Raw genomic sequence first — 57671 nt, forward strand, 5'->3', positions numbered from 1 at the left:
CTCCCCGAGGCCTTGAGCCTCCTGAAGGGCCCAGCAAGACTAGCTGGTTGATAGGCCGGGTGTGGACGCACCAATAGGTGTTGAGCTAACCGGTACTAATTGCCCGTGAGGCTTGACCATATAACCCCAAGCCGTTTGATCACGAGACACACGGCCGGATACGCAACTACAGTGACAACAGTGGCCTGTTGAGACGATCTCACAGCATGATTTACCCCTTTTCGCCTGACGACCATAGCGTGCGTGAACCACCTGATCCCTTGCCGAACTCAGTAGTGAAACCGCTCCGCGCCGATGGTAGTGTGGGGTCTCCCCATGCGAGAGTAGGTCATCGTCAGGCACTTATACCAAAAGCCCCGAGCGCAACGCGCTCGGGGCTTTTTCACATAAATTTTATTATTACACTTCCCTCCGCTACTTGCTGATGTCAGCTTATTTCAGCCTGGCAGCTTCTCGCTGTTTTTCCTGTCGACTTACTTTCTGCACTACTTAAAACTCACCTTCCCAAAAGGAGCATGTAACCTTGGCGTATTGCCATGGGTTACGCAAAGTATGAGCCAAACTAAACCTAGTCATTCAAATCAATCGCAGAGCGCGTCTGGGCCTTTGGGTAACCCTTTGGTTTTGGGGCTGAGTATTGCGTTCATTGTTATTTTTATCGGACTGTCTGCTTATGACCTCGACATGGTTGCAGTCAGTATTGCTGATGGCTTTGCCTGGACTGCGGCAACATTTGGTAGCTACTTTCAGTTGTTATTGCTGTTGACCTTTATTGTTGCTATCGGAGTGGCTGTATCACCGGCGGCCCGCGCTAAAGTGGGTAATTTGGATAAACCGGAGTTAAGCACTTTCAAGTGGGTATCCATGATCCTGTGTACTCTGCTTGCTGGTGGTGGTGTGTTTTTTGCGGCAGGTGAGCCGGTTTATCATTTTGTTGTGACGCCTCCTGCCTTTGACACAGAAGCGGGTACTGCTGAAGCGGTTGCCAGCGCCTTGGCTCAGTCGTTTATGCACTGGGGGTTCTTGGCATGGGCGGTACTTGGCTCGTTGGCTGCTGTGGTACTGGCGCATGCACACTACGTTAAAGGTTATCCATTACAACCACGCACTTTGTTAATTCCGGTGCTGGGCGAGCGTGTGATGATGGGGTGGTTTGGTAGTGTGGTTGATGCGTTATGTATCATTGCTATTGTTGCCGGCACTGTGGGGCCGATCGGCTTTCTAGCAACCCAAGTCAGCTTTGGGTTACATGAGCTATTTGGCTTACCTGACTCCTATGCAACACGGTTGACAGTTTTGATTATGCTGGGGTTAGTGTATGTAACATCGGCCATGACGGGAATTCATCGTGGTATTCAGATCCTTAGCCGATTCAATGTTTTCCTGGCCTTAGCTATAGCTGCTGTCATCTTCTTATTTGGCCCCACGCTGTTTTTGGTTGACGCTTTTACCCAAGGGTTTGGTGAATATCTGTCTTCATTTTTTGCCATGGCGACTATGACCAATCAGACAGCGCCGGATTGGTGGATGCAGTGGTGGACAGTGTTTTTCTTTGCTTGGTTTATTGGTTATGGCCCGCTGATGGCAATTTTTGTTGCACGTATTTCGCGTGGCCGCACTATTCGCCAGATGATTCTTGCGGTTGCTGTAATTGCGCCGGTGGCTACTACCGTGTGGTTCACTTTGATGGGGGGGGCAGGCATCTATTATCAGCTGACGGGTGCGATTGATCTGACCGATGCGCTGAATAATTTCCGCTTTGATGTGGCAACATTAACTGTGGCGCAGGCTTTGCCGGGTGGCACGTTCATGGCGCTTGCTATTCTGCTGCTGACGACTATCTTCGTTGCAACGACTGGCGACTCCATGAGCTATGCGATTTCGGTGGTTGGTAGTGGCCATGATCACCCAAGCGTGCTGGTTCGTGCTTTTTGGGGTATTGCTATGGCGCTTTTGGCGGGTATCCTGCTGCGTATGGGGGCTGGACAGGTTGGTGCGCTGCAGCAATTTATCGTGATTACGGCAACTCCAGTGTCCTTAGTGCTGCTACCGACACTCTGGACCGGCCCTCAGGCGGCTATTGCTATGGCGCGTGAGCAGGGCCTGATGAGTCAGCCTAGCGCGAAAAATCGTGAGACAACGTCAGCCGAATGAGGTAGCAGAGACAGCTGTTATTATCAGAATGACGACGACAGGCCTGCCAGTGCGGCAGGTCTTTTCTGTTAACTATTGATGATCTCGATCTGCAGCCAGCATTTTGGTTGTTAACAAACGCTTCAAATAAGGAAGCCCCATGAGCGTGCCCAACGAGTTGCTGTGCTACTGCCGCCCTGGCTTTGAGCCTGATTTGGCGGCTGAGCTGTTACACAGAGGAAGTCGGCTGGGTGGTAAGGGGAAGGTCCATGCTGAGCAGCACAGTGGTTTTGTACGCTATGTGCTGCCGCAAGGGCAGGCGGCTAACGAGTTACATCGCAGTATGCCGCTAGGGTCACTGGTGTTTGCGCGTCAAAGCCTGGTGGCTTTGCCTCCTTTGGCACTAGATCGCAATGACCGTCTGTCGTCAATGGTGGCACAGGTGGTAGAAAGTGGGTGGAGTTTTGAAGAGCTGTGGCAGGAAACGCCAGACACCAATGACGCTAAAGCGCTATCAGGGCTAATGAAGGCACTTAAGCGTCCGCTAGAGTCAAGTTTGAAAAAGCGTGGCGCCTTGAGGCGAAAAGCAGGAGGGCGGCGACTGCACGTTTGGTGGAGCGCTGGTGATTGCGTTCAGCTAGGTATCAGCTTTCCTGGCAATAGAAGTGACGAACTCGGTGGTATTCGACGGTTGCGCTTTCCTCATGCGGCGCCTAGCCGCTCAACGCTTAAGCTAGAAGAGGCCTGGCATGAGTTTATTCCAGCAGAGCAGTGGCCGGTGCGACTGACTGAGGGTATGCAAGCTGCAGACTTGGGTGCAGCCCCTGGGGGTTGGACTTGGCAGCTGGTTAATCGAGGAATGCAGGTTTATGCCATTGACAATGGCCCGATGAACCCAGCATTGATGGCCAGTGGTATGGTTGAACATCTTCGTGAGGACGGCTTTGTATGGGCTCCGCCGACTCGGCTTGATTGGTTAGTGTGCGATATTGTTGATCAGCCATCACGAGTTATCAATATGATGGCTCGCTGGCTGCTCAAACGCTGGTGTCGTGAGGCCATTTTTAACCTGAAGCTGCCAATGAAGCAGCGCTGGCGTGCAGTACACGAGGGGTTGTCGAAACTTGAATTGATGTTATCTGATGCGGGGGTTGGCGCTGACATCCGTTGCCGACACCTATACCATGACCGAGAAGAAGTTACCGTGCATGTGCGCTTGCTCGATGAGCGTAATGGCGGTGGTCGGCGTAGGGATAGCAATCAGTAGCTATGTTTAAATATTCGTACATGTTCATCTTCTGTGAGCAGCGGGAGCATTTTTTGTAATGCTTGTTGTCGTGTACTGCTGTCACTCCAGTCTTTCCAGGCACGCAGGTCGCGCCACTGGGTGATGACTAGGCGTCGGTGGCTGTTTTCGCTTTCAACTAAGCTTTCTCCCCCAGCAAAACCAGCGACACCTTGCACTAAACGCATAACGTCGCGTGCAGCTTGTTCGTATTCGTCTTCCAGTCCGGGCATGATGCGGCGTTCAATAATAATTTTGATCATGGTATTGCTCTCAGATTTACTCTGTCAGTGTGAATAAGGAAATTGACTAATGTCATCTGATACACCGTTACCCGTGAGTCAAGCCAAGCTAGATACCAGCGGGCTCTATTGTCCTGAGCCTATCATGATGATGCACAACCAGGTTCGTAATATGCAGCCAGGGGAGGTGCTGGAAGTCATTGCTACTGACCCGGCTACTGTGCGTGATGTGCCAAAGTTTTGCGGTTTTCTTGGTCACGAACTTATTCACCATGAGGAAGAAGGCGGTGGCTGTTACCGTTACTTGATACGTCTTGGCTGAGCAACCTGCTCAGCCAAGATGACGACATACGTTTAATTTTTATCTTGGGTCACGGTAATTGCGAGTGCTTCCATGGTCGCGGCGTCTTCATTGCGGATACGGTGTGCGATTTCACGTTGGAAAAGATAGACGACGGCATGTCGGCTGTGTCCGGGGTAGAGGCAAGAATCGCCAAGTAAAACCGGAGTTATGTCAATTTTGTTTTCGTTGGCCAGTAAGGCTTCAATACGTCCATCATTGTATAGATTCCAACCAAAAACCTGTTTCAGTTGTAGTGGGGTTTGATCGTCATCCATGCAGAGTGCATGGGTACCATGGTTTTCAGGAATTTGCTGAATGATCGCAATTTCCTGCATTTCTTCATAGTCAAAGTAGGCGGCTGACTGTTCCAGCTCATGCACTTTATGAGGCGGCGGGTAGTCAAATAGCTCGTCGGTTTCCGGATCTCGGTAACCAACGAATTGCCCGTGTTCTGGATCGTTAAGCTGCTGACAGGGTGTGAGTGTTTCCATCCAGGCCACTAGCCCAACGACATCACCGTCTTCGCGAAGCCCCCAGGCTAGCACAGGTATGCAGTAGTGGGCGTCGGATTCGGCAGGCTGCTGATAAACCATTTCCAGGCCATCCAGCTCTGGCGAGAGGCGAATCAGGCGACGTCTAGCCAATTGACGTTGGCGCATCGTCTCCAGGTCAATGACCTGGGCAGGTCGGTGAGACAGCGAGATAGCCATAATTCCTCCTGCTGTTGCATTGTCACATCAGTCGGCGGCCAGCGCTTGCAGCGCCGGTTGTCAGTGCGCGGCGTCACTATAAAAAGCGTGATACCTGTAGTGATAACTCTCACTTCTGTGGCTTTGTTACCTGTGTTTTCTATATCAATATCACAGACTGACAGACAGAGTAAGCCCTGTGCTTTAACGCGTTAGTTAAAAGGGTGGAAATGCCCTGAGGGCTAAGGCGATTAGGTGGGGCTTGGTTCTGGCTGATCTGCTGCAACACGTTTGCTGAGACGACGCAGGCGCTCTCCTAGCAGTACGGCTGCAACAGTTAGTCCAGCAACGAGTCCAATCCAGTAGCCATGAACTCCCATCGCCGAGATCAGACCTGGTACTCCCTGTGTGCCTAACCAATGCCCGCCGCCTAAACCGACTAGCCAATAAGCCAGCATAGTAATGAGCATGACGACACGGGTGTCCTTGTAGCCGCGCAGGGCTCCGGCCAGGTTTACCTGTAGTCCGTCAGAGACTTGATACAACATAGCTAAACCGACCAATGACATGGTTAATGCTTTGACGGCACTATCGCGTGTGTACAGATCGATGATCGTATCGGCAGATATCCATATCAGTGCGCTATTGAATAATGCTGCCCCAAGAGAAATATAGACGCCATGCCAAGCCACCATCCGGGCCGCTTTCAAGCGGCCCTGACCAAGTGTGTTACCGACGCGCACGGTGACAGCCATGCTTAGTGATAGCGGGAGCATAAACAAGAGTGAGGTGTAATTTAGCGCCACCTGGTGAGCCGCCACGGTAATCTCACCAAGGCTGGCGACCAATAAGGCAATGAGCGTGAATAGCGTCACTTCAACAAAGATGGCGATGCCGATAGGCAGGCCTACATAAAGTAACTCGCTGATGATTTTCCACTGAGGAAGAGTAGGTGAGTGCCATAGCTTTACATTGCCATAAGCTGAGCTGCGACGAGTATAAATCATCATGGCTAAACTCATCGCCCACATGGAAAGCGCTGTGGCCACTCCACAACCAAAGGCACCTAAGGCCGGGATTGCCTGCACAGGTGCTGGCAGCCAGTCACCAAACAGGCTGACAAGCCCAGGGCCTCCGTAAATCAGTAGGTAATTGCTGGGCACATTTACCGCTAGACCAATCAGGCTGATTAGCAGAGCAGGGCGCGTATGGTTCATGCCGTCAGAAAAAGAGCGTAAGGCCAGAAATAGTGCTACGCCGGGCATGCCAGCGCCGATGGCGAGAAGGTAACTGGCAGAGCGCGTAGCTACGGCCTCTGGTACATCCATCCAGTGAAATACCGGCATGACAATCGTCCACAGTAATAGCAAGGCCAGTAACCCCATCGCAATGGCGATCCATAGGGCCTGGTGGACCTGAGGGCGTATTTCCGCTTGTTTACCTGCACCGAGTAAGTGTGCCACCACGGGGGTAAGCCCCATTAGAGTACCGGTAATCAGCAGCATTAGTGGCAACCACAAACTTGAGCCGACTGAGACGGCGGCTAAGTCTGTTGGGCTGAGGCGGCCGGTCATCATAACGTCCGTTACGCTCATGCCTGCCTGGGCAAGCTGAGCACCCCAGATCGGCAGAGACAAACGAATCAGTGCGCGGGTTTCCGTGCGCGAGGTAGTCATAAGGTCGGTGAAGAAGTGGGCCATGTGTTATCGCTCCAAACAAAACAATATGGCCCCGAAGCAAAAGAGGCAGCAGGGGCAGACGAGTCGCGTATTCTAGCAGGGAGGAGCCGTTTTAGTCGTGCCTTCATGCCGGTTATAATCAGCGGCCAATATCCGGCTTGGAGAGCTGCGTGTTTCATAATCTTGGCGATATAACGGCTCTTTTTGATGGCCTCTTTTATCCCACGTATCGCACACGTTTAGTGCGTGGTGGTGATGAGCCGCTATATTTGCCGGCGGGTGGTGACGTGGCGTGGCATCGGGTGATTTTTGCTCATGGTTATTACGCCAGTGCGTTGCATGAGATTAGCCATTGGTGCATTGCTGGTGAGCGGCGGCGCCAGTTGGAGGATTATGGCTACTGGTACTTACCGGATGGCCGAAATGTTGAGCAGCAACAGGCTTTTGAGGCAGCGGAAATCGCCCCTCAAGCGCTGGAGTCGTTGTTTGCCGCTGCCTGTGGGCGTCATTTTACTGTCAGTGTGGATAACCTGAGTGATATCGAAGTGGATCGTAATGCTTTTGCGGCGAAGGTGGCTAAGCGCGCTGAAGCATTCGAGCTTCAGGGTTTGCCGCAGCGTGCCGAGGCATTTCGCACGGCACTGGCGGCGTTTTATCGACAACGCCAAAGTTTACAGGCAGCTATTGCTCTCGGGCGCTCGTCTCTTGACGTTAAGGCAGCAACGACGTATTGAGCGTGTTTAAACGCTAAGGCTTTCGGTTTATTCAAGGCGCATGCGCTGATGTAGCGCTAGCATGACCTGAATTTCATCTTCTGGGCGCATTGGCTCAAGACCGAGCTCGGTGAACAGTTCTCGCCTTGCTCGGGACCACTCACCTGCGGGCAGCTCAGGGTATAGGCTGTCAGCGCAAGCCAGTTCTATGAATGGGTCCATGCCATAGGTATCAAACAGGCGTGAGAGCGCCGCTTCGTCATCTGCAATACCGGCGGTGTAAAGTGTGGCATTGAAGTGGTCCTGCTCCAGTTCTTGAAGCACATCCAAAGGGCTGACGCCCATGGTGGAGAGCTCCTCCATGCTGTAGCTGCCCAGTGATACCATTTCATCATCGAGCCAATCGCTATCAGGCTGAATCAGAGTGTGTTTGACGCTGCCATCATTCAGCGTCCAAGCAATTGATAGCGGCAAGCCGTCGTGGTCAGCGGTTTCTACGGTGATAAATCCGGGTAAGTCATCCATGGTTAATGTCCTCTACGTTATTCATGAGATGTGGCGCTTCTAGGCCGAAAAAAGTCAGTGCTGTGGCAGTGGTGGCGCGTGCCAGTTCGCTTTCGCTAATGCCTTGCCAGTGGGCGATTTCACGCACAATCCATGGCAGCAGTGCTGGCTCATGGCGCCTGCCTTTGAGTTTTTCCGGTAAATTGCGTGGCAACAAGTAAGGACAATCCGTTTCAACCATCAGGCGCGTTAGCGGGATATCTGCAACCAGCTCACGCAAGTGGTGCCCACGGCGCTCATCGCAGATCCAGCCGGTCAGGCCAATGTGTAGATCCAAATCAAGGTAGCGATATAGCGTGTCGCGTTGGCCGGTAAAGCAGTGCACCACTGCTTGGGAGATGTCGTCACGCCAGGCCTTGAGTATTTCTACCATGCGCTGCCCGGCATCACGCTCGTGAATAAACAGCGGCAAGCGGCTGCTGGCAGCTAGCTCTAATTGTGCTTCAAAGGCTCGCTCTTGCTCAGCTGGTGTAGAGAAGTTGCGGTTGAAGTCCAGCCCGCATTCACCGACCGCCACCACTTTGTTTTTCTGGTGTAGCTCAGCCATGGCGGAGGAAAGCTCTGCGGACCAGTGGCTTGCATCGTGTGGGTGTATGCCTGCCGTCGCGTAAAGGCCGGGGTGTTTCTCCGCCAATGCCAATGCCTGACGCGCATGCTGAAGATCCGTTCCGGTAACGATTAGCGTGTTAACACCTGCCATTCTGGCACGGGCTAGCGTCGCCTCAAGGTTTTTGTTAAAGCTTTCATGGGTGAGATTGGCGCCGATATCCACCAGCGGCGCAGGCGAGCAAAATTGCAGCGCTTCCGGCAAGGTATTATCGACGTCTGGGGAAGAGTCGGCCACAGCCATAGGCTCCTTGTGCTGGAATGAGTTTAAGCGGGCGCGAATTGTACCCATAGTCATTGCCATCAAGCCACGTTGAGAGACATGGTTTACACTATAGCGCTTGTTAATAAGAGAGGTGGATGTGTGGCTCTGTTACGTCTTGAACAGCTGCAGCTCGCGTATGGCCCTAAGGTGCTGCTGGATGGCGCCGATCTGGTGCTGGAACGCGGAGAGCGATTAGCCCTAGTGGGTCGCAATGGAACAGGAAAGTCGACGCTGCTCAAACTAGTGTCGGGCGAGATCTTGCCAGACGGAGGTAATGTTTGGCGTGCGCCAGGGCTGAAAATTGGCGTATTGGCCCAAGATTTACCTGACGCATCAGGCGAAACTATTTTTGATGTAGTCGCCCAGGGGTTACCTGAAGCCGGAGAGTTGCTTAGCGAGTACCATCATTTAGTGCAGTCTGACGATCCTGACATGAACCGTATGGCATCTTTGCAGGGGCGTTTGGAAGCCATTGATGGCTGGTCGTTTCATCGGCGGATCGATGTCGTGTTAACACGCCTGGGTCTGCCTGAAGATGCGGCCATGGCGGACCTTTCTGGCGGTTGGCGTCGTCGAGTGGCGTTGGCTCGTGCGTTGGTTGCCGAGCCGGACCTGCTGTTGCTTGATGAGCCAACTAACCACTTAGACCTAGACACCATTGCCTGGTTGGAAGAGCAGCTTATGGCGTTTGCGGGCTCAGTGCTCTTCATTACCCACGACCGTACCTTTTTGTCGAACCTGGCCACATCAATTCTTGAACTCGATCGCGGTCAGCTTGGTCGCTACCCTGGTAACTACGCGGAATATCAGGCGCGTAAGAGCCACGAGTTGGAGGTAGAGGCGAGAGAAAACGCTGAGTTTGACAAGAAGCTGGCTCAGGAAGAAGCCTGGATTCGCCAAGGCATCAAGGCGCGTCGTACCCGTAATGAAGGACGGGTACGGGCACTTGAGCAGCTGCGTCGTGAACGCGGCGAGCGCCGTGAGCGCATCGGACGTGCCAACCTGGCTATGGACAGTGGCGAGCGTAGCGGTAAGCGCGTTGTGGCGCTCAAGAATGTGACCCAGCGTTTTGGGGCTGATGCAGTCATTGATGGCCTGAGCATGGAGGTTCAACGCGGCGACAGGATTGGTTTGATTGGTCGCAATGGTGCCGGAAAAACCACACTACTCAAAATACTCTTGGGCGAGCTGGAACCTGATGAAGGTCAGGTACTGGTCGGTACCAAGCTGCAGGTGGCCTATTTCGATCAGTTGCGAGCAGGGCTGGAACCCGAGAAAAGTGTGTATGACAACGTCGCTCAAGGTAGCGACCGAGTCACTGTGGGGGGGCGAGACCGTCATGTCATTAGCCACCTGCAAGACTTTCTGTTTACGCCTGACCGAGTTCGTCAGCCGGTCAAAGCGCTTTCGGGTGGTGAGTCTAACCGTTTGTTGCTGGCCAAACTGTTTACCCAACCAGCCAATGTGCTAGTGCTTGATGAGCCGACCAATGATCTTGATGTTGAAACCCTAGAGCTGCTGGAAGAGTTGCTGCTCAGTTTTGATGGCACGTTGCTACTGGTCTCTCATGACCGCTCTTTCATGGATAACGTGGTGACCAGTGTGCTGGCCTTTGAAGGGCAGGGGACAGTGCGCGAGTATGTCGGCGGGTACAGTGACTGGGTGCGACAAGGCGGAACGTTACCACCAGCACCCTGGGAAGGCGCAGCACGCCAAGGGGTTGAGCCGGTTGCTGAAAAAGCGTCGCCTAAGGTCAGTGGCGGTGCCGTTGGAACATCGGTTGATGCATCAACGGTCGCTGCGCCAAAGAGAGTCAAGTTGTCGTATAAGCTACAGCGTGAGCTGGACGGGCTGCCTGCGGAAATTGAGCGGCTGGAAAATGCCGTGGCGGATATTGAAGCCAACATCAGTGAGCCGAGCTTTTATCAGCAGGAAAGCGATAACGTGACCGCGATGTTGCAGTCACTGAGCGATAGGCAGGCTGAGCTAGAGGTCGCTATGGAACGCTGGATGGAGCTGGAAGCTCAAGCTTCTGGTGAGTGACGTGAGTCCGTAAGGGCCGTTAGAGCTACTACGTGACACAAAAAAGCCGGAGCACAGCAGTGCTCCGGCGTGTTAATGCTTTTTTGTGTTACTCGTCGCTGTCCATGCCGACACGCACTGCCAATACATCGCACTTGGCGCCGTGCAGCACGCCAGTAGAAGTTGAACCTAGTAACAAGGCGAAGCCGTGACGTCCGTGGGAGCCGACGACAATCAAGTCAACGTCGTTTTCATCGGCGAAACGATGAATTTCGGTATCTGGCATGCCCACAACCACATGCTGATCTTCCGGAGAAACATGAGCGTTGGCGATATCGGCTAAGCGTTTTTTGGCGTGGTCATCCAGTTGGTCCTGAATGCTGGTTAGGTCCATGGGGATATCACCGCCATAGGCAAAGCCCAGCGGCTCTAAGGTATGCATGATGGACAGTTTGGCGTGATTTCGGTCAGCAATTTGTAAAGCGCGCTCTAAAATGGAGTGAGAGTCTTTGGTTAGGTCGACCGCGACCAGGACGTGGCGATATTCATTGCTCATGGCTGTCTCCAGGTGATTTTTGAAAAGGGTGTGTATCGATGGTTTTTCGTTCATTCAGCCTGTGTATTCAATCGTATATTGCCAAGCTCATTTGGTGAGTTCATATACCCACTTTAGGACGCATAATGATTCAAGACAATGATCTGTATCTATTATACCTCAGGATATTGCGATTCATGACAACCGGTATCAGGGTAGACTGCTCAAGGATAGCACCATGACTTGGCTGGTGATTGCTGGGATCATGGCAATGCTCGTGGCTCCATTGATGTGGCTTAAACCCAGCCCACGGCAAAAGCGGCTGGTGGCCTTGCGTGCTGAGGCTCGCAGGCTCGGCATCGAAGTAAAGCTGGAGACTTCGCCCGCTCATCAGGCCAAGGAATTGGTAGCCGCATATCGCTGGCTATATCCAGTGCAGCGCCCAGGGCCAGACTTCATGCTGGTTAGCCCTTATCTGGCCAGTCCTGCGCTGAAAACATTTTCTGATGGCTGGTGCTGGCGCACAGAGCCATTGCGGCCGCTGCCAGACACAGCCCAGCGGCTGTTAAACAGCTTGCCGGAGCATTTGGGTGATAGTGTGCTGGCGATTGGCTCTAGTCGTTCAGTGCTGACACTATGGTGGGAAGAAACCCTAAGCGCGCCGGAGCTGTCCGCGTTTGTCGAACCACTGACTGAGCTGCGCGATGCGCTGGAAAACTGCCCAGACGAGCGTTGAGGCCGGGGCAGGTTTGAGGTGTTGGCTCGGTGCACTGCTATGTTTAGTTCGGCGTTAGATTTGCGTTTTCTGTAGTGGGTTTTTCAATATCTTGCTCTGTGTCTCGGATAGCCAATCCTTTGTTCTCAATACGTGTCAGTAAGCCAGTGAACAGCTCAATTTCGTCAAGGCTAAGGTCAGACAGAATGTCAGCCATGACATTATTAATTTCAGTTTCTATACGCTGTAGTAGCGGCATGGCTGCTGGGGTGAGGAAGATATGCTTGGTGCGCCGATCTGTTTCGCCGGGACGCCGCTCAATCAGGCCTTGTGCAGCTAGCTGGTCGAGGGTGCGCACCAGCGAAGGTGCTTCAACGCCAAGGGCTCGGGCTAGGTCGCGCTGAGATTGGTTATCGCCCAGTTGCCATAGGTGGTAAAGCGCAAGCCAGCGTGTTTGGGTTAGCCCTTCCGGCGCTAAGCGGCGATCGATGATGGCACGCCAGATGCGAGGAACACGAGCCAGTTGTAAGGCGACATTGTTGTTTTGCATAAATCAGTTACTGCCTAAGGTTGATTAGGTTGACGTCAGCCATGAGTAAGTGTCTAAAGATATGACGTTTAATGCAAATTATCTTTTTATACGCTGTGCCCTTTGTACGGGACACGATGTTTTTATACCTGATGGGTGGGTATTCAGCTGAGGGGGGCTGCATCGTTGCTGCTTGGCGCATACAATTGGCCCTCTTTTCATGTTTCATGCGCCTTTATTCACATGTATTAAGGTGCCTATCTACGGAATGTAATTTTGATCTCCACTGCCAACATTACTATGCAGTTCGGGGCTAGGCCCCTTTTCGAGAACGTCTCGGTTAAATTTAACAATGGCAACCGCTACGGCCTGATTGGTGCCAATGGCAGCGGCAAGTCGACTTTCATGAAGATTCTGGCTGGTGATCTGGAGCCGTCTTCAGGGCAGGTAATGATTGATGCAGGTGCCCGGCTGGGTAAGTTGGGTCAGGATCAGTTTGCCTTTGAAAACTCACGGGTTATCGATACCGTGATTATGGGTAATCAAGAGCTTTGGCAGGTTGCGGTAGAGCGCGAACGTATTTACTCACTGCCGGAGATGAGCGAAGCAGATGGCATGGCCGTCGCAGACTTGGAAGTTCGCTTTGCCGAGCTGGATGGTTATACCGCAGACTCCCGAGCGGGAGAGTTGCTGCTGGGATTGGGTATTCCTGAGTTGCAACACACAGGGCTAATGAGTGACGTGTCACCGGGCTGGAAGTTGCGCGTATTGCTAGCCCAGGCATTATTTGCCGACCCCGATGTGCTACTGCTCGACGAGCCTACCAACCATCTGGATATTCATACTATCCGTTGGCTGGAAGACATTCTTAAAGCGCGTCAGAGTACCATGGTGATCATCTCTCACGATCGTCACTTTCTTAACAGTGTTTGTACTCATATGGCAGACTTGGATTACGGCGAAATAACGCTATTTCCTGGTAATTACGATGAATACATGACGGCTGCGACAGCAGCGCGAGAGCGTCAGCATGCCGATAATGCCAAGAAAAAAGCACAGATTGCTGAGCTTCAGGCGTTTGTCAGCCGCTTTTCGGCAAATGCTTCAAAGGCGAAGCAGGCTACGTCGCGGGCCCGCCAAATTGATAAGATCAAGCTCGAAGATATTAAGCCCTCCAGCCGGATCAGTCCGTTTATTCGCTTTGAGCAGAATAAAAAGATTCATCGCAATGCGGTTAATGTTGAGGCCATTTCGAAGGGGTTTGAAGAGGGCGCGCCTCTTTTTAAGAACTTCTCAATGACGGTGGAGGCCGGTGAGCGTATCGCTATCATCGGCCCCAACGGCATCGGCAAAACAACACTACTCAAAACCTTAGCACGTGAGTTGCATCCTGATGCCGGTGACGTGCGTTGGACTGACAGTGCCGAGATTGGAGTGTTTGCCCAAGATCACAGCAACGATTTTGCTAATGATGCCACCTTGTTTGAATGGATGGGGCAGTGGACCACGGGCGGTGAGCAAGAGGTCCGTGGTGCATTAGGGCGCATGTTGTTTTCCAGCGATGATATCGGCAAGTCGGTGAAAGTCATTTCGGGTGGCGAACAAGGCCGTATGCTGTTTGGCAAGCTGGCACTAACCAAACCCAATGTGTTGCTGATGGATGAGCCGACGAATCACTTGGACATGGAGTCTATCGAGGCGCTCAACTTGGCATTAGAGAACTACCCTGGAACGCTGATTTTTGTCAGCCACGATCGTGAGTTCGTTTCATCACTAGCGACTCGCATTCTTGATATGCATGAGAACGGCATTACCGATTTCAGTGGCACTTATGATGAGTACCTGCGTAGCCAAGGATTATTCGGCTGATTTTTGCTCAGTAGTTTCTCCGTTTTCAGGCTTGTGATGAGGCTGCTCTTCGCCGCTGGGTTCAGGAGCGGCTTCATCCTGAGGGTGGTCTGAGGTATTTTCTGGGTCGGGTGTATTACTGGGGCGGGCAACAAGATGCCTAACCACCAGACCTGGAATTCCCAGCGGCGTACTACTCTGGCCGTTAGCCAAGGTAGCTATGCTGTTGTCGTCGCTGACGTTAAAGCGAACTGTGCCAATGCGTTGGCCACCGTTGGTCATGATGTCAATACGCCAGGCGCCCTCTGACTTGGCGGGAAAGTTGAGCTTGTGGGTCCAGGCTCGATAGCCTTCCTCACGCCCTCCATGAATTTCCAGTGGAATACGTTCAATCAACTTTCCGTTGTGTCGCCACTCATGTACGACCTCTTCCCTGAGACCGCGCGGTGCATGAATGGCGGTGTAGGCAAAAAGGCCATTGGTATTGAGTACCTTAGGAGACAGGCGTATTTCACCACGCGGCGTTCGCGTCGAAGTATCAAAGGCCGGCGACAGTGCACTGGCGGATAGCCACAAACTGGCCGGTGGTACCCATCCTCGTCCCAACCAAGCCAGTACGGCCAATAGCGGTAGCGCAGCAAGCATCGATAGCCATTTTTGACGCGACACCAAGCTACGCAGCTGCATCAGACTCGGCAGGCTGACAATTATCATGGCAGCCAGTGCCAGCAGCATGCTTTGTTGGGTGTTCAGGTGCAGCAATGTTGGTAGTGTGACCAGTGCTACCAGAAACACACACTGGGCATGAAAGAAAAAATACAACCAACGATGCGAAGCCAGACGGTAGTAGAGTGGGTCAATGATGGAGAGTAGTGCCAGCACTATCATGGCTGAAGTGAACAATGCCTGGCCACTGCTCCAAACGGTGGTCGCAAGCAAAAAAGGTAAGCAGAAGAACAGCGTTTCCTGGTGGATTAACTGGGCGATAAAAGAGGTGGTTCCTGTTGGCAAAGAGGGGTAGCCACGGCGCTTTAGCCATTGAATGATGACTCCTTCACCTAACAGCAAACCCCAGGCCAGCAACATGCCCAATGCCAGGGCGACTCCTAACCACTGCTGACGCTCAACCAGAAAGAAGCTGGCCATACCGCTGGCAAAAGCTGCCGGTGGCCATAGCCAGCCCCAGCGACGCCAGTAAACAGACAGCCTGGCCAGGCGCTTTTGCCAGGTTTTCAGCCAGGGAGCCTGGGCTGTAGCTTGAGGGTCAGAAAACGGGGGTGTAGAAGCCATGAAGATCTCGTGGTTTATTGGTGTCTGAGACTGAAATGTGCCAAAAGCTTGACGCCATCGTGAGAGTAAACCAAGCTGTAGTAAATCAAACGGTCGTATGAATTCTTGCACGGAGATTCGTGGATGATCTATCAAGGCAATGCCATCTCGGTGTCACTTAGTGACAACGATATCGCTACTCTGACCTTTGACGCGAAGGACTCAGCCGTTAATGTGCTGTCCAGCGCTGTCGTTAAGGAGCTAGGGGAGGCGGTTGAGGCAATCGAAAAAAACGCGTCGATTAAGGGTCTGGTGCTGGCCAGTGCTAAAGAAGCCTTTATCGTTGGTGCGGATATTACTGAATTTCACCGCATGTTTGAGGAAGGCAGCGAGGCGCTGACTGCCATGCTTGAGCGTGTTCACAGCATTTTCAATGCGCTGGAAGACTTGCCGTTCCCTACGGTTAGCGCGGTCAATGGTCTTGCCTTAGGGGGAGGGTGCGAAGTCACGCTTACCACTGATTATCGTGTACTTAGCGAGCGCGCAAAAATTGGCCTGCCTGAAACCAAGCTGGGTATCTTGCCTGGCTGGGGCGGCTGTGTGCGCCTGCCTCGCCTGATCGGTGCAGATAACGCCATTGAGTGGATTGCGGGTGGTACAGAAAATCGCGCTGATGCCTGCCTGAAAGTGGGTGTGGCTGATGTCGTCGTACCCGAGGAGCAGTTGCTTGAGGCTGCGTTAGACCTGATTAAGCGGGCAGGTGCTGGCGAGTTGGACTATCAGGCACGCCGGGTAGAGAAGTGTTCACCGCTCAAGCTTAACGCTATCGAACAGATGATGGCCTTTGAAACCGCTAAAGGTTTTGTTGCTGGTAAAGCTGGGCCGCACTATCCAGCGCCGGTAGAGTCAATCAAGGTTATTCAGAAAGGTGCGGGTGAAGAGCGCGCTCGGGCTCAGGCTATCGAAGCCAAGGCTTTTGGCAAGCTGGCGATGACTGACGTCAGCTTTAATCTGGTTGGCCTGTTCATGAATGATCAGGTGGTCAAGAAGAAAGCCAGCAAGTATGAAAAGCAGGCACAGTCAGTGAACCAAGCGGCGGTCCTGGGTGCGGGCATTATGGGCGGTGGTATTGCCTATCAAAGTGCCTCTAAGGGCACGCCTATCCTGATGAAAGATATCAAGGAAGAAGCCATTGAGCTTGGCTTGAGTGAAGCACGTAAGCTTTTCACCAAGCAGGTTGAGCGTAAGAAGATTAACGCTGACCAAATGGGCAAGCAGCTTGGCAATATTCGTCCAGCACTGTCTTACGGCGACTTTGGGCATGTCGATCTGGTGGTTGAAGCCGTTGTCGAGAACCCGAAGGTTAAGGGTGCGGTGTTGGCTGAAGTTGAGGCGAGTGTGAGTGATGAGACGATCCTGACATCTAACACGTCGACCATTTCGATCTCTCGCCTTGCAGAAAATCTCAAGCGCCCCGAGAATTTCTGCGGTATGCACTTTTTCAACCCTGTGCACCGTATGCCATTGGTTGAGGTCATTCGTGGTGAAAAGACCGGTGATGCTGCTATTGCCGCTACCGTGGCCTACGCGCGCAAAATGGGCAAAACGCCTATTGTTGTTAATGACTGTCCAGGCTTTTTGGTTAACCGTGTGCTGTTCCCATATTTTGGTGGTTTCAGCCAGTTGCTTGAAGATGGCGCAGACGTTAAGCGCGTCGACAAAATCATGGAAAAATTCGGTTGGCCTATGGGGCCGGCGTACTTGCTTGATGTGGTAGGCATGGACACTGCCGTGCATGCCGGTGCCGTGATGGCCGAAGGATTCCCTGATCGTATGAGCGGCATGAGCGACGCCAGCAATAAAACGGCTATTCAGGTGATGTTTGAGAATGATCGCCTGGGCCAGAAGAATACCAAGGGGTTCTATGCCTACGAGCAAGACCGGAAGGGCAAGCCGAAGAAAGTTGACGACGCGGTAGCGAATGAGCTGGTTGCGTCGGTGGTACGTGGTCAGCAGGAACTGACCGATGAAGACATCATCGCGCGCATGATGGTGCCGCTGTGTCTGGAAACGGTACGCTGCCTGGAAGACAACATCGTTGGCACACCGGCAGAGGCGGATATGGCGTTAATTTACGGTATTGGTTTCCCTCCGTTCCGTGGTGGCGCACTGCGTTACATCGACGCGATGGGTGTGGCGAAGTTCGTTGAACTGGCCGATGGGCTGGCCAAGGATCTAGGTCCGCTGTATGAGCCGACGGATCGCCTGCGCGAGATGGCGAGTAACGGTAACAGCTTCTATCAGGGCGCTGACCAAGCCTGATCCACCACCTCAGTTGGCAGAATTAAGTGGGAGACTAGAATCAATGAGCTTGAATCCGAGAGATATCGTGGTGGTCGACGGTGTTCGTACTGCCATGGCAAAAGCCAGAAACGGTGCTTTCCGTAACGTGCGTGCTGAGCATTTATCTGCAGCGGTTATGCAATCATTGCTTGAGCGTAACCCAGGGCTGGACCCAGCTGAGATCAATGATGTGATCTGGGGCTGTGTGAATCAGACCCTAGAGCAGGCCATGAATATCGCCCGTAATGCAGCGATTATGACAGGCATTCCGCGTAGCGTTCCCGCCCAGACGGTTAATAGGCTGTGTGGCTCTTCGATGAGCGCACTACACATCGCTGGAGCTAATATTCGTGCCGGTATGGGGGATTTCTACCTGATCGGTGGTGTTGAGCACATGGAACACGTGCCGATGACCCACGGCATTGATATTAACCCTGAGGCCAGTAAATACGCGGCCAAAGCGGCGATGATGATGGGGCTGACTGCCGAACTGCTGGGCAAAATGCATGGCATCACTCGCGAAGAGCAAGATGCGTTCGGTGTGCGTTCGCATCAGCGCGCGCTGGCTGCTCAGCAAAATGGTGGCTTTGATCGTGAAATTATCGGCATTGAAGGGCATGATGCTCGAGGTTTCAAGATTCGCGTTGATCAGGACGAGGTGATTCGTGCTGACGCCAGCTTAGAGTCTATGGCGGGCCTTAAGCCAGCTTTTGATCCGCGTAGCGGTACAGTAACGGCTGGTACGTCTTCGGCGTTGTCAGTTGGTGCCAGCGGCATGGCGGTGATGAGTGCCGAGCGTGCTCAAGCGCTGGGACTTGAGCCTATCGCACGCGTGCTTTCGACCGGTGTGGCGGGCTGCGATGCCTCGATCATGGGTTATGGTCCGGTGCCCGCGAGTAAGCAAGCGCTTAAGGCGGCTGGCTTGAGTATCGACGATATTGAAACCGTTGAGCTTAATGAAGCCTTTGCTGCTCAGGCGCTGCCAGTGCTGAAAGACCTGGGGCTGCGTGATCGTATGGATACCGCGGTCAACCTGCACGGTGGTGCCATCGCGCTGGGTCACCCGCTGGGTTGCTCTGGTTCGCGTATCTGCACCACCTTGCTGAACGTGATGCGTGAGCAGGACACGACATTGGGCCTAGCCACCATGTGTATCGGCATGGGGCAGGGTGTGGCCACGGTGTTTGAACGCCTGAAGTAAGCATAGGTCAGACAGCTATTGAGTTGAAACACACAAACGGCACCTTACGGGGTGTCGTTTTTTTAATCATGTGGATTAGGCTTATCAAATAATTCCGGCTTCAAGGCTTGCGGCCATGGTCTGTGCCAGCTCTTCCACTTGATCACAAAACGCGTCTTGCCATTCACCGTGTAGCGTTAGCGGCTCTTGCGCCCAGCTCCAGGCAAGCCCGCTGACAATGCTCTCGACTGCGCGACGCGTGCCGGTACCGTCAAGCCCTGCGCGGATATACAGCGCACAGGGCAGGCCTTGCTTTTCTTCCAGTACAGCGTAGTAACTGCGGTCGAAAAAATCTTTCAGCGCACCGCTCATATAACCCAGGTTCTCGGTGGTACCCATCAGTACCGCATCACAGTTGAGTAGGTCTTTCGGCCCAGCATCCAACGGGGCCTTGATCAGTACATCGACACCGTCAATGTCAGGGTGGCGCGCGCCGCGCTCAGCGGCTTGGCGAAGCTTCAGAGTATTGGAGGATGGAGCATGAGCGATGATTAATAGGCGCTTCACTAGTGATTTCTCCTGCTTGCTGCTCGGCAAGTCATTATTTGCAGGCCAGTAGTTCGCTGGGTGTGCTGTTGATAAGCATTCATGTCCTGTCGTGTGTGCTTCAGCATAGCGGCTGGGGTAAGCCGCAGGCCAGCACCGGGGTCGACCCCAAACTGGTATAATGAGGTCTATGCAATTGATACAGGCAGCTTGTCATGTCTGGCCAAACACAGTGGGAGGTCGCTGATGACAGATAACAGCCAGCTCAAGCACAACGCTCGGCTCAAGGTGTACTACGACGCCGCCTGCCCGCTGTGCCGACGTGAGCGTCAACGCTACGAATCGTGGCAGAAGGCGTCTGAAGGCGTTGAGTGGCTTGATGTGAATACTCACGATGAGCACCTGATTGCGCGTGGTGTTGTGCCTCGTGAAGCACTGCTGTCATTGCACGTGGAAGATGCTGCCGGTCAATTCCATGACGGTATTGATGCTTATGTGTTGCTGATGCGCCGGGTGCCACGTCTGAAGCCGCTGGCTTGGATCATTGGCCTGCCGCTGATCAAGCCTGTTCTGGCATGGGTCTATGAGCGCATGGTGCGTCGTCGGCTAGCAAGAGAAGGGCGGTTGTAACACCTATGCCGTCAGTATAAGTCTAACAAAAAAGTCACTACTACAGATCAAGGGGCAGGTTGAGCATGGCGAGACGCATCTTATTGTCTTTTTTTAAGCGTATTGCAAAAAAGAGGGGGTTGCCTGGGCGTTTTACCGCTATTGTCTTTGCATTCTATATGTCTTCGATTATGGCATTTCTGATGACGCTGGTGATTACCGCTGCCACTCGTGGTATTGGCTCAGGTTTTTTTATGACGTCAATAAAAGCATATTCGCTGTCTATGCCAGTGGCCTTCGTCTGTGTACTGATCGTGCGGCCATTAGTCATGCGTCTGGTCAGATGGACAATTGCTGACGGCGAACTCTAATTTCCATCGATACAGGGACTTCCATTGCATAGGGATATAGTGAACCACCGTGGCGGCTTTTCGGGTTTTGATGATGACCTAGCGCTTGATGATGCGTCGTCATTTGATGGCTCTTCAGAACGTGATAGTTATGCAGAGTTTGATATCTATTCAGACTTGGATGCTTTTTCAGATCTTGACCTTCATGGTGATTCAGATCACGCCCCTGAAGAGCCCGAGCTGTTTTTGGACGTACCTTACGTACCCACTGATGAAAAAGTGGTGGCAGAGATTCTGGCGTTGGCGGGTGTCGGGCCAAAAGATGTGTTGTACGACCTAGGTTCAGGCGATGGTCGAATTGTGGTGGCGGCGGCCAATCAGCGTAATGCTCGAGCCGTTGGTATTGACCTTGATCCGGTGAGAGTTGCCGATGCCATGGAGTATGCTGGCCATACCGGTGTTGAGTATTTGGTCGATTTTATCGAAGGCAATATTTTCGCAGAAGATATCAGCGCCGCCAGTGTGGTGACGTTATACCTGCTGGATTCTGTCAATCTGGAGTTACGCGCTCAGTTACTGAATACGCTTCGCCCAGGCACACGTATTGTTTCTCATGCTTTTGACATGAGTGACTGGAAAGCTGATGAGCGACGCGCTTTCGCCGGCGCAACTCTATACAAATGGGTCGTGCCAGCAAATGTTGAGGGCTTCTGGGAATGGCAACGGCCTGATGGAAAGTCATACCGCATTGAGTTGAAGCAGGTGTATCAACATGTCACTGGGAAGGTGTGGCTGGATGGAAAAAAAGCTCACCTAGAGAGTGCCAGCCTCAGTGGCACTCGTCTTGGTCTTATGCTTAAAGAAAATGAAACGGCCCCGTTTGACTGCTTTACGCTGACTTTTTCAGACGCTTCGGCAGAAAGTCGAAGAGACGGCGGGGCGGCTCGCAGCGAATTGCTTTCTGTTGCCCTTGTGTGATTCGTAGGTTGGCAGGTTGTTAGCTGCCATGTTGTGATCGTTGTTTAATGTGGGCGCTGTGCCATGATTACCGCGCGTCGCGGGGCAGGGTAGCCTTCGCGTGTTTTGGTTGGGTCGTCAGGGTCGAGAAAGTCGGCCAGCGATTGAAACGTCATCCACTCGGTTGCGCGTTGCTCTTCCTGAGTTGTGACCGCTTCATCAACCACACGTACATTGCTGAAACCGCAACGTTCAAGCCATTGGCACAGGGCCGCGGACGACGGCAGAAAATAGACGTTAGGCATGGCGGCGTAGCGCTCGCCGGGCAGCAGCACGGTGCGTTCGTCACCATCTACAACAAGCGTTTCCAACACCAATTCTCCACCGGGGCGCAGGGTGGCCTTGAGTTGGTTTAGGTGCTCAAGTGGTGAAGGGCGATGATACAGCACGCCCATGGAAAACACCGTGTCGAAGTAGTTGAGATCATCTGGCACGTCTTCAATGCCTATCGGCAAGAACTGCACTGCGCCGCCATCGGCATCACCGATAAAGTGGCGCACCGCCTGATACTGCCAGTAGAAGCGCGGCGACGGGTCGATAACCAGCACAAAGCTCGCACCGGCACCAGCCATACGCCAACCGTGATAGCCATTGCCGCCGCCCACATCCAGCACGCGGCGGCCTTTCAGTGGTGAAAGATGAGGTGCTAGGCGTTGCCACTTCCAGTCAGAACGCCATTCTGTGTCGATGAATACATTGCCCAGTAAGTAAGGGCCTTTGCGCCATGGTGACAAGGCGCGCAACAGGTTGTGGCACTGGCGCTGACGGGAGTTATCCAGCACCAGCTCCACGCTTACGGTGCCTTGATCCAGTGTGACCACGCGCTGTTCAGGAAGCGGTGGCAGCTTGGCGACAGCTTTTTCCCAAGAGGGTAGGTCGCCATGGCGTTCGCGATTCAGTCCGTGAGCCAACTGCTCGGGTAGCCGAGCCAGCCAGCGTTCTAGGCCGAGATCGAGCATTGCCTGATACAGCGGGCGCTGGTGCGCTGGCAGACTCATGCAGGCTCCTTGAAGGCGATCATCGATGCGAAGTTGAGATACTGAAACCAAGTTAACGAGCGTGGAAATCCGACCCGAGCCAGACGTTGATGATGGGTGTCCAGGCTGTCGGGAACCATCACGTTTTCCAGTGCGGTGCGTTTCTGACAGATTTCCAGGTCGCTGTAACCGTTGGCGCGCTTGAAGTCGTGATAGCGCTCTACCAACCACGCATTGTCTTGTTCATCAGCGTCAACGATCTTTTCTGACAGGACTAATACGCCGCCTGTAGAGAGCGCGTTAAATGCTTGCTTAAGCACCTGGTCGCGTTCGTCTGGGTCGAGAAATTGTAGGGTGAAATTAATAACAATCATATCCGCCGCAGGAAAGACCAGTTGACGCAGATCGCCCTGTTCGACACGCATATTGTGATCGGGGTATTCCTCGCTTAGCGTGTGACGAGCACGTTCAACCATGGCGGGCGAGAGGTCGATTCCTACGTAGCAAAACGCATCGACAGGCAGCTGGCTGGCCAGTGCTAAGCCACTGGCACCTAATGAGCAGCCTAAGTCCAGGACTAGACCTCCGTGGCGCAAGTGGCGGCGGGCTAAAGGCCCCAGCATGGCTAGAATCTGTCCGTAACCGGGCACTGAACGGCGGATCATGTCTGGGAAGCAAGCGACGACGCGTTCGTCAAACGAAAAGCGCGCCACCTTATCCAAGGGTGTCGAAAAGATAGCGTCGCGGTAAGATGCATCACTCATGGGCTAGCTCGGCGGGTTGAGCAGAAAGGCCGGCATTATACGCCCCGTGGGATTTTGCTGCACGGCTCACTCGTTAGTAGATGATGAGGTAGAGTTCGTGAGTTATGCCATGACCGAATTGCCACTCGAATTTTCAGGAGACACCATGACGCAAGCCGCCGCTGATCAGGTAGGTAACCAGGCCGTTAACCATCGGCCTGCCTGGCGTGATCTGACGGCGCATGCCACGCGTATGGGAAAGTGCCATCTGCGCGAATTGTTTGCCGAAGATGAGCAACGTTTTACACGGTTTTCCCGCCAGGCCTGCGGATTGACGTTGGATCTTTCCAAGCAGCGTTGGAATGATGAAACTCTGGACTTACTGTTGGCATTGGCTGAGGAGGCTGGCGTTGAAAGCGCCATTCAGGGGCTACTGGGTGGTGAGGTTGTTAATTGCAGTGAGCAGCGCCCAGCGCTGCATACGGCGTTACGCTTGCCTCGTCAGGCAAGTCTGGTGGTCGAGGGTAAAGAGCTGGTGCCATCGGTGCATAAAACCCTTGAGCGCATGGATGATATGGTGGCTCGCTTTCATTCTGGGCAGTGGCGCGGGGCAACAGGCAAGCCGATCAAGGATGTGGTCAATCTTGGTGTCGGAGGCTCGGACTTAGGACCTCTGATGACTACCCGCGCGCTGTCGGATTTTCACCCGAAGGACGTGCGCCGAATCAAGGTTCACTTTGCATCAACAATGGATGGCTCGCAGCTGGCGGATTATCTCGTACAGCTCGATCCTGAAACTACGCTCTTTGTGTTGTCGTCAAAATCGTTTACCACCATTGATACACTGTCTAACGCACGCACTGCGCTTGAGTGGCTGGTGTCTCGGCTTAAGCGTCGCTCCGCCGAGGTGGATGAGCATAATGATGCGCGAGCGGAGGAGTCATTGATTCTGCGCCAGCATTTTATTGGCGTTTCGTCTCGGCCCGACAGGATGAGCGAGTGGGGGATTGCCACAGCGCACCAGCTGGAGTTCTGGGAGTGGGTTGGCGGGCGCTACTCGTTATGGGGGGCCATTGGCCTGCCCGTGGCGCTGGTTGTCGGCATGGAAAACTTCCGCGCTATGTTGGCCGGAGCTCATGCCATGGACCGTCACTTTAGCGAAACGCCGCTTAAGGATAATCTGCCGGTCTTATTGGCGTTGGCGGGTATTTGGAACGTTAATTTTTTGGATATTCGCGCTCACTCCATTCTGCCTTATGACGGCCGGTTGGAATATTTTGCCGCGTATCTGGAACAGCTGGAAATGGAGTCTAACGGCAAGTCAGTGACCCATGGTGGCGAGCGGGTAGGCTACTCTACCTGCCCGGTTCTTTGGGGGCAGTTAGGGCCTAATGCACAGCACGCGTTTTATCAGCTATTGCACCAAGGCACTCAGCCAGTGGTGTGTGATTTCATCGCTCCGCGGGTACGTTACGATGACGTGGCTGACCCAGGTACTCGTCGGCACCTGATGGCCCAGCACCGCCTGACACTTGCCAACTGTTTTGCTCAGTCGCGGGCGCTGATGCTGGGGGATGCCGCCCTGGGTGAAGCGAATGGTAAGTCGCAGTGGCATGGCGAGCAGCAGGCAGCCGGAGATGCCGCTGAGCAACCTCTGCCGCCTCAGCACAAACAGTACGCGGGTAACCAGCCATCTAGCACCATTCTTCTGGATCGATTGACCCCGTTCAGTTTAGGGGCGCTGATTGCGCTTTATGAGCATAAGGTATTTGTTCAGGCCACCATTTGGGACATCAACCCCTTTGACCAATGGGGCGTGGAGCTAGGTAAGGTGTTGGCTGGTGAAACTCAGCGTATGCTGGAAAAGCATCAGTCACTGCAGGGCACTGATGGGTCAACGCAGGGCCTGATCAAAGCCGTATGGGCTGGTGAAGCTGAGCGTGATGCATGAGGCTGAAGAGCGAAGGCAATGGTTAAGGTTCTGTTCATTTGTACAGTATTTATGTAAAGTGCTTAGCTTAGGGTAATGACGATGCCGAATGTTTCTGCCTCTTCAGCTGCTTCTAGCTGCTTAGCCAGTGGTGTGCTGTATTTACATGGCTTTAATAGTGGCAGTGCTTCATGGAAAGCCGCATTGGTGCGAGAGGCCTGTGCCGTGCTTGGTTTGCCGTGTGAAGTCCCCGATTTGCCCCCTGACCCCGAGCAGGCCATTGCGGTGGCTGAGTCATATCGGCAGCGGCTTGGCCCTTGCCCTTTAGTGGTGGGTAGCTCGATGGGTGGTTTTATTGCCACGCTGCTTGCTGAGCGTCATGGGTTGCGAGCAGTGTTAATCAATCCAGCCGTTGCACCAGCACGGCTAGTGGCTAAATGGTTGGGCGAGGTGTTTACCAATCCTTACAGTGGCGAGCAGTTTAGCGTGACAGCCAGTCAGGGTGAGTATCTTGCAAAAGTGACACCAGGGCAGGTTGATCCCGCACGCTATCGCTTGCTGCTATGCACCGCTGATGAGCGGCTAGACAGCCAAGACGCTTTTCGCCTATACCGTGGCGCGAGTACTATTCTGCACCCGGGCGGAGATCATAACTTTTCGATGCTGCACCGATATTTACCGGCAGTGCTGGCCTGGGGAGGGCACCATCTGGCCGCTGATGCCGTAGCGCCTCCGCCACCTCAGCCTTCTTGTTAGACTCAAGGCCCTCATCTTTGTCGTGACAATGTACGCCATGACAATGTTCACCATGACGATATTCGCTATGTTGAAGTTTGCTATGACTATGAAGGAGTGACGTCCCATGACCCATATTATTGCGGGTGACGTATGACTCAATACAGTGCCAGTTCCATCGAGGTGCTTTCTGGGCTGGAGCCTGTGCGCAAGCGTCCCGGCATGTATACCGATACCTCTCGGCCCAATCACTTGGTGCAGGAAATTATCGACAACAGTGTCGATGAGGCGCTGGCAGGTTTCGCCAAACGAATTATCGTCAAACTGCTTAACGATGGTGGCATCGAGGTCAGCGACGATGGGCGAGGTATGCCGATCGATATTCACCCTGAACATGGTGTATCAGGGGTTGAGCTGATCATGACGCGTTTGCATGCAGGGGGGAAGTTCTCCTCATCGAGCTATCGCTTCTCGGGTGGTTTGCACGGTGTCGGGGTGTCGGTTGTCAATGCATTGTCTAAGCGGCTTGATGTGGAAGTCGTTAAAGATGGCGCTCGTCACTCTATGAGTTTTGAGCATGGCGAAACGGTGTCACAGTTACACGAGATTGGTACGGCACCTAAGCGTGCTACCGGTACCGTGGTGCGTTTTTGGCCCGAGGCCGACTATTTTGACTCACCCAAGCTCTCGGTGGTGCGGCTCAAACACCTGTTGAGAGCGAAGGCCGTGTTGTGCCCAGGGCTGGAAGTGGTTCTGGTTGAAGCGGATGGAAGTGAGAATCGTTGGCAATATGAAGATGGCCTGCGTGATTACTTAGCTCAAGCTACCGACGGTTTCGAGGTATTGCCAGCCTCACCTTTTGTGGGGCACTTTGCCGATGATGAGCAGGCCGTGGACTGGGCAATTCAGTGGCTGCCAGAAGGCGGGGAGCCGTTGCTGGAGAGCTACGTCAACTTGATTCCTACGACCCAGGGTGGCACCCATGTGAATGGTTTGCGTGCCGGTTTGCTGGAGGCGCTTCGCGAGTTTTGTGAGTATCGCAGCTTGCTGCCAAGGGGCGTTAAGCTCAGTGCCGAAGACTTGTGGGAGCGAGTGTCTTTCGTGCTGTCAGTCAAGATGCTGGACCCGCAGTTTTCCGGCCAAACCAAAGAGCGGTTGTCTTCACGGGTGGTCGCTGGGTTTGTGTCTGGCGTGAGTAAAGATGCATTTTCACTCTGGCTTAACCAGCATGTAGACCAGGCTGAAGCATTGGCTGAGTTGGTGATCAGTGCTGCACAGCGGCGTCAGAAAACGGCGAAAAAAGTGGCGCGTAAAAAGATCACGGCTGGCCCTGCGCTGCCTGGCAAACTGGCCGACTGTAGCGGCCAAGACCCAGTAGCCAGTGAACTGTTCCTGGTCGAGGGGGATAGTGCTGGTGGCAGTGCCAAGCAAGCGCGTAACCGCGAGACTCAAGCGATTTTGCCCTTGCGCGGTAAAATTCTTAACACTTGGGAGGTCGAGTCCCACGATATTTATGGCTCCCAAGAAGTACATGATATCGCCGTAGCGATTGGCATGGACCCCGGTAGTGACGACCTAGCCCAGCTGCGCTATCACCGCATCTGTATTTTGGCTGACGCCGACTCTGACGGCCTGCATATAGCAACGTTGCTGTGCGCGCTGTTCGTGCGCCACTTCCCTGCGCTGGTCGATGCAGGGCATGTCTATGTGGCCATGCCACCGCTGTATCGCATAGATCTGGGCAAGGAAGTGCATTACGCCCTAGATGAGAGTGAGAAAGCGGCAATTCTGCGCAAACTAGAAGGTAAGCGAGGAACACCAAATTTACAGCGTTTCAAAGGGTTGGGGGAAATGAGCCCGTTGCAGTTGCGTGAGACGACCATGGCAACTGAAACGCGCCGCTTGGTGCAGTTGGTTCGAGAAGCTGGCGACGGCACGATTGAAATGATGGATATGTTGCTGGCCAAAAAACGTGCTGCCGACCGCAAAAGCTGGCTGGAAGACTATGGCAATTTGGCGGAAATAGAGCTTTAAGCGTTTTGCTGCCTTTATCAGCCATTTTTCAGCGAACATATAGGGCTTTGACTTCATGAGCATGGATATCCAAGTTGCGGAGGGCGGCATCGAGCGCCTGTCCTTGCGTGAATATACCGAGAAGGCGTACCTCGACTACTCGATGTACGTCATCCTCGATCGTGCCTTGCCGCATATCGGCGACGGCCTTAAGCCGGTTCAGCGGCGAATTGTTTACGCCATGCGTGAGCTGGCGCTTAACGCTAATGCCAAATACAAAAAATCAGCACGCACAGTCGGTGATGTGCTGGGCAAGTTTCACCCCCATGGCGATAGCGCGTGCTATGAAGCCATGGTGTTGCTGGCTCAGCCTTTTTCCTACCGTTATCCGCTGGTTGATGGGCAAGGAAACTGGGGTAGCCCGGATGACCCCAAGTCGTTTGCTGCCATGCGTTATACCGAGTCGCGGTTGTCGAAATTTTCGGAGGTGTTGCTGGGAGAGCTGGGGCAGGGCACGGTGGACTGGACACCTAACTTCGACGGGACCATGCAAGAACCCGTTGTGCTACCGGCGCGTTTGCCTCATGTGCTGCTCAATGGTGGCTCGGGGATTGCGGTGGGCATGGCGACTGATATTCCCCCGCATAATGTGCACGAAGTTGTATCAGCGACCTGTCATTTACTGCGTCATCCTGACGCCACCACTGCTGATCTGATCAAGTTTGTGCCAGCGCCGGACTTCCCGACCGATGCCGAAATCATCACCCCCAGGGCTGACTTAAAAAAGCTCTACGAGAGTGGCCGTGGCTCGGTCAAGATGCGCGCGCGTTACGTTTTGGAAGATGGCAATGTCATCGTTACTGCGGTGCCCTACCAAGTGAGTGGTGCCAAGGTGCTGGAACAGATTGCCGCGCAAATGCAGGCCAAGAAACTGCCGATGGTGGCTGACCTGCGCGACGAGTCGACTCATGAAGAGCCGACGCGGCTGGTGATTGAACCGCGCTCCAACCGAGTCGACATCGACGCGTTGATGGCACACCTGTTTGCCACAACGGATCTGGAAAAGAATGCCCGGGTTAACATGAACGTGATCGGTCTGGATGGTCGGCCACGAGTGATGTCACTTGCGGTTATGCTGGCTGAATGGCTGGCATTTCGCCGTGCTACGGTGCGCCGACGGCTGGAACATCGGTTGGGCAAAGTGCGCGACCGTTTGCATATTCTTGACGGGTTGCTGGCGGCTTTTCTAAACATTGACGAAGTGATCCGCATCATTCGTGAAGAGGATGAGGCGAAGTCTGCATTAATACAGGCTTTTGCGCTCAGTGAACGCCAGGCCGAAGCCATTCTTGAGTTGCGCTTGCGACACTTAGCCAAGCTTGAAGAAATGAAAATTCGCAGCGAACAGGATGAACTTGCCGTTGAGCGTGATCGGCTTGAAGCCCTGTTAGGTAATAATGCGGCACTCACTGACTTGCTTGAAAAAGAGCTTAAAGCCGCTGCAGAAGAGCATGGCGACATGAGGCGCTCGCCACTGGTTGAGCGTGAAGAAGCCCGTGCACTGTCGGAGGTTGAGCTGGTTGGCGCTGACCCGATTACCGTAGTGCTGTCAGAGAAAGGCTGGATTCGCGCAGCTAAAGGGCATGAAATCGACCCAGAAGGGCTTGCTTTTAAGTCAGGCGATCGCTTTTCGTTGTTCGGCCGAGGCAAAACAAATCAGCCATTAGTGCTGCTGGATGACACGGGCCGCGCTTATACGTTGGTCGCGCACAACCTGCCCAGCGCCCGCAGCCAAGGTGAGCCAGTTACTGGGCGGGCTAACGTAGCCGCTGGAGCCTTAATAACAGGGTTAATGCTGGCACCGCCAACCACGCGCTATTTGCTCGCTTCTGATGGTGGCTATGGCTTTGTTGCCCAGCTTGAGTCGCTGATAGGCAGAAGCAAGTCGGGCAAAGCGGCGCTTAGTGTGCCCAAGGGTTGCAGTGTGATGCCACCTCTCGTCGTGCCTGACGGTGAAAATATTAGCGTGGCAGTGGTCTCGAATGAAGGTCGCTTATTGGTGTTCCCGCTCGATCAGTTGCCTGATATGGCGCGTGGCAAGGGAAATAAAATGATCGACATTCCTTCGGCGCGCGCGGCTCGCCGTGAAGAATTTGTGCGAGGGCTTGTGTTGTTGGCGCCTGAGCAAGGGCTGGTGGTGCATTCTGGAAAGCGTAAGCTGACCCTTAAATCCACCGATCTTGAATATTATCGCGGTGACCGCAGCCGGCGTGGTAGCAAGCTGCCGCGTGGCCTTCAGCGTGTTGATCGATTGACAGTGGACGGGGAATAAGCATGGAACACCAACGAAAGGTTCGCGCAAGCGACGTAACTGCGCCAAGCCAGTCGCGCTTGATTATGAGCCTGATGGCACCGTCTTTGCCTGCTGACATCCTTACACAGGTTGAGGCGCTGGCAGCGGATTTGGGCCTGACTGTTGAGCGCGCTCAGCCATTCTCGACTAACGAGTCGTTGCCTGGTGATATGTCGCCGCATGGTAGCTGTGTCGAATGCTGGCTGCACGGTGAGGGCGTGGCGCTTGCCGCAGTGCGTGAGAGTGCGCAGACACTGGGAGCGGCTCTTGGTATTGATATCGTGGTGCAGGACGACACGGCGTGGCGCTGCCAACGCCGGTTGGCATGTTTTGATATGGACTCAACGCTGATTCAAGCAGAGGTGATTGACGAGCTGGCTCGCCGCCACGGGGTGTATGACGACGTGTCCGCGGTTACCGAGCGAGCCATGCGCGGTGAACTGGATTTCAAGCAGAGCTTTCGTGAACGCATGAGCAAGCTCAATGGGCTGGATGAGTCGGTGCTGGCTGAAATTGCGGAGGCGTTGCCGCTGATGGATGGTTTAGAGCGGCTGATGTATCACCTTAAGCGGCAGGGCTACCGCACGGCAATTCTGTCTGGTGGGTTTACCTATTTTGCGCACTATTTGCAGGAACGGTTGGGCTTCGATGAGGTGCATGCCAATGAGCTGGTGATTGAAAATGGCAAGGTGACGGGGGACGTGCGCGAACCGATTGTCGACGCTGACCGTAAGGCACTGTTACTGCGAGACATTGCCACGCGCGAAGGGATTAGTATGGAACAGACGATTGCCGTGGGCGACGGGGCTAATGATTTGAAAATGCTAGCGGCAGCGGGGCTTGGCGTGGCCTTTCATGCCAAGCCTAAGGTGCGTGAAGAGGCGCGTCACGCCATTTCGACGCTAGGGCTGGATGCGCTGCTCTATTTGATTGACTGTCCTGAGTTGGGTTTGGAGAGGTGATTGAGCGTCGGGACGCTGCGTGGGCTGGTGGAACGATTTCACTGGCCCTCGGCAACGAGTCGCGGTAGCGTGATGGGAGTTATTCGACACAACAAAGGAGTCGATATGCCTCAGCCATTTTTTACCCCTCAACTGCTGGCCGAGCTTAAAGTGCTTGGTCTTTTCAACTCGGCATCTCAGCAAGAAGGCATTAAAGTACACTCTAGCGCTGATCAGGAGCTTGTTGAAGCGACAGGCCGACTGTATGACAAGGGGTTAATCACTCAGTCAGATGGAGGCTACCTCACGACGTTGGGCCAGGATGCGGCTGAACATGCGCGGGATTTGGCGCAGCTGCTTGATGGCCGTGAGCTTACGACTTAGTCAGCAGGGGGGGGCACGCTCAACAGTTTTTTTAATAGTTGACAAGCCCGGTGACACCTGATTATCTAGAGCCATGAACATGACATCTTACAACCTCACTCTCGACCTACGACTATCGGCGCGCAACTAAGCGCGCCGAGCGATGTGGCTTAGCCACCGCTCTTGTTTTTCAGTCGAATTCGAGGTTGTTTCATGTTTATCACTGCCTGCTTCACCACCAGACTTTCATTCTGCATCGTCAGCTGTATTGCGGCCCATGCCGAGATGCGTATGGCTGATGACGAGTTGATACAACGCGCCCTGACTGCTTCAAGCAGTCGGGGCGCGTGTCGTTTTACGCAAGACTCATTCAATGAACCATCTCGCAATGTAACCTAGGGAGAATGCCGCCATGATGCTTGATAACCCCGCGACCAAATACCGACCCTTTGTCGCTGTTGATCTGCCGGATCGTCAATGGCCTAACCGTCGTATCGAAACGCCGCCCTTGTGGTGCAGTGTTGACCTGCGTGATGGTAATCAGTCCTTGATTGATCCGATGGATCAGGAGCGTAAACACCGCTTTTTCGACATGCTGGTTAAGATCGGATTCAAGGAAATTGAGGTAGGTTTTCCCTCGGCTTCTCAGACCGATTTTGATTTTGTTCGTGCGCTGATTGAGCAAAACAAAGTCCCTGATGATGTGACCATCCAAGTGTTGACTCAGGCGCGTCCGCACTTGATTGATCGCACGTTTGAAGCGCTCAAAGGAGCTAAAAATGCCATTGTTCATGTGTATAACGCCACTGATCCGGTATTTCGTCGCGTGGTGTTTAACGTCAATAAGCAAGAGTGTATCCAGATCGCTGTAGATGCCACCCGACGCATTCGTGAGCAGATGGAAGCCGCACCAGAAACTAACTGGCTGTTCCAGTATTCACCAGAGCTGTTTACTACGACGGAGATGGACTTTGTCGTCGATGTGGTCAATGCGGTGCGTGCCGAAGCGGGTGCAACCACTAGTAAGCCAATGATCGTGAACCTGCCGGCGACTGTGGAGGCGGCTTCGCCCAACAACTACGCTGATCAGGTGGAGTGGTTCTGCCGTAATGTTGAGCAGCGTGATGCGCTGATTGTCAGTGTGCACCCGCATAATGACCGTGGTACTGGTGTGGCTGCAGCAGAATTGACCGTAATGGCCGGTGCGGATCGTGTCGAAGGCACCTTGTTTGGTAATGGGGAGCGCACAGGCAATGTGGACCTGGTTACCATGGCGATGAACCTGTATACCCAAGGTGTGCATCCCGGGTTGGACTTCTCCAATATTACGCCGATCATGCGTGAAGTGGAGTACTGCAATCAACTGCCAGTTCATCCACGTCATCCCTACGTTGGTGACTTGGTGTTTACGGCGTTTTCCGGCTCGCATCAGGATGCCATTAAAAAAGGCATTGCCGTGCGTCGCGAAAATCCAGACAGCATCTGGGAAGTGCCGTACCTGCCCATTGATCCGCTCGACGTGGGACGTAGTTATGAGGCGGTAATCCGCGTTAATAGCCAGTCGGGTAAGGGCGGCGTGTCTTATTTGCTGGAGCAGGAATACGGTGTTCAGTTACCGCGCAGGCTGTCTATCGAGTTTAGCCAGGTGGTGCAAGAAGTCGCCGAGCGCCTGAATAAAGAAGTCACGTCTCAGATGATCTACCATGCCTTTGAAGATGAATATCTGAGCAAGACATCGCCCTTTATGCTGATCAGTCATCGTATGTCATCAGAGCCAGACAGTAATCTGGTTAATCTTGACGTGACGATTGAGGAAAGCGGGCAGCGTCGTGAGATCAAAGGACAAGGCAACGGTCCGCTGGCCGCCTTTGTTAATGCCTTGGGTAGCCAGGGCAAGCAGGTTGAAATTATTGATTATCACGAACATGCTCGCGGCCAAGGTGCGGATGCAGAAGCTATTGCTTATGTGCAGGTGCGAATCGGTGACGACTCGGTATTCGGCGTTGGTACTGATGAAAGCATCACTAGCGCCTCAATTAAAGGCGTAATGAGCGCTATCAACCGTAAGCTCTCAAGTGACGCTCCAGCACCCAACGTGACCGCTGAAACCATCGCTTAACAGGGCCGGCTTCCTGCATTTAAACGGCGGCACGGCTGTGAATTTGCAGGAAGTTAATTTACTGGGTGCAGCAGGCCGCAAGGCCTGCTGATGTTATCTCGGCTATAACGGCGTTTTACTGGTTTTTCCGGGAATTTCACGCACCAGCGTTGGCATCAGGAAGCCTGATAGCTGGGTACGCAGCTTATCTACCAGTACACGGGCTTCATCATCCGGCACGTTGAAGTGGGCGGCGCCTGAAACCGGGTCAAGTACATGTAAGTAGTAAGGCAAAACACTTGCGTCAAACAGGCGTTCAGACAGCGCGGCTAGCGCATCTACGCTGTCATTAACGCCGCGTAGCAGTACGCTCTGATTGAGCAGCGTAACGCCAGCATCACGCAGTCGTTGGCAGGCTCTGGCCACTGCGTCGTCGATTTCGTTGGCGTGGTTAATATGCAGCACCATGACTTTCTGCAGGCGGGTTTTTTTCAGCCAACCCAGTAAGGCTTCATCAACTCGGTCAGGAATGACAACGGGCAGGCGAGAGTGGATGCGCAACCGTTTCACATGTGGAATATCTTCCAGCCGCTCTACCAGCCAAGCAAGTTGACGATCATTGGCGGCTAGTGGGTCGCCGCCAGAGAGAATGGCTTCCTGAATAGAGCTGTCCTCACGCAAATAGCCAAGACTTTCCTCCCATTGGGCGCGCGAAAGTGCATTTTCCTGATACGGAAAATGGCGACGAAAACAGTAGCGGCAGTTCACGGCACACGCTGGGCTGGTAATCAGCAGCACGCGTCCAGCGTATTTATGAATTAGCCCTTGGCGTGGCCCATGTTCGGCCTCGTGCAGGGGGTCAGCAATATAGCCAGGTTGCTCATCCCCTTCTGCTGAAAGTGGTAATACCTGGCGCAGTAAAGGATCGTTAGGATCTCCTCGTTGAATTCGTGACAGGTAAGCCTCAGGCACCCGTACCTCAAATAGCTGGTGGCCAAGCTGAGCGCCTGAGTGCCATGTTGGATTAAGGTCTAACCGCTGACAGAGCTCGGCGGGGTCGCGAATGGCACCGCTGAGCTGCTGTTGCCAGTGGCGTGGCGTTGACGCGATGGTCTGACGCTGCAAAGCAGCGGGGCTTCGGGTTATCATGCAGGCACCAACAGAAGAAAAACCAGCAAAGCGAGGAGCGGTCTCTCGGAACAGCCCCTCGACGAATATCATACTTTTGCGCGCGTAAGAAATCACAGATCCCTACGCCGCGCTCGAACATGGATAAGGCAATAATGGCGAACTATTCTACCAATGAATTCAAAGGCGGTCTGAAGGTAATGCTGGATGGCGACCCTTGTTCCATCGTCGAGAACGAGCTGGTCAAGCCGGGTAAGGGGCAGGCTTTTAACCGGGTCAAGCTGCGTAACCTAATGACTGGCCGGGTGTGGGAGCGCACGTTCAAGTCGGGCGAGTCGCTGGAAGGCGCTGATGTGATGGAACTGGATATGGAGTATCTCTATACCGACGGCGATATGTGGTACTTCATGAAAACCGATGGTTCTTTTGAGCAGTACGCCGTGGAGAAAAAAGCGCTTTCTGATGCCCATAAATGGCTCAAGGAGCAGGTGTCTTACACCGTAACGCTGTGGAACGACAACGCGATTAATATCACGCCGCCCAACTTTATCGAGTTGGAAGTTGTTGAAACGGATCCTGGCCTGAAGGGTGACACTGCACAAGGTGGCTCTAAGCCAGCCACGCTATCGTCTGGTGCTGTGGTGCGCGTACCGCTGTTTATCAACCAAGGTGAAGTGCTGAAAATTGATACCCGTAGCGGCGAGTATGTCTCCCGCGCCTGAGTGCGCCAACAGCGGCTGGCAGCCCACGGCTTCTATGCAGACGCTGCGCCAGCGGGCGCAGCTAATCGCTCGGGTGCGAGCCTTCTTTGCCGAGCGTGATGTGCTTGAGGTAGAAACACCGGTGCTGGGCCATGGGGGGAGTACGGACGTTTATCTTGCTTCGCTATCAACCATGGCCAGTACCCCAGCAGGTGAGGAGCGACTATGGATGCAGACCTCGCCGGAATTCCATATGAAGCGCCTGCTCGCCGCAGGCAGCGGGCCAATTTTCCAGTTGGCGCGCAGCTTTCGCGATGGCGAAGTGGGGCGGCGTCACAACATTGAATTCAGCATGCTGGAATGGTACCGGCCCGGGTTTTCCCTCAATGCTATGATCGAAGAAACCGTGGCGTTAGTTCATAGGGTACATCCTGCGGTGCCTGGTGGGCCCATGCGGTCAGTTAGGCATTGTCGTTATAGTCAGTTGTTCCGTGACCTGTTAAGCATTGACCCTTTCACTAGCGAGCTTGCCGAGCTGCGCCAACTGGCAGCAGAGCAGGGCGGTCTGGAGATGGCCAGCGCTGCGCGCGATGAATGCCTGGACCTGCTGATGGGGCTGGTTGTCGAGCCAACGCTGGGGCAAAACGGACTGGATGTGGTCACTGATTACCCCGCTAGCCAGGCGGCGCTGGCACGACGCCACCGCGACCCGGAGGACGGCCAGTGGGTGGCTTCACGCTTTGAGCTTTACCTGAGCGGGGTGGAGCTGGCCAATGGCTACGATGAGTTGACAGACGCCGCTGAACAAGCCTCACGCTTTGCCGAAGATAACCTTGTCCGTCGTCAGCAGGGGTTTTCCGAGGTCGATGCTGATCAACGCCTGGTCGCCGCTCTTGAGCATGGCTTGCCAGCAGGCAGCGGCGTCGCGCTGGGGCTGGACCGACTGATCCAGCTGGCGCTGAACAAAAAAAGCGTCGCAGAAGTTATGGCCTTCGCGACGCCAGTAGCGTGAAAGAAGGCTCAAACGTGACCCAGGCTTTCCCCCATCTGCACGTTGCGGTGATGTTCGCTGCTGCTGAATTCAACGGGGTTGGCGAAGGCCATGACCACGGTAGAGCCGAGTTTGAAGCGGCCCATTTCCTGACCTTTCTCAAGGTGTATTGGCTGGTCAAAGCGAATGTGCTGCACATCGCCTGATAGCGGTGTGACCTGACCGGCCCACACGGTTTCGATGGCGGCAACGATCATCGCGCCGACCAGTACCAGTGCCATGGGACCATGCTCGGTATCGAAGTGGCACACCAGTCGTTCGTTGCGGGCGAACAGGTTGGGCACGTGCTGGGTAGTGGCGGCATTAACCGAGAATAAGCGGCCCGGTATATAGACCATTTCGGTTAGGGTGCCGGTTAGTGGCATGTGTACGCGGTGATAGTCACGCGGTGATAAGTATACCGTGGCAAAGCTGCCACCTTGATAACGCTTGGCAGCGTCGGCATCACCACCGAATAGCGCCATGGCTGAAAAATAGTGTCCTTTCGCCTGGATCAGCTGCCCAGCTTCAATGCGGCCAAACTCTGACAATGTCCCGTCGGCCGGGCTGACTAGCCCTTCGCTGATGGGGCGTGCGTCGGCCTTTAGCGCACGGGTAAAGAAGTCGTTGAAGGTGGCATACGCGCTGGGGTCCGCTTCCAGCGCCTCGCTCATATTGACCTTGAAGCGTTTGATAAAGGCGTGGATCAATTGGTTTTTTAGCCACGGTTGGCGGCACTCAGCGAGCCGCCCCACCAGCCGTGATAGTAGGTGGTGGGGAACCGGGTACTGAATCAGCGAAAAAAGTCGAGAAAATGACAAGGCGGCGAGTCCGTCAGTGGTTTTCAAAAGGTTGTGTGAGTCTGATTTGATGCAGTGTTGCGCTATTTTTCGATTGGCGTGTCGTCGCGGTTGCCCCATTCGTTCCATGAGCCTGCGTAGCCGCGTATTTTGTTGAAGCCCAGCGCGCGTCCTACCAACCACGTAAAACCGCTACGGTGGTGGCTTTGGCAGTGGGTGGCAACCTCCATATCAGGCGTTAGGCCCATGGCTTCCAGTTCGCTGATTAGCTCGGCGTAGCCACGAATACGCAGGTGGTTGTCTTTGTCCATAACGTCGGTCCAGTTCATGTTGACGGCGCCGGGAATATGTCCAAGGTGTTTGTTGTTTCCTTTATGTCCGTTGAATTCCTCTTGGGAGCGTGCGTCCCATATCGCAAGGTCCGCTTCGTAGAGGCGGTCTTGTAGTTCGGCACGCTCAATATTGACGGTAGGATTAATGATGTCAGCCTGATAATTGCTAGGTGTTGGTGTATGCGGCTGGGTAGAAAGCGGTAGCTCACTGGCGCGCCAGGCGTGAATGCCTCCATTGAGGTAGGAGTAACGCTGGTGGCCGATCAGTTCCAGTGTCCACAACAAGCGACCAGCCCAGCCACCGCCTTCGTCGTCGTAAGCGATTACATGGGTGTCACGCGTGAGCCCAAGCGATGAAAATAACGCTGAGAGTGCGTCGATGTTAGGCACGTCGTTGGGTATATCGCCTTCGCCGCGTAGGAGTCGAGAGTGATCGAGAAAAAGTGCGTTAGGCACGTGACCCTGGGCGTAGCTGTCGGCCTTCATCGGCACATCAATGATCAACAGGTCTGGGCAGTTGGGGTTCTCGATCAAAAATTCGTTCAGGTGTTCGGGTTCGACTATCAGTGGCAGTAGATTGGCTTCAGAATGCATGTTGCTCTCCTGGCCCATGGGGAGGTTGTCGGTGACGTTGCTGGTTTCAATCTTAGTGTTTGTGAGTGTCTTCCAGACTATCGATGATACGACGGTAGCTGGCAAAGCGTTGTTCATGGATATTGCCGTGATCTAATGCGTCCAGTAGCGCACACCCCGGTTCCTGGCGGTGGCGACAGTCGCGAAACCGGCAGCGGCCAAGGTGCTGGCGAAACTCGATAAAGCCTTCTGCCACTTGTTGTTCGTCGAGGTGGATTAAGCCAAATTCACGAATGCCTGGGGAGTCGATTAGTTCGCCCTCAAGGTGGCTGTCAGGCCCGAGATCAGAGAAGTGGTACAGCCGTGCAGTGGTGGTGGTATGGCGGCCCTTGCGTGAGTCTTCGGACAGCTCTCCAACGCGCAGTTCTTCGTGGGGCAGCAGGCAGCCAATCAATGATGACTTTCCCACGCCGCTTTGGCCGACGAACACCGACGTGCGCCCAGCCAGGCGGCGATGTAAGGCATCTAAGCCATTGTCGGTATTGATGCTGGTGGCTACAACAGGGTAGCCCAGAGCTTCGTAGCGGGCGAGTAGGTCGCGCAGGGCACCGCCTTGCTCGGGAAGTAGGTCGACCTTGTTCAATACCAGCACCGGCGAGATGCCGGTGGCTTCTGCGGCTACCAGGTAGCGGTCGATCAGATTAGCGTGGGGCTCGGGTTCCACGGCAAACACGATGAGTATTTGGTCGATGTTGGCGGCGACTGGTTTGAGTAGGCCACGAGCATCGGGGCGTTCCAGCACATTGTCACGCTCGGCGCGCGCCACGACCACGCCACTGCCTTCCTGACCATGTCGCCAGACAACACGGTCGCCAGTGACCAGCCCGTCAAGGTTGGCACGCATGTGACAGCGCACAGGCGCAGCGGGGGCGCTGCCAGGTGCCTTATCAGGTATGACGTCTAAGGTGCGGCCAAAGTGAGCGATGATCCGGCCTGGCTGTTCTGGGCCATATTCGCCGGCGGCTAGCTTCTCGCTGTCGCGCCCATCACGCTTTTCTGCGCGTTGCTCACGTTCGGCCTGTACTTTCTCGATGCGCCAGCGTTGCTGGCGGCTTAGTTTACGTTTGCTCATGAGGCCCTGAAACTCGGTACAATCGTGACATTGTACTCATCAACAGCTGTGGCTGTCGTGTTGTGCGTTTACCAATAGCTTCGACGATAAAGGAACGAATCATGACGACACCTCTTTCTAGTGCTGATGCCAACGCCAAGAGTCAGCGTTTGGTATGGATTGACCTTGAAATGACGGGGCTTGACCCGAACCGAGAGCGCATTATTGAAGTGGCAACTGTCGTTACTGATGCCAATCTGAGGGTGATTGCTGAAGGGCCTGTGTTGGCGGTACATCAGCCTGACGCATTGCTGGCAGGAATGGACGACTGGAACCAGCGCACTCACGGCGAATCAGGCTTGATTAAGCGAGTACGGGAAAACGGTGTTGCGACTCGCGAAGCGGAACAAGCGACGTTGGCGTTTTTGCGTCAACATGTTGCGCCGGGTACATCTCCTGTGTGTGGCAACAGCGTGCATCAGGACCGACGCTTTCTTGAGCGTGAGATGCCCGAGTTATTGGCATTCTTTCATTATCGCAACCTGGACGTGTCGACGCTGAAAGAGCTGGCCAAACGCTGGAATCCTGGGGCTCTGGCGGGTTTCAGTAAGCGCAATGTTCATCTGGCTATGGACGATATTAAGGAATCCATCGCTGAATTAGCGCATTACCGTCGTACATTTTTGCGCACGGCGGATGACATGCATGATGAGGAAGAGTGAAAAGTAAAAGATAAAGGGCCAAGTGCCTCTTAGGCTAGCTAACAGCAATGACGGCTTGGCGCTTTTGTTGCTGACGATCAAGGGCCCAGCTCACGTGTTCGCGAACAAGTTCCGATGGATAAGGCAGGCGGGCCCATAGCGCAGCTTCGACCTGCTCGCTCCACGGGGCGTTGCCAAGCCCGATAGCCAAGTTGCGCAACCAGCGTTCGTAGCCAATGCGGCGGATGGGGCTGCCAGTAGTGCGGGTGAGAAACTCTTCTTCGCTCCAGTTGAATAGCTGGGTCAGGTCGGTGCGATCGAGATCATGGCGTGGGGCGAAGTCGGGCTCTTGGCTGGCACGGGTAAAACGCGTGAAGGGGCATACCAGTTGGCAGTCATCGCAGCCGAACACTCGGTTACCCATGGCATCACGGTAACGTTCGGGAATTGCGCCGTGAAGCTCAATGGTCAGGTACGAAATACAAGCGCGTGCGTCGACCACGCTATCTTCGACAATTGCGCCAGTAGGGCAGGCCGTACGGCAAGCGCTACAACTGCCACAATGGTTTTTTTCATAGGGCGGGTCGATAGGTAGCGGTAAGTCGGTGTATAGCTCGCCCAGAAAGAATAGTGAGCCGGCCTTGGGATTGAGCAACATCGCATTTTTGCCAAACCAGCCGAGCCCGGCTTTGCGCGCTAGTCCGCGCTCCATGACAGGTGCTGAGTCTACAAAGGCACGAAAGCCGAACGGTCCGACGACGTCTTGCATCTTTTGCGCCAGCTGGGCTAGACGCTTGCGCATTAGTTTGTGATAGTCACGCCCTAACGCGTAGCGTGATACATACGCTTTTTCAGGGCGCGCCAGCATGCGAGTGGTTTCTACCTCGGGTGATAGATAGTCCAGTCGTACGCTAATCACACGTACGGTGCCGGGCTCCAGCTCGTCAGGCCGAGTTCGCTTGGTCCCATGTTTGGCCATGAACCCCATTTCGCCGTGATACCCAGCATCCAGCCAGCGTTGTAAGCGCACTTCATCATCCGCCAGGTTGGTGTCGGTGATGCCGACCTGCTGAAAACCCAGTTCACGGCCCCAGACTTTTATTTGTTCGGCCAGTGCGTGCAGGTCTGGTGCACCGGCAGTATCGTTATCGATATCGCAATCATCGACACTCGGGGAGTCGGTATTGTAGGGATAATGTGACATTAATTAGGGGCGGGTTGGTTAAAAATAATACGGCGTATTGTTGCTCGTATGGTAAAGCATCACGTTGAGAGAGGCAGCCCATGACGCAAGTAAGTGATGGTGAAGAGTTGGCAATAAGCGGGCGAGCATTGTATTGCGCCGAGCAGGTGCGCGAGATGGATCGTCGCATTATAGCCTCGGGTATTACCGGGTTCGCATTGATGCAGCGTGCTGCTGCAGCGGCTTGGCAGCAGCTTAAGCAGAGCTGGCCTGACGTACGCTCGATCAGTGTGCTGTGTGGCGGTGGCAACAATGGTGGCGATGGGCATGTGCTGGCAGCGTTGGCCGCCGCAGAGGGCGTTACCGTGCAGCGTATTTTGCTTACGCCGCTGGCGCGTTTACGTGATGATGCGCTGCGGGCTGCTGACATGGCTACGGCGGCAGGTGTTGGGAGTGAGGATTGGTGCGCTGAATTGGCGTTTTCTGGAGAAGTGCTGGTAGATGCCATGCTCGGTACGGGGCTTACTGGCCCAGTGCGTGGTGATGTGGCCGAGGCGATTAATGCGGTGAACCGTAGCGAGTGCCCGATACTGGCGATTGACATTCCGTCCGGACTGGCGGCTGACACAGGGGCTGAGTTAGGTGTTGCTGTTTGCGCGACCCTGACCGTCACGTTTATTGGCAACAAGCTGGGCTTGCATACCGGTAAAGGGCCAGCGCGTACGGGCACGTTGCATTTTTACCCGCTGGGTGCCGACGCTGAACTCGTCACCGATATGCCGCCCTCAGCCAGGCAGCTGAGTAGCGCGTTGATTGACGCCACCCTGGCGCCCCGCGAGCGTGATGCGCATAAAGGACAGATGGGGCATGTGCTGATTATTGGCGGCGCCCCTGGTTTTGGTGGCGCCGCACTGCTGGCTGCCGAGGCTTGTGCACGGCTGGGCGCTGGGCGCATCAGTTTGGCTACGGCACCAGAGCATGTCACAGCTAGCTTAGTGCGTTGCCCCGAAGTCATGGTGCACGGAGTGACAACCCCGGCCAGCATTGAGTCGCTCATGGCGCAAGTTGATGCGGTGGTGATTGGTCCGGGGTTGGGGCAGGGCAGTTGGGGGCAGGCTATGCTGCAGCGGGTGCTGGCGTTCAGCGGCCCGCTAGTGTTGGATGCCGACGGTTTGAATTTGTTGGCTGGGCGTTTTGCCGATGTGTCGCGTGCGAACTGGATACTGACGCCACACCCTGGCGAAGCAGCGCATTTGCTGGGCATGAGTGTGGCGGAGGTTGAGGCTGACCGTCCTAAGGCAGCTTTGCTACTGCGCGAGCGCTATCAGGCTGTTGTTGTGCTTAAAGGAGCGGGCAGCTTGATTGCGGGTCCTGCAGGGCTGGCTGTTTGCCCTTACGGTAACCCTGGGATGGCCAGTGGCGGCATGGGAGATGTGTTATCCGGTATGCTGGGTACGCTGGTGTGCCAAACGCCTGGTTTGGAACTTGCCGCTCAAATTGCGGTCATGGTGCATGCACAAGCGGCGGATTATGCCGCATCGCAGGCGGGTGAGCGTGGCTTGCTGGCCAGTGATCTGGCATTCTGTGCGCGAACTTTGGTCAACCCGATACTGCGTATGACAGCAGGCACGACAACAGGCACGCAAGATGATGCAGCGGCAACTCGATAATGAAAATCAGCAGGTCGCTTTTGGCCAATGCTTGGGGCTGGCGCTGGCAGGGCGCGGAAGGTTGCATCTTGACGGCGAGCTGGGCGCGGGAAAAACGACCCTGACACGCGGTATTCTGCGCGCTTATGGACACCAGGGCGCAGTTAAAAGCCCAACCTACACGTTGGTGGAGCCCTACGAGATTGGTGGTGTTCGAGTTTACCATTTCGACTTGTATCGTATTGGTGACCCTGAAGAACTGGAATTTATCGGTGGGCGAGACTTATTGTGCGATGACAGTTTGAGCATTATTGAATGGCCCGCGCGTGGTGACGGCTGGCTGCCTGAGCCTGATGTCATGGCTCATCTGATGCTTTGTGGGCAAGGGCGCAGGGTGACGCTTCGCGCGTTTAGTGAACGCGGGCAGCAGGTGCTGGATAGGCTTGATGCTATCTGCCGTGAGCATGGTGCTTCATGGGGAGAGATAACGGGAGCGGCTGCAACATGAGGCGATTACTCCACTGTGCCTGCCTGCCTTCCGGCATATTGTCTCGAGTTGCGTCAAGTCTGGTTGTTTTGCTCATGGCGATGCCGAGTGCCGTAGTGGCGGGCAATGTTGAAAACATCCGACTGTGGGCTGCTCCTGATCATTCTCGGCTGGTATTTGATCTCACATCACCTACCTCGGCTGAGGTGTTTACGCTGGATAATCCCAGCCGATTAGTGATCGATCTGGATAACTCACAAATGCAAGCCGATTTGGATCGGCTGAGCCTAGAAGGTAGCGCAGTGTCTGAGCTGCGCTCAGGGGTGCGGCAGGGTAGCAACTTACGGGTGGTATTAGAGCTGTCTCGGCAGGTCAGTCCTCGGCATTTTATTCTGCCTCCTAATGAGCAATATGGGCATCGCCTGGTGGTTGACCTGGAGTATCCCGGTGAAAATGCGGTGAACGATCCGATTGATCCGATCGAAGCGATGGTTCGTGAGCAGGAGATTGCAGCGGTGCGGGCTCAGGCCGAAGCCAGTATTTCTGGGCGTCAGCCCGCCCCAACGGTTCAAGCCACTAAGGCGGCGAAGCCGCATCCGCGGCGTGACATTATCATCGCGATTGATGCGGGGCATGGTGGTGAAGACCCCGGCGCAATTGGCCCCAGTGGCACACATGAAAAAGATGTTGTGTTGCAGATGGCTAAGCGTCTGCAGCGTTTGGTCGATGGAGCGCCAGGCTTTAAGGCAGTGATGATCCGTGACAGCGATTATTATGTTGGTTTGCGCCAGCGTACCCAGATTGCTCGACAGCAAAAGGCGGACTTCTTTGTATCGATTCATGCTGATGCGTTTGATAGTCCTCGGCCGCATGGCAGCTCGGTATATGCCTTGTCACAACGTGGTGCAACGTCTGAAACGGCGCAGTGGCTGGCCGTGTCGGAAAACCGCTCTGACTTAATCGGCGGCGTGGACGGCAACTTATCGTTGAGTGACAAAGATGAAGTGTTGCGTGGTGTGCTGTTGGATCTGACGATGACGGCCACGCTCAATGACTCTCTGACCATCGGTGGCCAAGTGCTGGAGCGTATGGGGCGGGTGAATGATCTGCATAAGCCGCGAGTAGAACAGGCCGGTTTTGCGGTACTTAAATCGCCGGATATCCCCTCGCTGCTGGTGGAAACGGGCTTTATTTCCAACCCTCAGGAAGAGCGGCGTCTGCGCAATGGTAACTACCAGCAGCGTATGATGGCCGCGGTGTTTAACGGTATTCATGCCCATTTTGAGCGTAATCCTCCGCCTTCCAGCTTGTTGGCTTGGCAGCGTGACCAAGGGCGCACGACGGGCTCGGGTGAGTATCGTATTCAGCCGGGAGATACACTGTCAGAGATTGCGGCTCGTCATTCGGTGTCGGTGACACAAATTCGTCAAGCGAATGAGCTAAGTGGTGATGTCATCCGCGTCGGGCAGGTGTTGCGGATACCGGGTTCTTAAACGAACGCGTCTTAATTCATGTGGAGTGACATGACGAATAGTCAGCCTATACGTACGCTTGATCCACGCTTGGCCAACCAGATTGCTGCGGGCGAAGTGGTAGAGCGGCCTTCTGCGGTAGTCAAAGAGCTGGTCGAGAACGCGATTGATGCCGGCGCAACACGCATTGAGGTTGAGCTTGAGTCGGGAGGTGCGCGCTTGATTAGAGTGCGCGATAACGGCCGAGGCATTGCTCAGCAGGATCTGCCGTTGGCACTGGCACGTCATGCCACTAGCAAGATTGCCTCGCTTGATGACCTTGAAGGCGTGGCAAGCCTGGGGTTTCGTGGCGAGGCACTGGCGTCGATCAGTTCGGTGTCACGTCTAGAGTTGATTTCTAATGCCAGCGATGACCCGGCTCAAGGTTGGCGTGTGGTGGTTGAGGGCCGGCAAATGGAACCGCGCATTTCACCGTCACCTCATCCGCGTGGTACGTCGGTGTTAGTGCGTGACTTGTTCTTCAACACGCCCGCGCGACGTAAATTTCTGCGTACAGAAAAAACCGAATATGGCCACGTGGAAGAAGCCTTTCGCCGCCAAGCACTCTCGCGGCCAGACATCGGCTGGGTGTTGCGCCATAACCAGAAGGTTGTTCATCAGTTGCGTGCGGGAGATGACCAGTTAAGCCATGAGCAACGCCTACAGGCATTGCTGGGTAAAAATTTCCTGGAAAATGCCCTGCATTTAGATTTAGACGGTGGAGGGCTGCGGCTATGGGGGTGGGTCGGTTTGCCTACGCACTCACGTGCCCAGGCTGACCAGCAGTACTTCTTCGTTAATGGCCGCGTGGTGCGTGATCGCTTAGTCGCTCATGCCATTCGTCAAGCGTATCGTGACGTGTTATTTGGTGGCCGTCATCCCGTCTTTGTTTTGCATTTAGCGGTCGATCCGCTGGTGGTGGATGTCAACGTTCATCCTACCAAGCATGAAGTGCGTTTTCGTGATGGCCGCCTAGTGCATGATTTTCTGTTTTCCAGCCTGCACCGAGCATTGGCGCAGGCGCGCCCTGGCGACCCGCACGGTGAGCAACAGGCTGCGCCGTGTGATGACGCTCAACCTAACGCTGATGAGCACAGTCAAACGCTGGTGCTTGAGCGAGGCGTGGCTGGTCAAGGTGTGGGCGAGCAGGCGGTTGGTATGAACTGGCAACAGCAGGCGATGGCGCTGCGTCAGCGTGAAGAACCGTCAGCGCAAGGCGAGCGCACAACGCCTGATCGCGTGCGTGCATTTATGGATGGCTATCGACAGCTGCATCCTGACCATGAGGCAAGCTTATTGACCCCTCAGCCGTCGACGTCAGGCGTGGGCGGTGCAGCGGCAGACGTGGTGCGGGCTGAGCGAGATGCATCAACGGCCTCACCCTCTTCGCTGCCTGAGGATGATGCAACCCGAGCGCCGCCTCTGGGTTATGCCATCGCTCAGTTGCATGGCGTGTTCATTCTGGCACAGAGCGAGCGTGGCTTGGTGGTGGTAGACATGCATGCCGCTCATGAGCGTATTGTTTATGAGCGTATGAAGGCGCAGGTTCATAGCGGTGAACTTGATGCTCAGCCGCTGTTGGTGCCGGTTTCTATGGCGGCCAGCGCCGCACAAGTCGCGACTGCGGAGGCTGAGCGTGAAGCATTTTCGCGACTGGGTGTTGAAATTGATGTGGCTGGCCCCGAAACACTGTTAATCAGGCAACTGCCCGTGCTGTTGGCAGAGGCGGATGTGGAGCCGCTGATTCGTGACATGTTGAGTGACCTGGAGCGTTATGGGCGCTCGGACCGACTTGAAGCACACATCAATACGCTGCTTGGCAACATGGCTTGTCATGGCAGTGTGCGCGCCAATCGTCGGCTCAGCATTGGTGAAATGAATGCTCTGTTGCGTGATATGGAGCGTACCGAGCGCAGCGGACAATGTAACCACGGCCGACCGACATGGGCTGAAATGAGTATGAAAGAATTAGACCGGTTGTTCTTGCGCGGGCAGTAGTCGAGCAGGACGGAACGAATCAGTAATTAACGACTTATGGCGTGCCAATGAATGACACTCGCCCCACGGCGATCTTTTTAATGGGCCCGACGGCGGCGGGGAAAACGGATCTGGCGATCACTCTGCACGACGAGGTGGGCGCCGAGTTGATCAGTGTAGACTCCACCATGGTCTACCGCGGCTTGGATGTGGGCAGCGCCAAGCCCAGTGCCGAGGAGCTGGCGCGAGCGCCTCATCGGCTGATTGATATCCGCGATCCAGCTGATCCGTACTCGGCTGCCGAGTTTCGGCACGATGCGCGCCACCAGATGCGTATGATTTGCGACGCAGGCAGTGTGCCGCTGTTGGTTGGTGGAACCATGCTGTATTTCAATCGACTGCAGCAGGGGGTGGCCAACTTGCCAGAGGCCCAGCCGCAGCTACGTGCCGAGCTTAATGCTCAGGCAGAGCAATATGGTTTAGCGGCGTTGCATGACGAGCTTTCACGTGTGGACCCTGTTTCCGCCAAGCGTATTCATCCGAATGACCCTCAGCGGCTGATGCGGGCATTGGAGGTTTTTCGGCACAGCGGGCGTACGCTGACCGAGTTGTGGCAGCAGCAGCAAACCGAACCATTTCCTTGGCGGGTATTGCCTATTGGGCTTGCCCCAGCTGACCGTGGGTTGTTGCATGAGCGGATTGCCCAGCGCTTTGACAGCATGCTAGAAGCGGGGCTGCTGGAGGAAGTGGCTGCGCTGAAACGTCGCGATGATCTGCACCCCTACTTGCCGGCGATGAAGAGTGTCGGTTATCGACAGGCATGGCAGTACCTAGACGGCAAGATCGATAAGCAAAGGTTTCGTCAGGATGCGCTGACGGCTACGCGTCAGTTGGCTAAACGTCAGCTAACCTGGATGCGAAGCTGGCCAGACTTAACCTGGATTGACCCGACCCAGGCCAATGTTCGCCAGCAGGTGGCGAAACTTGTGCGAAAACACAGTAGTTAGCGTAAAATGCTGAATTTGATGCAGCATGTGAGCAGCCTTGGTATAGATAGGCATGCTGCGCTAGGTCAGTATTGATATTATGAATCAACATATATCCAACAACCCAGAGACTCTCAGGGAGAGAACAATGTCAAAAGGGCAGTCACTTCAAGACCCTTACCTGAACATTTTGCGCAAAGAGCGCATTCCGGTATCCATTTTCTTGGTCAACGGCATTAAGCTTCAGGGCCAGATCGAGTCATTTGACCAGTTTGTTATTCTTCTGCGTAATACGGTTAGCCAGATGGTGTATAAGCACGCCATCTCTACCGTGGTGCCGTCGCGCAATGTGCGCCTCCCGGCTCCAGACGTGTCAGAACAGGACGGCCTTGCGTGAGGTATTGATTGTTTTTTGAGCGACCCGACGCCGGGGAAACGGCAATTCTCGTCCATATCGACTTTCAAGACGAGAATGAGCGTGAAGACTCTCAGGAGTTTCTTGAGCTAGTTCGTTCGGCAGGTGCCGAGCCAGCGACGCTATTAACTGGAAGCCGGCACCGTCCGGATTCGCGCTTTTTTATTGGTACTGGCAAGCTTGAAGAGCTGCGTGAGGCACTTCAGGTGCATGGTGCTGAGCTGGTGATTTTCAACCATGCCCTGAGCCCTTCTCAAGAACGAAATGTGGAGAAGACGCTCAAGTGCCGTGTGCTTGATCGTACTGGGCTGATTCTGGATATTTTTGCCCAGCGAGCGCGCACTCATGAGGGTAAGTTGCAGGTTGAGCTAGCCCAGCTGGAATATATGTCAACACGGTTGATTCGTGGTTGGACTCACTTGGAGCGCCAGGCCGGGGGTATTGGCTTGCGTGGGCCGGGTGAAACCCAGCTGGAAACAGACCGTCGTTTATTACGCGCTCGTATTAAGGCGATCCATAAACGCCTGGATAAGGTGCGCCGTCAGCGTGATCAGAATCGGCGCGCGCGTGAGCGGGCTGAAATACCAGGGGTGTCTCTGGTGGGGTATACCAATGCGGGCAAGTCGACGCTGTTTAATGCCGTCACGAATTCCGAAGTGTATGCCGCTGATCAGTTGTTTGCGACCCTTGACCCGACCCTTAGGCGGTTGGAGCTGGATGATGTGGGCGCCGTGGTGCTGGCGGATACGGTAGGGTTTATTCGTCATTTACCGCATAAGCTAGTTGAGGCGTTCCGTGCCACCCTGCAGGAGGCGGCAGAGTCCAGTTTGTTGGTGCATGTTATTGATGCTGCTGATCCTGACCGAGACCTTAATATCGAGCAGGTTGAGCAGGTGCTGGCAGAAATTGGTGCTGACAGCGTGCCTGTACTTCAAGTGATGAACAAAATCGACTTGTTGGATAGTGCGCCGCGCATTGAGCGTGATGATGAAGGAATGCCGACGGCCGTTTGGTTGTCAGCCCAGGATGGGCGCGGGCTTGATCTTCTCCATGAGGCGCTGACGGATTGCCTGGCGGAAGATATCATCGATATGACGATGACCCTGGCACCTGAGCAAGGGCGGTTACGAGCCGGTTTGCATAGGCTTGGTGCGGTGCGCGAAGAGCATTTTGATGATGAAGGTCGTACCTGTCTTCAGGTACGCTTGCCGCGACGAGAGTTTAACCAGTTGATGGCGAGGCTTGATGAGCGTGCTAGCGATTATCTGCCTGCCTCAATGAGGGGCAGTGAAGACTGGGAAGAATGACGCGTCTGGGCAGCATTTTCGTGACAGTGCTTTTTTGACGGCACTGGTTAAATGGTGTCCTGACCAAAACTCAGGTTGCCAAAGACCATACAGATACATCTAGCGGAGAAGGATTTATGGCCTGGAATGAGCCGGGAGGCGGCAACCAGCACGACCCTTGGGGAAGTGGCGGACGCCGTGGCGATAATGGTGGTGGGGGTAAGAAGGATCAAGGCCCGCCAGACCTGGATGAAGCTCTGAAGAAGTTTCAGGACAAGCTCAACGGTATGTTGGGCGGTCGTAAAAAAAATAATGGCAACAAGAATGGCGGCGGTGGTAACAAAGGCGGTGGCGGCAAGTTGTCGCGCAGCCCCTTTACGTTGCCTGGCTTGCTGGTTGTTGTTGCGCTGGCTTTTTGGGGAGCCTCAGGCTTCTACTTAGTTGATCAGGCAGAGCGCGGTGTGGTGCTGCGTTTCGGTGAGTTCCAGGAAATTGTTACGCCGGGGTTGCATTGGAATCCGCCGCTGATTGACGAAGTCCGCATGGTTAACGTGACTCGTGTGCGCTCGCTACAGCAAACACAGACAATGCTGACCCAGGATGAAAATATTGTATCGGTAGAAATCTCTGCTCAGTATCAGGTGGCCAGTCCTAAAGACTTTCTGCTGAATGTGCGTGACCCAGCCTTGTCGATGGAAAACGCATTGGACTCGGCGTTGCGTCATGTGGTGGGTGGAACGGATATGATTGATATCCTGACCTCTGGCCGTGAGATTCTGGGCAGTGCTGTTTTCAGTCGTTTGCAGTCTTATCTTGATAGTTATGGTGCGGGTATTCGTTTGCAAACGATCAACGTTGAATCGACATCACCGCCAGATGCGGTACGTGATGCGTTTGACGACGTTATTCGTGCCCGTGAAGATCGTCAGCGTACGATCAACCAAGCGATGGCTTATGCCAATGCCATTATTCCTAAAGCTCAAGGTCAAGCGCAGCGTTTGATTGAGCAGGGGCAAGGGTATCGTGAGTCGGTGGTTGCAGAGTCGCGTGGTCAGGCGAATCGCTTTAGTGCGCTATTAGCCGAGTATGAGCTGGCCCCTGAAATTCTGCGTCAGCGCCTGTATCTCGATACGTTGACAGAAGTGTATGGCAATAATGCCAAAATGCTGATTGATGTGAGCGAGCAAAGCCCGTTGATGGTGTTGCCGTTGGAGCGTTTGACATCCTCGCTGGGTGGCAGCAGTTCTAGCGATGGCAGCAGTCCATCCCGTCAGGTTGAACTGCCAGTGGATGTGAATAGCGACAGCCGCTCTTCCAGCAGCGGTAACAGCTCGAGCAGCAATAGCAACAGTGCTACCACCAGCGGTATTCGCCGGGAGGGTCGTTAACGATGATCAATAACCGTTCTTTACTGATTGTCGGCGGCCTTGCTGCAATAGCCTGGTTGGCCAGTAACTCACTGTATGTTGTCGATGCGACTGAGCGTGCGGTTAAGCTGCGTTTCGGTGAGATTATCGAAGAAGATATTCAGCCCGGATTGCATGCCAAAGTGCCCATTACTCAAACGATTCGTAAGTTTGATACGCGGGTACTGACGCTGGATACTCAGGCTAGCCGTTATCTGACTCTGGAGCAGAAAGCGGTAGTGGTCGACTCTTATGTTCAGTGGCAGGTTATCAATCCGACCCGCTATTACGAGGCGACTGCAGGCGATGAGTTGCAGGCAGTGCGTTTGATTGAACCGCGAGTTGATGAAAGCCTGCGTAATGAGTTTGGCCGGTTGAATCTGCAGCAAATTATTTCTGAGCGCCGCGACGACCTGATGAGTGGGCCGACTCAGGAGCTCAACCGACTGATGCGCGAAGAGCTAGGCGTAGCAATTCGAGACATTCGTGTTAAGCGGATCGACCTGCCCGAAGATGTATCTAGTGCAGTGTATGATCGTATGCGCTCTGAGCGTGAGCGTGAAGCTCGCGAATGGCGTGCTCAGGGGCAGGAAGAATCCGAGCGTATTCAGGCTAATGCGGACCGTCGTCGCCAAGTGTTGCTAGCACAGGCGTCGGAACGTTCTGAAACCCTGCGTGGTGAGGGTGACGCTGAGGCCGCAAGCATTTATGCTCAAGCCTATGGCCAGAATGAAGAGTTCTATACTTTCTGGCGTAGCATGGAAGCATATCGTCAAAGCTTCGGCGGCGAGAATGATTTGCTGGTGCTGGACCCGTCCAGCGACTTCTTCCAGTTCTTGAAGCAGCCGCTTGGTCGCGAGTAAACGTTAGACGTAAACGGCTTCCGGATCTTATGCTCAGTCGTGGGTCCGGAAGCTTCAACGCTTAGTCAGATATGATAGACTTGGCGTGAAACATACCGGGCGCGCCCGGTTTTTTTGTGGCCACCTCTGTGACCTCGACGGCGTGTCCGTGCCTGCCGCTATGTCACAACAGGCGTTGTGTCACAGGCCATTCATTTGTTTTGCAGGAAAAACCACATGACCATCGCTGACCGCTGGTTGCTGCCCGACGGCATCGACGAAGTGCTGCCGCCTCAGGCTGGACGCATGGAGAAGCTACGGCGCAACTTGCTTGATCTGTATGACCGCTGGGGTTATGACCAAGTCATGCCGCCATCGGTGGAGTTTCTTGACTCCTTGCTGACAGGCCCCGGTAGTGAGCTGGATCTGCAGACCATCAAACTGACCGATCAGCTGACGGGTCGAATGATGGGTGCCAGTGCTGATGTAACGCCTCAGGTGGCGCGCATGGATGCACATTCGCTCAAGCGCCAGGGGCCTGCGCGGTTGTGTTATTGCACCAATGTGCTACGTGCCAAGCCGGACCATCCCCAGGGTAGCCGTAGCCCGGTTCAGGTGGGCCTTGAGCTGTTCGGTCATGCCGGCATTGATGCTGACCTGGAAATACTGCGTTTGGCGCTCGCCAGTCTTACTGCTGCCGGGGCGAGTGAGGTTCATTTAGCCATTGGTCATATCGGAATTTATCGTAGCCTGGTAGAAAGTGCTGAATTGAATGCAGACGATGAGCAGGCAATTTTCAGTGCGCTGCGTCTCAAGTCACCCGGCGAGCTGGCTAGTCAGGTCGAGGCGGCGGTAGCAGACCCAGAGCTTGCCGCAATGTTTTGTGCGTTAGGTGAGCTTAACGGTGGCCCAGACGTCCTGGAGCAAGCTCGAGAGGCGTTCTCTGAAGCGCCTCAGGCTGTAGGTGCCGCGCTGGATCAGCTGCAAGCATTGAGCCGTGGTGTCAGCGCTGAGTTTCCTGAGGTGGCTCTGTTCTTTGATATGGCAGAGCTGCGTGGCTTCAAATATCACACAGGCATGATGTTTGCGGCTTATGTACCGGGCTACGGTCAAGCGCTGGTCAAAGGTGGGCGCTATGACGATACAGGGCGTGCCTTTGGGCGTGCGCGTCCGGCCACTGGGTTCTCTATGGACCTCAAGCATCTGGCAGGACTGTCCAGCGACGTGCAGGTCAGTCAGGCTATTTGGGCACCGGCTAGCGGTGATGGCTTGGCTGAGGCGGTCAGCCGTTTACGTGGGCAGGGCGAGCGAGTCGTTCAGGCGTTACCTGGGCAGCGCACTGGGCCTGCTGAACATGGTTGCCTTCGTCAGCTAGAAATGGCTGATGGTGGCTGGAAGGTGGTGGCTTTTACGCCAGCCGCTGATCAGACCTAAGCGTCTGACCACAAAATCTGACGCGCCGGCCACAGCCGGGCGCTGCAATGAGAGATGAGAGCAATGGGCAAGAATGTAGTGGTACTGGGTACCCAGTGGGGTGACGAAGGCAAGGGCAAGGTCGTTGATCTGTTGACTGAGTCTGCCGATACCGTCGTGCGCTTTCAGGGTGGCCATAATGCCGGCCATACGCTGGTGATCGACGGCGAAAAAACCGTATTACACCTGATTCCTTCGGGCATTTTATGGCCAGGAAAAACCTGCGTTATTGGTAACGGGGTGGTTCTGTCGCCAGAAGCGCTGCTTGACGAAATCCATAAGCTTGAAGCCAAGGGGGTGCAGGTGCGTGAGCGCTTGCGCCTATCGCCTGCCTGCACATTGATTCTTCCTTACCATGCCTACTTGGATCAGGCGCGTGAGAAAGATCGTGGTGAGGCAAAAATTGGCACGACTGGGCGTGGCATTGGCCCGGCTTATGAAGATAAGGTGGCACGCCGTGGCCTGCGGCTTGGCGACATGCTGTGTCCTGAGCGTTTAGAAGCCAAGCTCAAAGAAGTGCTTGAGTACCATAACTTTGTACTTACCCAGTACCACAAGGTTGAGCCCGTAGATTTTCAGCAGGTGCTGGATGACACGCTGCGTATGGCCGATGAGCTGCGCGATCTCGTGTGTGACACTGTGGGCTTGGTGCATGATGTACGCAAGGCGGGCAAGAATATCTTGTTTGAAGGTGCCCAGGGCTCATTGTTAGATATTGATCACGGTACCTATCCTTTTGTTACCAGCTCTAACACCACCGCTGGAGGAACCGCCACGGGCTCGGGTGTGGGACCGTTATATCTTGACTACGTGCTGGGTATTACCAAGGCCTACACCACGAGGGTTGGCGCAGGGCCATTCCCTACCGAGCTGTTTGATGACAACGGTCGTCACCTGGCCGAAAAAGGGCATGAGTTTGGTGCGACTACCGGCCGCGCGCGTCGTTGTGGCTGGTTTGATGTTGTGGTGTTGCGCCATGCCGTTCAGATCAACTCGATTTCTGGTGTCTGCCTGACCAAGCTGGACGTGCTTGATGGCATGGATGCGATTCAGGTTTGCGTTGGCTATCGCTGTAAAGACGGCAAGGTGTTGGAATCGCCCGTCGATGCAGAGGGCTACGCCGATGTTGAGCCGGTGTATCACGAAATGCCCGGTTGGGGCGAGTCGACACTGGGGGCGCGCAGTCTTGATGAGCTACCAGCTAATGCTAGAGCTTATATTGAGTTCCTAGAAGAGCAGATTGGTACGCCAATCGATATCGTATCCACAGGACCTGATCGTAACGAAACTATCGTGCTGCGGAACCCTTTCATAGACTGATGGGGTAAATCGCTGGGTGAAACTAAAACCCCGCCATGAATGAATCATGGCGGGGTTTTTTGATAGCGTCGCTTTTTATTTGCGCCTTACTCGCGACGCACTGGGTGAGGTGTCAGACACTTCTTGGTTCACTCATCAGGCCCTTGATCAGTGAGTAACATCCCACCAAAAGCACCAGAGTAAAGGGCAGACCCGTTGACACGGACGCCGCTTGAAGTGCGGTCAGCCCGCCGCCAATCAGCAGAGCAATAGCGATGCCGCCCTCAATCAGTGCCCAAAAGACTCGTTGAGGCTTGGGAGCGTCGACCTTGCCACCTGCGGTGATGGAGTCGATGACTAGCGAGCCGGAGTCAGATGATGTGATGAAAAACACCATGACCAGAATGATGCCCACAAAGGAAGTGATGGCAGTCAAGGGAAGTTCACCCAACATGGCGAACAGTTTCAGGTCTAGAGCTGCTTCTTTGGCACCCAGGAAGCCGTCGTTGATTACCTGGTCGATAGCTGTGCCACCAAAGGCGGTCATCCACAAGACAGAGACCAGTGTTGGCACCAGCAATACAGCAATCAGGAACTCGCGCACGCTACGACCGCGGCTGACACGGGCGATAAACATGCCGACAAAGGGTGACCAGGAAATCCACCAGGCCCAGTAAAAGGCTGTCCAGCCTTGCACAAAGTTGGCATCTTCACGTCCAAATGGATTGGACAACGCCGGTAGGTGCGTTACGTAGCTGCCTAGATTTGAGAAAAAGCCCGTTGCAATTGCCAGTGTTGGGCCGACGGCAATCACAAAGAAAAGCAACAGAAACGCCAGCGCCATATTCACCTGGGAAAGCCGCTGAACACCTTTGTCGACACCGGCAACAACAGAAAGCAACGCCACAAGAGTAATGCCTAATATCAGCAGTACCATGGTGGTATTGGTGTTGGGAATGCCAAACAGCTCATTCAAGCCGGATGCTGCTTGAGTTGCGCCTAGTCCTAGCGAAGTCGCCAAACCAAATAGTGTGGCAAAGACCGCAAGTACGTCGATGACGTGCCCAGGCCAGCCCCAGATACGCTCACCTAATACAGGGTAAAAGATCGAGCGCATGGTCAGTGGCAGGCCTTTGTTGAAGGCAAAAATAGCCAATGATAGCCCGACGATGGCGTAGGCACCCCAAGGGTGTAAGCCCCAGTGGAATATGGTGGCGGCCATGCCTAGTGCCTGGGCACCTTGCGTATTACCTTCTGCCCCGCCTAGCGGTGCCCAGTCGGTGCGTATCCCATCCTCGCCAACGCTAACGCCACCCATCGCTGCATCAAAGTGCGACATAGGCTCGGCGACGCCGTAGAACATCAAGCCAATGCCCATGCCTGCGGCAAATAGCATGGCAAACCAGCCGGTGTAGCTGAAATCTGGTGTCGCCTCTGCGCCACCAATACGCACTTTTCCCAGCGGTGATAAAACGATGCCCAGCGCGACCAGAACAAAAATGTTGCCGCCGAACAAGAATACCCAGCTGAGATTACCGGTGAGGTAGTTGAATACACTGTTGAACAGTGGCTCGACTTCGGACTGTAGTGCCAGTGTTAGAATCACAAACAGCAGAACGATCAGCGATGAGACGCTGAAAACTACGCTGTGCAGGTCAACCGGTACCCCAAACTTACTGGTGGAAATGTTGTCCTGGCCGATGACGTAATCGGTGTCGATTAGATTGGCTGCCCCCTCTGGGGCGGGAATGCCTTCAGAGCTTTCGTCTGGGGGCGCGGGTTTATTATTGTGCGGATTGGTAGTCACAATCTCTTCTCCCTGTTGATGAAAAACAAGCTGGAAATTCCTTGTATTCCGTTGCTGTTTGGCGACCTTGCAGCCATTGGGCTGTGTATGACGACTTAAGCAAGCTGAGGTGTGAAGGTCAATGAGTTGCAAGACCTTTTTGCAGGCCGCTGCTCCGTAACGAAGCATATCGGTTGAAGGTGGCTAGGATGCCGATTAGACGCATGAGCCTCTGTATGTACGCAATAGATAATCTATTTTAATCAAAACGCGGGTGATTTATAACCACCTGTTGGCAAAAAGAGATAGCTGCTGAATGATATCTGCTTTTACTCAGCATTACGGATGCCCGTCACATTTGAATCCTGATAAGGTTCCCTGCATATTTTGTTGCGCCTAGCGGCACTCCTTTTCCTGCTTTTAGGTTTTACTCTTTAGAGGAAGTCAGATGGCAATTGTTGTTGTTCTTCACGGCCTGTTGGTATTTATCTTCACGTTACGCATCCTGATTCGTAATGATTTGTCTCCCCCTGCGCGTCTGGCATGGTTCATCATTCTCAACGTTATGCCATATTTTGGTGTGGCGGTATATTTTCTGTTTGGTGAGATTGATATCGGCAAGCGCTCGCAGAAGCGTCACGATGAGATTTTTGATGAAATTTCAGGTAGTGCGTCAGACTTTATGGGGGAGAAGGGGGCAGCGAACCGGTTGGTTGAGCCGGTATATCGACAAGCATTTTTGTACGCTTCTTCAATCAATGGTTTTCATACCGTGGCTGGAAACACTGCTGAGCTGATGGCCGATGCCAATACTAGCGTTCAGCGTATTATTGAAGATATCGACGAGGCCACTGAGCATGTACATGTGCTCTATTATATTTGGCTGGATGATACAACGGGCAAAGCGCTGGCTGAAGCGTTAATCCGGGCCTCTCACCGAGGGGTGACTTGCCGTGCCATGGCCGATGGTCTTGGGTCACGCGCTTTGCTCAAATCGGCACTTTGGCGTCGTATGAAAGAGGCTGGTGTGCAGTTGGCGGTAGCTTTGCCACTGAAGCGGCCGATTAAGGTGATGCTGACCAGCCGGTTTGATTTACGCAATCACCGCAAGATTACCGTCATTGATGGGCGCATTACTTACTGCGGTAGCCGTAACTCGGCTGATCCTGAGTTTTTGCCCAAGGCCAAGTTTGCGCCTTGGGTCGATATTATGATGCGTTTTACTGGGCCGGTGGTGGCCCAGAACCAGCTATTGTTTGCCAGTGACTGGATGCAGGCTACGGGTGAGAGCCTAGCGGGTTTTACGTTAGTGCTTGAGCCTGAGGCGGGTGGCTTTCCTGCTCAGGTGATGGGTGTTGGT

Annotated in this window: 51 protein-coding genes and 2 rRNA genes (1 of these 53 running past the window's edge); 36 read left to right on the forward strand and 17 right to left on the reverse strand. The window is 54.4% G+C overall.

All coding sequences use genetic code 11. The features are described 5' to 3' along the window. The 4 genes from H616_RS0105195 to rlmM all read left to right on the forward strand — a co-directional run. Positions 1-120: ribosomal RNA gene (locus tag H616_RS0105195) — 23S ribosomal RNA — on the forward strand; the annotation flags it as partial. A gap of 104 nt (positions 121-224) precedes the next feature. Beyond that, positions 225-340 (forward strand): 5S ribosomal RNA (rrf, locus tag H616_RS0105200). Positions 341-552: 212 nt separating this feature from the next. Continuing rightward, positions 553-2154, forward strand: a complete 1602-nt coding sequence (locus tag H616_RS14245; RefSeq protein ID WP_051234010.1) for a BCCT family transporter — start codon at positions 553-555, stop codon at positions 2152-2154. A gap of 139 nt (positions 2155-2293) precedes the next feature. Further along, the gene (rlmM, locus tag H616_RS0105210) at positions 2294-3400 is read left to right on the forward strand and encodes a 23S rRNA (cytidine(2498)-2'-O)-methyltransferase RlmM (RefSeq protein WP_027966409.1); all 1107 of its coding nucleotides are present in this window, start codon (positions 2294-2296) and stop codon (positions 3398-3400) included. Here the strand turns inward: rlmM and H616_RS0105215 are convergent. Beyond that, on the reverse strand, positions 3394-3681 hold the full coding sequence (locus H616_RS0105215; RefSeq protein ID WP_027966410.1) for an antibiotic biosynthesis monooxygenase family protein: 288 nt from the start codon (positions 3679-3681) through the stop codon (positions 3394-3396). The two genes, rlmM and H616_RS0105215, sit on opposite strands and share 7 nt — an antisense overlap. Before the next feature lie 49 nt (positions 3682-3730). Between H616_RS0105215 and tusA the strand changes: the two genes are divergently transcribed. Then, the gene (gene tusA / locus H616_RS0105220) at positions 3731-3982 is read left to right on the forward strand and encodes a sulfurtransferase TusA (protein ID WP_027966411.1); all 252 of its coding nucleotides are present in this window, start codon (positions 3731-3733) and stop codon (positions 3980-3982) included. A gap of 32 nt (positions 3983-4014) precedes the next feature. Here tusA and H616_RS0105225 read toward each other — a convergent pair whose 3' ends face one another. Together H616_RS0105225 and H616_RS0105230 are read right to left on the reverse strand one after the other, a co-directional pair. Next, entirely contained in the window at positions 4015-4713 is a 699-nt protein-coding gene (locus H616_RS0105225) for a hypothetical protein (RefSeq protein ID WP_027966412.1), read from the reverse strand. A 230-nt stretch (positions 4714-4943) separates the two neighbouring features. Next, the gene (locus H616_RS0105230) at positions 4944-6392 is read right to left on the reverse strand and encodes an MATE family efflux transporter (RefSeq protein WP_027966413.1); all 1449 of its coding nucleotides are present in this window, start codon (positions 6390-6392) and stop codon (positions 4944-4946) included. 149 nt (positions 6393-6541) lie between these two features. Here H616_RS0105230 and H616_RS0105235 point away from each other — a divergent pair, with 149 nt between their 5' ends. After that, the gene (locus H616_RS0105235; RefSeq protein ID WP_027966414.1) at positions 6542-7105 is read left to right on the forward strand and encodes an elongation factor P hydroxylase; all 564 of its coding nucleotides are present in this window, start codon (positions 6542-6544) and stop codon (positions 7103-7105) included. Between the two features lie 27 nt (positions 7106-7132). Here H616_RS0105235 and H616_RS0105240 read toward each other — a convergent pair whose 3' ends face one another. Then, positions 7133-7609: a hypothetical protein gene (locus H616_RS0105240; RefSeq protein WP_027966415.1), complete on the reverse strand. Its 477-nt coding sequence runs from the start codon at positions 7607-7609 to the stop codon at positions 7133-7135. Next, the gene (locus H616_RS14250) at positions 7602-8498 is read right to left on the reverse strand and encodes a TatD family hydrolase (RefSeq protein ID WP_051234013.1); all 897 of its coding nucleotides are present in this window, start codon (positions 8496-8498) and stop codon (positions 7602-7604) included. The genes H616_RS0105240 and H616_RS14250 overlap by 8 nt, the downstream gene beginning before the upstream one ends. A gap of 120 nt (positions 8499-8618) precedes the next feature. Between H616_RS14250 and H616_RS0105250 the strand changes: the two genes are divergently transcribed. Continuing rightward, the gene (locus H616_RS0105250; RefSeq protein ID WP_027966416.1) at positions 8619-10562 is read left to right on the forward strand and encodes an ATP-binding cassette domain-containing protein; all 1944 of its coding nucleotides are present in this window, start codon (positions 8619-8621) and stop codon (positions 10560-10562) included. Between the two features lie 88 nt (positions 10563-10650). On the opposite strand, the gene H616_RS0105255 is transcribed toward H616_RS0105250, so the two are convergent. Beyond that, on the reverse strand, positions 10651-11097 hold the full coding sequence (locus tag H616_RS0105255; RefSeq protein WP_027966417.1) for a universal stress protein: 447 nt from the start codon (positions 11095-11097) through the stop codon (positions 10651-10653). A gap of 217 nt (positions 11098-11314) precedes the next feature. Between H616_RS0105255 and H616_RS14255 the strand changes: the two genes are divergently transcribed. After that, positions 11315-11812: a hypothetical protein gene (locus H616_RS14255; RefSeq protein WP_051234015.1), complete on the forward strand. Its 498-nt coding sequence runs from the start codon at positions 11315-11317 to the stop codon at positions 11810-11812. A 43-nt stretch (positions 11813-11855) separates the two neighbouring features. Here H616_RS14255 and slyA read toward each other — a convergent pair whose 3' ends face one another. Next, on the reverse strand, positions 11856-12341 hold the full coding sequence (gene slyA / locus H616_RS0105265; RefSeq protein ID WP_027966418.1) for a transcriptional regulator SlyA: 486 nt from the start codon (positions 12339-12341) through the stop codon (positions 11856-11858). 255 nt (positions 12342-12596) lie between these two features. Between slyA and H616_RS0105275 the strand changes: the two genes are divergently transcribed. Next, on the forward strand, positions 12597-14189 hold the full coding sequence (locus tag H616_RS0105275; protein ID WP_027966419.1) for an ABC-F family ATPase: 1593 nt from the start codon (positions 12597-12599) through the stop codon (positions 14187-14189). Here the strand turns inward: H616_RS0105275 and H616_RS14260 are convergent. Then, entirely contained in the window at positions 14178-15458 is a 1281-nt protein-coding gene (locus tag H616_RS14260; RefSeq protein WP_084155730.1) for a DUF5924 family protein, read from the reverse strand. The two genes, H616_RS0105275 and H616_RS14260, sit on opposite strands and share 12 nt — an antisense overlap. 123 nt (positions 15459-15581) lie before the next feature. On the opposite strand from H616_RS14260, the gene fadB reads away from it, so the two are divergent. Then, a complete protein-coding gene (gene fadB, locus H616_RS0105285) occupies positions 15582-17759 on the forward strand; it encodes a fatty acid oxidation complex subunit alpha FadB (RefSeq protein WP_027966420.1) in 2178 nt (725 codons plus the stop codon). 43 nt (positions 17760-17802) lie between these two features. Beyond that, on the forward strand, positions 17803-18981 hold the full coding sequence (gene fadA / locus H616_RS0105290; RefSeq protein WP_027966421.1) for an acetyl-CoA C-acyltransferase FadA: 1179 nt from the start codon (positions 17803-17805) through the stop codon (positions 18979-18981). Positions 18982-19065: 84 nt separating this feature from the next. On the opposite strand, the gene H616_RS0105295 is transcribed toward fadA, so the two are convergent. After that, complete coding sequence (locus H616_RS0105295; RefSeq protein ID WP_027966422.1) at positions 19066-19527, reverse strand: flavodoxin family protein; 462 nt, start codon at positions 19525-19527, stop codon at positions 19066-19068. A gap of 225 nt (positions 19528-19752) precedes the next feature. On the opposite strand from H616_RS0105295, the gene H616_RS0105300 reads away from it, so the two are divergent. The 3 genes from H616_RS0105300 (at position 19753) to H616_RS14265 (ending at position 21443) form a co-directional block, all read left to right on the forward strand. Continuing rightward, positions 19753-20136 (forward strand): thiol-disulfide oxidoreductase DCC family protein, encoded by a 384-nt coding sequence (locus H616_RS0105300; RefSeq protein WP_035572656.1) that lies wholly within the window; start codon positions 19753-19755, stop codon positions 20134-20136. Between the two features lie 65 nt (positions 20137-20201). After that, on the forward strand, positions 20202-20486 hold the full coding sequence (locus tag H616_RS0105305; RefSeq protein WP_051234017.1) for a DUF2798 domain-containing protein: 285 nt from the start codon (positions 20202-20204) through the stop codon (positions 20484-20486). A gap of 24 nt (positions 20487-20510) precedes the next feature. Continuing rightward, entirely contained in the window at positions 20511-21443 is a 933-nt protein-coding gene (locus H616_RS14265) for a class I SAM-dependent methyltransferase (protein ID WP_205619066.1), read from the forward strand. Between the two features lie 44 nt (positions 21444-21487). On the opposite strand, the gene cmoB is transcribed toward H616_RS14265, so the two are convergent. Together cmoB and cmoA are read right to left on the reverse strand one after the other, a co-directional pair. Beyond that, the gene (cmoB, locus tag H616_RS0105315; RefSeq protein ID WP_027966425.1) at positions 21488-22480 is read right to left on the reverse strand and encodes a tRNA 5-methoxyuridine(34)/uridine 5-oxyacetic acid(34) synthase CmoB; all 993 of its coding nucleotides are present in this window, start codon (positions 22478-22480) and stop codon (positions 21488-21490) included. Next, the gene (gene cmoA / locus H616_RS0105320) at positions 22477-23223 is read right to left on the reverse strand and encodes a carboxy-S-adenosyl-L-methionine synthase CmoA (protein ID WP_027966426.1); all 747 of its coding nucleotides are present in this window, start codon (positions 23221-23223) and stop codon (positions 22477-22479) included. The genes cmoB and cmoA overlap by 4 nt, the downstream gene beginning before the upstream one ends. Positions 23224-23368: 145 nt before the next feature. Between cmoA and pgi the strand changes: the two genes are divergently transcribed. From pgi to leuA, 7 genes are all read left to right on the forward strand, one after another. Further along, positions 23369-25153, forward strand: coding sequence for a glucose-6-phosphate isomerase (gene pgi, locus H616_RS0105325; protein WP_027966427.1), 1785 nt, complete (start codon positions 23369-23371; stop codon positions 25151-25153). Between the two features lie 81 nt (positions 25154-25234). Then, a complete protein-coding gene (locus H616_RS14270) occupies positions 25235-25888 on the forward strand; it encodes a YqiA/YcfP family alpha/beta fold hydrolase (RefSeq protein ID WP_051234018.1) in 654 nt (217 codons plus the stop codon). Between the two features lie 132 nt (positions 25889-26020). Continuing rightward, entirely contained in the window at positions 26021-27901 is a 1881-nt protein-coding gene (parE, locus tag H616_RS0105335; RefSeq protein WP_027966428.1) for a DNA topoisomerase IV subunit B, read from the forward strand. 55 nt (positions 27902-27956) lie between these two features. Next, a complete protein-coding gene (parC, locus tag H616_RS0105340; protein ID WP_027966429.1) occupies positions 27957-30212 on the forward strand; it encodes a DNA topoisomerase IV subunit A in 2256 nt (751 codons plus the stop codon). 2 nt (positions 30213-30214) lie between these two features. Continuing rightward, positions 30215-31195 carry a phosphoserine phosphatase SerB gene (serB, locus tag H616_RS0105345; RefSeq protein WP_051234020.1) on the forward strand — a complete coding sequence of 327 codons (981 nt, stop codon included), beginning with the start codon at positions 30215-30217 and terminating at the stop codon, positions 31193-31195. A 105-nt stretch (positions 31196-31300) separates the two neighbouring features. Continuing rightward, complete coding sequence (locus H616_RS0105350) at positions 31301-31558, forward strand: TIGR02647 family protein (protein WP_027966431.1); 258 nt, start codon at positions 31301-31303, stop codon at positions 31556-31558. Between the two features lie 391 nt (positions 31559-31949). After that, the gene (gene leuA, locus H616_RS0105360) at positions 31950-33656 is read left to right on the forward strand and encodes a 2-isopropylmalate synthase (RefSeq protein ID WP_027966433.1); all 1707 of its coding nucleotides are present in this window, start codon (positions 31950-31952) and stop codon (positions 33654-33656) included. Positions 33657-33758: 102 nt separating this feature from the next. Here the strand turns inward: leuA and epmB are convergent, their stop codons facing one another. After that, positions 33759-34784 (reverse strand): EF-P beta-lysylation protein EpmB, encoded by a 1026-nt coding sequence (gene epmB, locus H616_RS0105365; RefSeq protein WP_027966434.1) that lies wholly within the window; start codon positions 34782-34784, stop codon positions 33759-33761. Positions 34785-34918: 134 nt separating this feature from the next. On the opposite strand from epmB, the gene efp reads away from it, so the two are divergent. Beyond that, positions 34919-35485 (forward strand): elongation factor P, encoded by a 567-nt coding sequence (gene efp / locus H616_RS0105370; protein WP_027966435.1) that lies wholly within the window; start codon positions 34919-34921, stop codon positions 35483-35485. Beyond that, positions 35469-36476 (forward strand): EF-P lysine aminoacylase EpmA, encoded by a 1008-nt coding sequence (gene epmA, locus H616_RS0105375; RefSeq protein ID WP_027966436.1) that lies wholly within the window; start codon positions 35469-35471, stop codon positions 36474-36476. The genes efp and epmA overlap by 17 nt, the downstream gene beginning before the upstream one ends. Before the next feature lie 8 nt (positions 36477-36484). Here the strand turns inward: epmA and asd are convergent, their stop codons facing one another. The 3 genes from asd to rsgA form a co-directional block, all read right to left on the reverse strand. Continuing rightward, the gene (gene asd / locus H616_RS0105380; protein ID WP_027966437.1) at positions 36485-37315 is read right to left on the reverse strand and encodes an archaetidylserine decarboxylase; all 831 of its coding nucleotides are present in this window, start codon (positions 37313-37315) and stop codon (positions 36485-36487) included. Between the two features lie 62 nt (positions 37316-37377). Next, positions 37378-38220, reverse strand: a complete 843-nt coding sequence (locus H616_RS0105385) for a sulfurtransferase (RefSeq protein WP_027966438.1) — start codon at positions 38218-38220, stop codon at positions 37378-37380. A 52-nt stretch (positions 38221-38272) separates the two neighbouring features. Further along, the gene (gene rsgA / locus H616_RS0105390; protein WP_027966439.1) at positions 38273-39331 is read right to left on the reverse strand and encodes a small ribosomal subunit biogenesis GTPase RsgA; all 1059 of its coding nucleotides are present in this window, start codon (positions 39329-39331) and stop codon (positions 38273-38275) included. Positions 39332-39432: 101 nt separating this feature from the next. Between rsgA and orn the strand changes: the two genes are divergently transcribed. Continuing rightward, on the forward strand, positions 39433-40032 hold the full coding sequence (gene orn / locus H616_RS0105395; protein ID WP_027966440.1) for an oligoribonuclease: 600 nt from the start codon (positions 39433-39435) through the stop codon (positions 40030-40032). Positions 40033-40066: 34 nt separating this feature from the next. On the opposite strand, the gene queG is transcribed toward orn, so the two are convergent. Beyond that, positions 40067-41215, reverse strand: coding sequence for a tRNA epoxyqueuosine(34) reductase QueG (gene queG, locus H616_RS0105400; RefSeq protein WP_084155732.1), 1149 nt, complete (start codon positions 41213-41215; stop codon positions 40067-40069). 80 nt (positions 41216-41295) lie between these two features. On the opposite strand from queG, the gene H616_RS0105405 reads away from it, so the two are divergent. From H616_RS0105405 to H616_RS0105455, 11 genes are all read left to right on the forward strand, one after another. Continuing rightward, complete coding sequence (locus H616_RS0105405) at positions 41296-42864, forward strand: bifunctional ADP-dependent NAD(P)H-hydrate dehydratase/NAD(P)H-hydrate epimerase (RefSeq protein WP_027966442.1); 1569 nt, start codon at positions 41296-41298, stop codon at positions 42862-42864. After that, entirely contained in the window at positions 42845-43351 is a 507-nt protein-coding gene (gene tsaE, locus H616_RS0105410; protein WP_027966443.1) for a tRNA (adenosine(37)-N6)-threonylcarbamoyltransferase complex ATPase subunit type 1 TsaE, read from the forward strand. The genes H616_RS0105405 and tsaE overlap by 20 nt, the downstream gene beginning before the upstream one ends. A 74-nt stretch (positions 43352-43425) precedes the next feature. Next, on the forward strand, positions 43426-44823 hold the full coding sequence (locus H616_RS0105415) for an N-acetylmuramoyl-L-alanine amidase (protein ID WP_156906425.1): 1398 nt from the start codon (positions 43426-43428) through the stop codon (positions 44821-44823). Between the two features lie 30 nt (positions 44824-44853). Continuing rightward, positions 44854-46839 (forward strand): DNA mismatch repair endonuclease MutL, encoded by a 1986-nt coding sequence (gene mutL, locus H616_RS0105420; protein WP_027966445.1) that lies wholly within the window; start codon positions 44854-44856, stop codon positions 46837-46839. Between the two features lie 47 nt (positions 46840-46886). Next, on the forward strand, positions 46887-47825 hold the full coding sequence (miaA, locus tag H616_RS0105425) for a tRNA (adenosine(37)-N6)-dimethylallyltransferase MiaA (RefSeq protein ID WP_027966446.1): 939 nt from the start codon (positions 46887-46889) through the stop codon (positions 47823-47825). A 127-nt stretch (positions 47826-47952) separates the two neighbouring features. Further along, positions 47953-48201 carry an RNA chaperone Hfq gene (gene hfq, locus H616_RS0105430; RefSeq protein WP_027966447.1) on the forward strand — a complete coding sequence of 83 codons (249 nt, stop codon included), beginning with the start codon at positions 47953-47955 and terminating at the stop codon, positions 48199-48201. Between the two features lie 8 nt (positions 48202-48209). Next, a complete protein-coding gene (gene hflX / locus H616_RS0105435; protein ID WP_027966448.1) occupies positions 48210-49526 on the forward strand; it encodes a ribosome rescue GTPase HflX in 1317 nt (438 codons plus the stop codon). Between the two features lie 116 nt (positions 49527-49642). Further along, positions 49643-50893, forward strand: a complete 1251-nt coding sequence (hflK, locus tag H616_RS0105440; RefSeq protein WP_027966449.1) for an FtsH protease activity modulator HflK — start codon at positions 49643-49645, stop codon at positions 50891-50893. 2 nt (positions 50894-50895) lie between these two features. Beyond that, the gene (gene hflC / locus H616_RS0105445) at positions 50896-51774 is read left to right on the forward strand and encodes a protease modulator HflC (protein ID WP_027966450.1); all 879 of its coding nucleotides are present in this window, start codon (positions 50896-50898) and stop codon (positions 51772-51774) included. Between the two features lie 216 nt (positions 51775-51990). Continuing rightward, the gene (locus H616_RS0105450; RefSeq protein WP_027966451.1) at positions 51991-53187 is read left to right on the forward strand and encodes an ATP phosphoribosyltransferase regulatory subunit; all 1197 of its coding nucleotides are present in this window, start codon (positions 51991-51993) and stop codon (positions 53185-53187) included. 63 nt (positions 53188-53250) lie between these two features. Next, a complete protein-coding gene (locus H616_RS0105455; RefSeq protein WP_027966452.1) occupies positions 53251-54546 on the forward strand; it encodes an adenylosuccinate synthase in 1296 nt (431 codons plus the stop codon). 112 nt (positions 54547-54658) lie between these two features. Here H616_RS0105455 and H616_RS0105460 read toward each other — a convergent pair whose 3' ends face one another. After that, a complete protein-coding gene (locus tag H616_RS0105460) occupies positions 54659-56332 on the reverse strand; it encodes a BCCT family transporter (protein ID WP_027966453.1) in 1674 nt (557 codons plus the stop codon). Between the two features lie 427 nt (positions 56333-56759). Between H616_RS0105460 and cls the strand changes: the two genes are divergently transcribed. After that, a protein-coding gene (cls, locus tag H616_RS0105465) for a cardiolipin synthase (RefSeq protein WP_027966454.1) crosses the window boundary here: on the forward strand, positions 56760-57671 show its 5' portion. It continues 519 nt past the right edge of the window; only the first 912 of its 1431 coding nucleotides appear in the window; its start codon is at positions 56760-56762; its stop codon lies beyond the right edge, outside the window.

The organism is Halomonas halocynthiae DSM 14573 (assembly GCF_000425725.1).
GTDB lineage: Bacteria > Pseudomonadota > Gammaproteobacteria > Pseudomonadales > Halomonadaceae > Halomonas > Halomonas halocynthiae.

What these genes read in the sequence shown, in the direction of transcription:
- H616_RS14245 (WP_051234010.1), top strand. Translation starts at nt 553, where the DNA reads ATGAGCCAAACTAAACCTAGTCATTCAAATCAATCGCAGAGCGCGTCT.
- rlmM (WP_027966409.1), top strand. Translation starts at nt 2,294, where the DNA reads ATGAGCGTGCCCAACGAGTTGCTGTGCTACTGCCGCCCTGGCTTTGAG.
- H616_RS0105215 (WP_027966410.1), bottom strand. Translation starts at nt 3,681, where the DNA reads ATGATCAAAATTATTATTGAACGCCGCATCATGCCCGGACTGGAAGAC.
- tusA (WP_027966411.1), top strand. Translation starts at nt 3,731, where the DNA reads ATGTCATCTGATACACCGTTACCCGTGAGTCAAGCCAAGCTAGATACC.
- H616_RS0105225 (WP_027966412.1), bottom strand. Translation starts at nt 4,713, where the DNA reads ATGGCTATCTCGCTGTCTCACCGACCTGCCCAGGTCATTGACCTGGAG.
- H616_RS0105230 (WP_027966413.1), bottom strand. Translation starts at nt 6,392, where the DNA reads ATGGCCCACTTCTTCACCGACCTTATGACTACCTCGCGCACGGAAACC.
- H616_RS0105240 (WP_027966415.1), bottom strand. Translation starts at nt 7,609, where the DNA reads ATGGATGACTTACCCGGATTTATCACCGTAGAAACCGCTGACCACGAC.
- H616_RS14250 (WP_051234013.1), bottom strand. Translation starts at nt 8,498, where the DNA reads ATGGCTGTGGCCGACTCTTCCCCAGACGTCGATAATACCTTGCCGGAA.
- H616_RS0105255 (WP_027966417.1), bottom strand. Translation starts at nt 11,097, where the DNA reads ATGAGCAATGAATATCGCCACGTCCTGGTCGCGGTCGACCTAACCAAA.
- H616_RS14255 (WP_051234015.1), top strand. Translation starts at nt 11,315, where the DNA reads ATGACTTGGCTGGTGATTGCTGGGATCATGGCAATGCTCGTGGCTCCA.
- slyA (WP_027966418.1), bottom strand. Translation starts at nt 12,341, where the DNA reads ATGCAAAACAACAATGTCGCCTTACAACTGGCTCGTGTTCCTCGCATC.
- H616_RS14260 (WP_084155730.1), bottom strand. Translation starts at nt 15,458, where the DNA reads ATGGCTTCTACACCCCCGTTTTCTGACCCTCAAGCTACAGCCCAGGCT.
- fadB (WP_027966420.1), top strand. Translation starts at nt 15,582, where the DNA reads ATGATCTATCAAGGCAATGCCATCTCGGTGTCACTTAGTGACAACGAT.
- fadA (WP_027966421.1), top strand. Translation starts at nt 17,803, where the DNA reads ATGAGCTTGAATCCGAGAGATATCGTGGTGGTCGACGGTGTTCGTACT.
- H616_RS0105300 (WP_035572656.1), top strand. Translation starts at nt 19,753, where the DNA reads ATGACAGATAACAGCCAGCTCAAGCACAACGCTCGGCTCAAGGTGTAC.
- H616_RS0105305 (WP_051234017.1), top strand. Translation starts at nt 20,202, where the DNA reads ATGGCGAGACGCATCTTATTGTCTTTTTTTAAGCGTATTGCAAAAAAG.
- cmoB (WP_027966425.1), bottom strand. Translation starts at nt 22,480, where the DNA reads ATGAGTCTGCCAGCGCACCAGCGCCCGCTGTATCAGGCAATGCTCGAT.
- cmoA (WP_027966426.1), bottom strand. Translation starts at nt 23,223, where the DNA reads ATGAGTGATGCATCTTACCGCGACGCTATCTTTTCGACACCCTTGGAT.
- pgi (WP_027966427.1), top strand. Translation starts at nt 23,369, where the DNA reads ATGACGCAAGCCGCCGCTGATCAGGTAGGTAACCAGGCCGTTAACCAT.
- H616_RS14270 (WP_051234018.1), top strand. Translation starts at nt 25,235, where the DNA reads ATGCCGAATGTTTCTGCCTCTTCAGCTGCTTCTAGCTGCTTAGCCAGT.
- parE (WP_027966428.1), top strand. Translation starts at nt 26,021, where the DNA reads ATGACTCAATACAGTGCCAGTTCCATCGAGGTGCTTTCTGGGCTGGAG.
- parC (WP_027966429.1), top strand. Translation starts at nt 27,957, where the DNA reads ATGAGCATGGATATCCAAGTTGCGGAGGGCGGCATCGAGCGCCTGTCC.
- serB (WP_051234020.1), top strand. Translation starts at nt 30,215, where the DNA reads ATGGAACACCAACGAAAGGTTCGCGCAAGCGACGTAACTGCGCCAAGC.
- H616_RS0105350 (WP_027966431.1), top strand. Translation starts at nt 31,301, where the DNA reads ATGCCTCAGCCATTTTTTACCCCTCAACTGCTGGCCGAGCTTAAAGTG.
- leuA (WP_027966433.1), top strand. Translation starts at nt 31,950, where the DNA reads ATGATGCTTGATAACCCCGCGACCAAATACCGACCCTTTGTCGCTGTT.
- epmB (WP_027966434.1), bottom strand. Translation starts at nt 34,784, where the DNA reads ATGATAACCCGAAGCCCCGCTGCTTTGCAGCGTCAGACCATCGCGTCA.
- efp (WP_027966435.1), top strand. Translation starts at nt 34,919, where the DNA reads ATGGCGAACTATTCTACCAATGAATTCAAAGGCGGTCTGAAGGTAATG.
- epmA (WP_027966436.1), top strand. Translation starts at nt 35,469, where the DNA reads ATGTCTCCCGCGCCTGAGTGCGCCAACAGCGGCTGGCAGCCCACGGCT.
- H616_RS0105385 (WP_027966438.1), bottom strand. Translation starts at nt 38,220, where the DNA reads ATGCATTCTGAAGCCAATCTACTGCCACTGATAGTCGAACCCGAACAC.
- rsgA (WP_027966439.1), bottom strand. Translation starts at nt 39,331, where the DNA reads ATGAGCAAACGTAAACTAAGCCGCCAGCAACGCTGGCGCATCGAGAAA.
- orn (WP_027966440.1), top strand. Translation starts at nt 39,433, where the DNA reads ATGACGACACCTCTTTCTAGTGCTGATGCCAACGCCAAGAGTCAGCGT.
- queG (WP_084155732.1), bottom strand. Translation starts at nt 41,215, where the DNA reads ATGTCACATTATCCCTACAATACCGACTCCCCGAGTGTCGATGATTGC.
- H616_RS0105405 (WP_027966442.1), top strand. Translation starts at nt 41,296, where the DNA reads ATGACGCAAGTAAGTGATGGTGAAGAGTTGGCAATAAGCGGGCGAGCA.
- tsaE (WP_027966443.1), top strand. Translation starts at nt 42,845, where the DNA reads ATGCAGCGGCAACTCGATAATGAAAATCAGCAGGTCGCTTTTGGCCAA.
- H616_RS0105415 (WP_156906425.1), top strand. Translation starts at nt 43,426, where the DNA reads ATGGCGATGCCGAGTGCCGTAGTGGCGGGCAATGTTGAAAACATCCGA.
- mutL (WP_027966445.1), top strand. Translation starts at nt 44,854, where the DNA reads ATGACGAATAGTCAGCCTATACGTACGCTTGATCCACGCTTGGCCAAC.
- miaA (WP_027966446.1), top strand. Translation starts at nt 46,887, where the DNA reads ATGAATGACACTCGCCCCACGGCGATCTTTTTAATGGGCCCGACGGCG.
- hfq (WP_027966447.1), top strand. Translation starts at nt 47,953, where the DNA reads ATGTCAAAAGGGCAGTCACTTCAAGACCCTTACCTGAACATTTTGCGC.
- hflK (WP_027966449.1), top strand. Translation starts at nt 49,643, where the DNA reads ATGGCCTGGAATGAGCCGGGAGGCGGCAACCAGCACGACCCTTGGGGA.
- hflC (WP_027966450.1), top strand. Translation starts at nt 50,896, where the DNA reads ATGATCAATAACCGTTCTTTACTGATTGTCGGCGGCCTTGCTGCAATA.
- H616_RS0105450 (WP_027966451.1), top strand. Translation starts at nt 51,991, where the DNA reads ATGACCATCGCTGACCGCTGGTTGCTGCCCGACGGCATCGACGAAGTG.
- H616_RS0105455 (WP_027966452.1), top strand. Translation starts at nt 53,251, where the DNA reads ATGGGCAAGAATGTAGTGGTACTGGGTACCCAGTGGGGTGACGAAGGC.